Source organism: Streptococcus plurextorum DSM 22810, from assembly GCF_000423745.1.
GTDB classification, from domain to species: domain Bacteria; phylum Bacillota; class Bacilli; order Lactobacillales; family Streptococcaceae; genus Streptococcus; species Streptococcus plurextorum.
The window spans coordinates 288358-346028 of sequence record NZ_AUIO01000001.1 but is presented as its reverse complement, the minus strand read 5'-3'; the positions used below and the strand labels follow the sequence as shown (position 1 = coordinate 346028).

Annotated in this window: 48 protein-coding genes and 1 pseudogene (2 of these 49 only partly in view); 34 read left to right on the top strand and 15 right to left on the bottom strand. The window is 41.6% G+C overall.

Features of this window, described 5'->3' with window-relative positions:
* On the bottom strand, window positions 1-552 hold the 5' portion of the coding sequence (ypfJ, locus tag G575_RS0101685; protein ID WP_027971198.1) for a KPN_02809 family neutral zinc metallopeptidase. It extends 369 nt beyond the left edge of the window; 552 of the gene's 921 nt are visible here — the first part of the coding sequence; its start codon is at window positions 550-552; its stop codon lies off the left edge, out of view.
* A gap of 149 nt (window positions 553-701) precedes the next feature.
* On the opposite strand from ypfJ, the gene G575_RS0101680 reads away from it, so the two are divergent.
* The 3 genes from G575_RS0101680 to addA all read left to right on the top strand — a co-directional run bounded on the left by G575_RS0101680 (window position 702) and on the right by addA (window position 10042).
* A complete protein-coding gene (locus tag G575_RS0101680; protein ID WP_027971197.1) occupies window positions 702-2702 on the top strand; it encodes an LPXTG cell wall anchor domain-containing protein in 2001 nt (666 codons plus the stop codon).
* A gap of 355 nt (window positions 2703-3057) precedes the next feature.
* The gene (gene rexB / locus G575_RS0101675; RefSeq protein ID WP_027971196.1) at window positions 3058-6363 is read left to right on the top strand and encodes an ATP-dependent nuclease subunit B; all 3306 of its coding nucleotides are present in this window, start codon (window positions 3058-3060) and stop codon (window positions 6361-6363) included.
* The gene (gene addA, locus G575_RS0101670; RefSeq protein WP_027971195.1) at window positions 6353-10042 is read left to right on the top strand and encodes a helicase-exonuclease AddAB subunit AddA; all 3690 of its coding nucleotides are present in this window, start codon (window positions 6353-6355) and stop codon (window positions 10040-10042) included. Before rexB ends, addA begins: the two co-directional genes overlap by 11 nt.
* 178 nt (window positions 10043-10220) lie before the next feature.
* Here addA and G575_RS0101665 read toward each other — a convergent pair whose 3' ends face one another.
* Together G575_RS0101665 and G575_RS0101660 are read right to left on the bottom strand one after the other, a co-directional pair.
* A complete protein-coding gene (locus G575_RS0101665; RefSeq protein ID WP_027971194.1) occupies window positions 10221-10601 on the bottom strand; it encodes a hypothetical protein in 381 nt (126 codons plus the stop codon).
* A gap of 669 nt (window positions 10602-11270) precedes the next feature.
* On the bottom strand, window positions 11271-11576 hold the full coding sequence (locus G575_RS0101660) for a hypothetical protein (protein WP_027971193.1): 306 nt from the start codon (window positions 11574-11576) through the stop codon (window positions 11271-11273).
* Between the two features lie 202 nt (window positions 11577-11778).
* Here G575_RS0101660 and trhO point away from each other — a divergent pair, with 202 nt between their 5' ends.
* Window positions 11779-12762 carry an oxygen-dependent tRNA uridine(34) hydroxylase TrhO gene (gene trhO / locus G575_RS0101655; protein WP_027971192.1) on the top strand — a complete coding sequence of 328 codons (984 nt, stop codon included), beginning with the start codon at window positions 11779-11781 and terminating at the stop codon, window positions 12760-12762.
* A gap of 126 nt (window positions 12763-12888) precedes the next feature.
* On the opposite strand, the gene G575_RS11785 is transcribed toward trhO, so the two are convergent.
* Complete coding sequence (locus G575_RS11785) at window positions 12889-13065, bottom strand: DUF3042 family protein (protein ID WP_083958805.1); 177 nt, start codon at window positions 13063-13065, stop codon at window positions 12889-12891.
* Between the two features lie 90 nt (window positions 13066-13155).
* Here G575_RS11785 and holA point away from each other — a divergent pair, with 90 nt between their 5' ends.
* The 7 genes from holA (at window position 13156) to G575_RS0101615 (ending at window position 21511) form a co-directional block, all read left to right on the top strand.
* Window positions 13156-14196, top strand: a complete 1041-nt coding sequence (gene holA, locus G575_RS0101645) for a DNA polymerase III subunit delta (protein WP_027971191.1) — start codon at window positions 13156-13158, stop codon at window positions 14194-14196.
* Window positions 14197-14493: 297 nt separating this feature from the next.
* On the top strand, window positions 14494-15105 hold the full coding sequence (gene sodA, locus G575_RS0101640; protein ID WP_027971190.1) for a superoxide dismutase SodA: 612 nt from the start codon (window positions 14494-14496) through the stop codon (window positions 15103-15105).
* A gap of 160 nt (window positions 15106-15265) precedes the next feature.
* Entirely contained in the window at window positions 15266-16480 is a 1215-nt protein-coding gene (locus G575_RS0101635) for a serine hydrolase (protein WP_083958803.1), read from the top strand.
* 414 nt (window positions 16481-16894) lie between these two features.
* On the top strand, window positions 16895-18265 hold the full coding sequence (gene murD, locus G575_RS0101630) for a UDP-N-acetylmuramoyl-L-alanine--D-glutamate ligase (protein ID WP_027971188.1): 1371 nt from the start codon (window positions 16895-16897) through the stop codon (window positions 18263-18265).
* On the top strand, window positions 18265-19332 hold the full coding sequence (locus tag G575_RS0101625; protein WP_027971187.1) for a UDP-N-acetylglucosamine--N-acetylmuramyl-(pentapeptide) pyrophosphoryl-undecaprenol N-acetylglucosamine transferase: 1068 nt from the start codon (window positions 18265-18267) through the stop codon (window positions 19330-19332). The genes murD and G575_RS0101625 overlap by 1 nt, the downstream gene beginning before the upstream one ends.
* Window positions 19333-20529 carry a cell division protein FtsQ/DivIB gene (locus G575_RS10920; protein ID WP_037622442.1) on the top strand — a complete coding sequence of 399 codons (1197 nt, stop codon included), beginning with the start codon at window positions 19333-19335 and terminating at the stop codon, window positions 20527-20529.
* A gap of 181 nt (window positions 20530-20710) precedes the next feature.
* The gene (locus tag G575_RS0101615; protein WP_027971186.1) at window positions 20711-21511 is read left to right on the top strand and encodes a C39 family peptidase; all 801 of its coding nucleotides are present in this window, start codon (window positions 20711-20713) and stop codon (window positions 21509-21511) included.
* A 276-nt stretch (window positions 21512-21787) separates the two neighbouring features.
* On the opposite strand, the gene queA is transcribed toward G575_RS0101615, so the two are convergent.
* Entirely contained in the window at window positions 21788-22816 is a 1029-nt protein-coding gene (gene queA, locus G575_RS0101610) for a tRNA preQ1(34) S-adenosylmethionine ribosyltransferase-isomerase QueA (protein ID WP_027971185.1), read from the bottom strand.
* Window positions 22817-22942: 126 nt separating this feature from the next.
* On the bottom strand, window positions 22943-23545 hold the full coding sequence (locus tag G575_RS0101605) for a nitroreductase family protein (RefSeq protein ID WP_027971184.1): 603 nt from the start codon (window positions 23543-23545) through the stop codon (window positions 22943-22945).
* A gap of 170 nt (window positions 23546-23715) precedes the next feature.
* Between G575_RS0101605 and G575_RS0101600 the strand changes: the two genes are divergently transcribed.
* A complete protein-coding gene (locus G575_RS0101600; RefSeq protein WP_027971183.1) occupies window positions 23716-24423 on the top strand; it encodes a glucosamine-6-phosphate deaminase in 708 nt (235 codons plus the stop codon).
* Between the two features lie 26 nt (window positions 24424-24449).
* Here the strand turns inward: G575_RS0101600 and G575_RS0101595 are convergent, their stop codons facing one another.
* Window positions 24450-25088, bottom strand: a complete 639-nt coding sequence (locus tag G575_RS0101595; RefSeq protein WP_027971182.1) for a copper homeostasis protein CutC — start codon at window positions 25086-25088, stop codon at window positions 24450-24452.
* A 137-nt stretch (window positions 25089-25225) separates the two neighbouring features.
* Here G575_RS0101595 and G575_RS0101590 point away from each other — a divergent pair, with 137 nt between their 5' ends.
* From G575_RS0101590 to gtfB, 7 genes are all read left to right on the top strand, one after another.
* Window positions 25226-25771: a GNAT family N-acetyltransferase gene (locus G575_RS0101590; RefSeq protein WP_027971181.1), complete on the top strand. Its 546-nt coding sequence runs from the start codon at window positions 25226-25228 to the stop codon at window positions 25769-25771.
* 26 nt (window positions 25772-25797) lie between these two features.
* Window positions 25798-26295 (top strand): methylated-DNA--[protein]-cysteine S-methyltransferase, encoded by a 498-nt coding sequence (locus G575_RS0101585; RefSeq protein WP_027971180.1) that lies wholly within the window; start codon window positions 25798-25800, stop codon window positions 26293-26295.
* Complete coding sequence (locus G575_RS0101580; RefSeq protein WP_027971179.1) at window positions 26282-26644, top strand: arsenate reductase family protein; 363 nt, start codon at window positions 26282-26284, stop codon at window positions 26642-26644. The genes G575_RS0101585 and G575_RS0101580 overlap by 14 nt, the downstream gene beginning before the upstream one ends.
* A 72-nt stretch (window positions 26645-26716) precedes the next feature.
* A complete protein-coding gene (locus G575_RS0101575; protein WP_027971178.1) occupies window positions 26717-26953 on the top strand; it encodes a DUF2829 domain-containing protein in 237 nt (78 codons plus the stop codon).
* Window positions 26946-27644, top strand: coding sequence for a 3-oxoacyl-ACP reductase (locus G575_RS0101570; RefSeq protein WP_027971177.1), 699 nt, complete (start codon window positions 26946-26948; stop codon window positions 27642-27644). The genes G575_RS0101575 and G575_RS0101570 overlap by 8 nt, the downstream gene beginning before the upstream one ends.
* A 254-nt stretch (window positions 27645-27898) precedes the next feature.
* Window positions 27899-29407 (top strand): accessory Sec system glycosyltransferase GtfA, encoded by a 1509-nt coding sequence (gtfA, locus tag G575_RS0101565; protein ID WP_027971176.1) that lies wholly within the window; start codon window positions 27899-27901, stop codon window positions 29405-29407.
* Window positions 29400-30722 (top strand): accessory Sec system glycosylation chaperone GtfB, encoded by a 1323-nt coding sequence (gene gtfB / locus G575_RS0101560; protein ID WP_027971175.1) that lies wholly within the window; start codon window positions 29400-29402, stop codon window positions 30720-30722. Before gtfA ends, gtfB begins: the two co-directional genes overlap by 8 nt.
* A gap of 173 nt (window positions 30723-30895) precedes the next feature.
* Here gtfB and G575_RS0101555 read toward each other — a convergent pair whose 3' ends face one another.
* The 3 genes from G575_RS0101555 to G575_RS0101545 are packed head-to-tail and all read right to left on the bottom strand — an operon-like array spanning window position 30896 to window position 34525.
* Complete coding sequence (locus G575_RS0101555) at window positions 30896-32638, bottom strand: SP_1767 family glycosyltransferase (RefSeq protein WP_027971174.1); 1743 nt, start codon at window positions 32636-32638, stop codon at window positions 30896-30898.
* Window positions 32639-32647: 9 nt separating this feature from the next.
* On the bottom strand, window positions 32648-33643 hold the full coding sequence (locus G575_RS0101550) for a sugar transferase (protein ID WP_027971173.1): 996 nt from the start codon (window positions 33641-33643) through the stop codon (window positions 32648-32650).
* Window positions 33644-34525, bottom strand: coding sequence for a glycosyltransferase family 2 protein (locus G575_RS0101545; protein ID WP_027971172.1), 882 nt, complete (start codon window positions 34523-34525; stop codon window positions 33644-33646).
* A gap of 243 nt (window positions 34526-34768) precedes the next feature.
* On the opposite strand from G575_RS0101545, the pseudogene G575_RS12545 reads away from it, so the two are divergent.
* A pseudogene (locus tag G575_RS12545) lies at window positions 34769-34900 on the top strand (KxYKxGKxW signal peptide domain-containing protein); the annotation flags it as partial.
* Between the two features lie 1430 nt (window positions 34901-36330).
* Here the strand turns inward: G575_RS12545 and G575_RS12540 are convergent.
* Window positions 36331-39906: a hypothetical protein gene (locus G575_RS12540; protein ID WP_281168239.1), complete on the bottom strand. Its 3576-nt coding sequence runs from the start codon at window positions 39904-39906 to the stop codon at window positions 36331-36333.
* 34 nt (window positions 39907-39940) lie between these two features.
* Between G575_RS12540 and G575_RS12535 the strand changes: the two genes are divergently transcribed.
* The 14 genes from G575_RS12535 to radC all read left to right on the top strand — a co-directional run bounded on the left by G575_RS12535 (window position 39941) and on the right by radC (window position 55736).
* Window positions 39941-40261, top strand: coding sequence for an LPXTG cell wall anchor domain-containing protein (locus tag G575_RS12535; protein WP_281168242.1), 321 nt, complete (start codon window positions 39941-39943; stop codon window positions 40259-40261).
* A 250-nt stretch (window positions 40262-40511) separates the two neighbouring features.
* On the top strand, window positions 40512-41732 hold the full coding sequence (secY2, locus tag G575_RS0101525; RefSeq protein ID WP_281168238.1) for an accessory Sec system protein translocase subunit SecY2: 1221 nt from the start codon (window positions 40512-40514) through the stop codon (window positions 41730-41732).
* Between the two features lie 11 nt (window positions 41733-41743).
* Window positions 41744-43324, top strand: a complete 1581-nt coding sequence (gene asp1 / locus G575_RS0101520; RefSeq protein ID WP_027971168.1) for an accessory Sec system protein Asp1 — start codon at window positions 41744-41746, stop codon at window positions 43322-43324.
* 1 nt (window position 43325) lies between these two features.
* Window positions 43326-44900, top strand: coding sequence for an accessory Sec system protein Asp2 (asp2, locus tag G575_RS0101515; protein ID WP_027971167.1), 1575 nt, complete (start codon window positions 43326-43328; stop codon window positions 44898-44900).
* On the top strand, window positions 44900-45451 hold the full coding sequence (asp3, locus tag G575_RS10910; RefSeq protein ID WP_051176863.1) for an accessory Sec system protein Asp3: 552 nt from the start codon (window positions 44900-44902) through the stop codon (window positions 45449-45451). Before asp2 ends, asp3 begins: the two co-directional genes overlap by 1 nt.
* A complete protein-coding gene (secA2, locus tag G575_RS0101505) occupies window positions 45448-47859 on the top strand; it encodes an accessory Sec system translocase SecA2 (protein ID WP_027971166.1) in 2412 nt (803 codons plus the stop codon). Before asp3 ends, secA2 begins: the two co-directional genes overlap by 4 nt.
* 19 nt (window positions 47860-47878) lie before the next feature.
* A complete protein-coding gene (locus G575_RS12265; RefSeq protein ID WP_169365883.1) occupies window positions 47879-48046 on the top strand; it encodes a hypothetical protein in 168 nt (55 codons plus the stop codon).
* Window positions 48047-48413: 367 nt separating this feature from the next.
* The gene (locus G575_RS0101495; RefSeq protein ID WP_027971165.1) at window positions 48414-49373 is read left to right on the top strand and encodes a polysaccharide pyruvyl transferase family protein; all 960 of its coding nucleotides are present in this window, start codon (window positions 48414-48416) and stop codon (window positions 49371-49373) included.
* A 118-nt stretch (window positions 49374-49491) separates the two neighbouring features.
* The gene (locus tag G575_RS0101490) at window positions 49492-50541 is read left to right on the top strand and encodes an LLM class flavin-dependent oxidoreductase (RefSeq protein ID WP_027971164.1); all 1050 of its coding nucleotides are present in this window, start codon (window positions 49492-49494) and stop codon (window positions 50539-50541) included.
* A 277-nt stretch (window positions 50542-50818) separates the two neighbouring features.
* Window positions 50819-51757: an alpha/beta fold hydrolase gene (locus tag G575_RS0101485; protein WP_211218379.1), complete on the top strand. Its 939-nt coding sequence runs from the start codon at window positions 50819-50821 to the stop codon at window positions 51755-51757.
* A gap of 45 nt (window positions 51758-51802) precedes the next feature.
* Window positions 51803-53962: a Tex family protein gene (locus G575_RS0101480; protein WP_027971162.1), complete on the top strand. Its 2160-nt coding sequence runs from the start codon at window positions 51803-51805 to the stop codon at window positions 53960-53962.
* Complete coding sequence (locus G575_RS0101475; RefSeq protein WP_027971161.1) at window positions 53949-54386, top strand: SprT family protein; 438 nt, start codon at window positions 53949-53951, stop codon at window positions 54384-54386. The genes G575_RS0101480 and G575_RS0101475 overlap by 14 nt, the downstream gene beginning before the upstream one ends.
* A gap of 260 nt (window positions 54387-54646) precedes the next feature.
* A complete protein-coding gene (locus G575_RS0101470; protein ID WP_027971160.1) occupies window positions 54647-54916 on the top strand; it encodes a PspC domain-containing protein in 270 nt (89 codons plus the stop codon).
* Between the two features lie 139 nt (window positions 54917-55055).
* A complete protein-coding gene (gene radC / locus G575_RS0101465) occupies window positions 55056-55736 on the top strand; it encodes a RadC family protein (protein ID WP_027971159.1) in 681 nt (226 codons plus the stop codon).
* Here the strand turns inward: radC and G575_RS0101460 are convergent.
* The 4 genes from G575_RS0101460 to G575_RS0101445 form a co-directional block, all read right to left on the bottom strand.
* Entirely contained in the window at window positions 55733-56434 is a 702-nt protein-coding gene (locus G575_RS0101460; RefSeq protein WP_027971158.1) for a gamma-glutamyl-gamma-aminobutyrate hydrolase family protein, read from the bottom strand. The two genes, radC and G575_RS0101460, sit on opposite strands and share 4 nt — an antisense overlap.
* A 53-nt stretch (window positions 56435-56487) precedes the next feature.
* Complete coding sequence (locus G575_RS0101455; RefSeq protein WP_037622435.1) at window positions 56488-57129, bottom strand: redox-sensing transcriptional repressor Rex; 642 nt, start codon at window positions 57127-57129, stop codon at window positions 56488-56490.
* A gap of 96 nt (window positions 57130-57225) precedes the next feature.
* Window positions 57226-57573 carry a DUF1831 domain-containing protein gene (locus tag G575_RS0101450; protein ID WP_027971156.1) on the bottom strand — a complete coding sequence of 116 codons (348 nt, stop codon included), beginning with the start codon at window positions 57571-57573 and terminating at the stop codon, window positions 57226-57228.
* An 8-nt stretch (window positions 57574-57581) separates the two neighbouring features.
* On the bottom strand, window positions 57582-57671 hold the end of the coding sequence (locus G575_RS0101445) for a cysteine desulfurase family protein (protein WP_027971155.1). It continues 1026 nt past the right edge of the window; 90 of the gene's 1116 nt are visible here — the last part of the coding sequence; the start codon falls outside the window, past its right edge — the gene reads right to left on this strand; the stop codon is at window positions 57582-57584.

Here is a 57671-nt window from a genome sequence, read left to right as displayed (position 1 = left end):
TTCATGGGCGATAACATAGGCCATAGCAAAGTCGCCAGAGGCGCCGTATTTGGTGGATAAGTCTTGGTAAAAGGATAAATCTAGATAAATCTTTTGATCAGCAGGGCTATAGAAAGGTCCAGATTGAGCATAACCTGTGCCGCTGGCTGTTTCGATATAATCCGTATAAAGAACAAGCTTTGGTGGTTGATAGTTTAAACCATTACGTTGAAATTCTTTGGTCCAAAAGTCTTCAGTCGAGGCTAGAACTTTAGAGATAAATTCGGCATCTTTATCTGAAACGCTTGTATTTGCTGTCTGTGTGACCTGACTGGTTGAGTAGCTATTACTGTTACCGCTAAAGAGTTCGCTAATTCCAGTTCCTCCACCAAGGAAAACAAGTAGTAGGATAAGGATGAGTTTTGTTTTCCAACCTGTTCGTGAAAACAGCAGTTGTAAGAGGAGTTGATTGTTGGAATTTCCTCTGTTAAATGAAGAGCCCAAGTTTCTGCCGCTAGTCTGACCACGCTTATCCTCGACATTTTGGCTTTTTCTTAAATCATCTATTTTCATCATTTTCTCCTGAGTTATGATTGACTTTATTATACCTAAATTTTTAAAGATAGGGAAACCACAAGGAAATTTATAAAAATGCTTGCTATTTCCTACAATCGGTATATAATAGTAGTGGTCTAATCTTTTTGAAAAATGAGGAGAAAAACATGAAAAGAAAAGTTACCATTAGCCTTGCAGCCCTTTTGTTAGGATTATGGATGAATCCAGTAGAAGCTGCAGAGATTAATGGGCATGTTAGAAAATATGGCAATGAAAGTGCCCGTGATTTTGTTCATCGTACCAATGGTTCAACCAGTGGTACGCAAGTTACTTGGTTTCAAGGTGCCAATTATGGCGGAGTCTTAGTGAGAGTGACGGATACCAATGGACAAGTTGTTTTTGAAGGACAAACGGGATCTCAAGCACAGTCTGCAACAGCAGGTGACTTCACTGTTGCAAATCTTCCTGTAGGGACTTATACCATTAGTTTGGTCACTGATTCAGAAGTGCCTATTACCCTAAGTACAGATAGTAATTACCCATTCCAGTCGAAAACATCAACAGTGACCATTACGTCGGATAGTCAAAAAGTGGATTTATACTGGATGCTTGTCAGTCGTTCGCGCCAAATTATGGCCATCTCTAAACGAGGGGAGTTTCCAAACAACAGTATCGGACAAAACCAAAATGGTGAACCGGTATCCTACCGTATCTGGTACTCAGGTAATGATGGCATCTATACTTTTACGAGTAACAATCGCCAGTACGTCAGCTTCTATGGGGCTTTACAGAATGATAGTCTGGGGATGTACACAGATGTGACGACTGTCCCAACACTGACTGAAGCAGAAAAAGCTTACGGTTGGACATTCAAGGGGTGGCGCATCAATGGCAGTGACAAGGTTTATAGTGCCGATGAAGTTGTTCAGCAACGGATAGATTCGGCCATTACTTTAGAAGCCGTTTGGGAAGCGCCTAGCTATAAGGTAACCTTTGCTACAGATAGTGAAAAAGGAAGCATCTCTAATCAGTCTTCTGTAACCTACACCGTTGAAGGGAACGGAAGCACTGTCAGCTCTGCTTTATCAAACACCTTACCAGAAGCAACAGCAAAAGATGGGTATACTTTCATAGGATGGTATGTTGATCATACGACTAATATCGTAGATAGTGCGGATATTTTAGCAACTAATGTAACCAAGGACTTGGTTTACTATGCTAAGTATAAGAAAAACACAACAGACATCACAATTGGAGAAAACGGTAATTGGTTTATCGATGGTGTTGATACAGGAAAAGCTTCTCGCGGTGAAACAGGAGCCACAGGTGCGACTGGACAAGCTGGTAAAGATGGTAGCAGTATCACGGTGGTTAAGACAGACTTTGATGCCAATGGTAATACTGTCGTTACCTTTAGTGATGGTTCTGTGACAACCATTCTAAAAGGAGCAGATGGCTTAGCTGGTAAAGATGGTCAAGATGGCAAGGACGGTCAAGATGGTTCATCTATTGCCATCACATCAACAACTGTTAATGCTAATGGCGATACTGTCGTTACCTTTAGTGATGGAACGTCAATTACTATTCCAAAAGGTCAAGATGGCACAAATGGTAAAGACGGAGTAGACGGTAAGGATGGCGTTGATGGCAAAGATGGCGTTGATGGCAAAGATGGGCAAGACGGAGCAAGCCTTACGATTGTCAAAACAGAAATTGATGGAGACGGCAACACTGTTCTTTACTTCTCAGATGGCAGCCAAGCAGTCATCAACAAAGGAACAGATGGTAAAGACGGTCAAGATGGCAAGAGCATTAGCGTCGTAGAAACACAAACAGATGCTAATGGCAATACGATTATTACCTTTAGTGATACGACCAGTGTGCTCATTACCAAAGGAGCAGATGGCAAGGATGGCCAAGATGGTCAGTCAACGTCAGTGACAATTGGCGACAATGGCAACTGGGTTGTGGATGGCAAAGATACTGGCATCCCAGCACGTGGAGAAACAGTTGTCAAAGAACCAGCAACGATTGTTGAACGTTTTGTAAGCTCTGTTCTTCCTAAAACAGGAACCGAGTTACTCTCTTATTTGACTATTCTAGGTGCTGGTATAGGTATGGTTGGTGCCTACTTAGCAGGTCGTCGCAAAGGCGAACAAAAACATTAATGGTTTGGTATCCTATATAATCTGAAAGCCACTTCTAAGAGTGGCTTTTAGACTGAAGATAAAGCCTATAACGGACGGTAGTGACTTCCTTTGGCAGGTCTTGTCTCATTTTTGAGCCGATGTTTCAAAAAGTGCTGGTGGCCTACAACTAGTGTTGACGCTACATTTACCAGGATGAACAGTCCCTAATAAGGCTTATTTTCGGTTGCAACATGGGAAACCACATCTTAAGCGAGCAGAGCTTCTCAGTTTGTTTAAGGAGAAAATAGAGTTTGTCTACGTTCAAGCCACTCATAAGGGTGGCTTTTTGTTATACTAGTATTAGTAAAATTTCCAATAGGATGAGAGGAAAGTCATGAAACTTTTTTTTACTGATGTGTCTCAGGACTTAACAAAAAAATTGGCTGCAGAGGCCCAAAAACTAGCGCAAGAAGGTAAGCGTGTCTTTTACATTGCACCAAACTCTCTTTCCTTTGAAAAAGAGCGCAAGGTTTTGTCAAGCCTGCCTCAGAAAGCTTCGTTTGCCATTACGGTGACGCGTTTTGGTCAGATGGCGCGTTATTTTCTTCTGAAAGATGCTAATAGCAGAGCAAGTCTAGATGATAAGGCGCTAGCCATGCTCTTTTTCCGTGTCTTGAGCCAGTTTGAGGAGGATGACCTTAAGGTTTATGGTCGTCTGCGTAAAGATGCTAATGTCATCCATCAGCTGATTGACCTCTATAAGGAGCTAAAAACTGCCCATATGACTATTGAAGACCTTTGCTATTTGGAGCAGATAGACAAGGCTCAAGATTTGACTAAGATTTTCCTAGCTGTTGAAGATTATTTGAGAGAGAATCATTTTGATAACCAAAGTAAATTATCCCGTTTTGGGGATCAAATCCAGTCAGGACAGCTTGACCAACAGCTTGAGAAAACGGTCCTCATTATTGATGGTTTTACCCGTTTTTCAGCTGAGGAAGAATACTTGATTGATCTTCTTCATGGCCGATGTTCAGACATCATCATTGGCGTCTATGCTAGCCAAAAAGCCTACCGAACCAACTTTATTCAAGGCAATATCTATCAAGCCTCTGTAGAGTTTTTACGGCATTTGGCTCAGCGTTTTGGGGTTAAGCCTCTTTATTTAGGGGACATGGCAGAGCAGACGAGCTTTTCTCGATTGACTGCCATCTTGGAAAGTCGCCATGATTTTAGCCAGACAGACCTTACGCTGACAGATGAAGATAAAGAGAGCATTCAAATTTGGGAAGTTGTCAACCAGCGAGAAGAAATCATTCAAGTGGCTCGTCAGATTCGTCAGCTCCTTGCTAAAGGAATCCGCTATAAGGAGATTTTGGTACTGCTAGGAGATGTGGATAGTTACCATTTGCAGGTCAAAAAGCTCTTTGACAAGTTTGATATCCCTTATTACTTCGGCAAAGCAGAGTCAATGTCTCATCATCCACTGGTCAATGTGATTGATGCCTTGGAGCGTATAAAACGCTATAATTTCCGAGCAGAAGATGTCTTAAATGTGCTCAAATCAGGTTTAATTGGTAGGTTTACTCAGGAGGAAATTGACCGCTTTGAACAGTATGTCATTTTTGCGGATATTCAAGGTTTGGCTAAATTTAACCGTGATTTTACAGCCAATCTAAGGCAAAAACGGCAAAGAGATGCACAAGGTCATCTTCAAGTGACAGACCGTTACCAACTGGATCACTTGAATCAGATACGCCACCAACTCATCACTCCTCTAGTAAACTTTTTGAAGGTCCGTCCCCAAAAAGGAGACAGTCTTTTGAAAAAATTCAGTCAGTTACTAGAAGAATTTGCATTAACAACTAACTTTGAAAAGCTAGTCCAAGGTGTAGATGAAGGAGAGTTAGATCAGCACGAGCAAGTCTGGAGCTGTTTTGTTGGTTTGCTTGAGCAAATGCATCGCATTTTTGGCACGACCAGTTTATCTGTAGCTGATTTTCTGTCCTTGCTCAAATCTGGTATGATGGCTGCAGAGTATCGGACGGTACCAGCGACAGTCGATGTGGTCAACATCAAATCCTATGATTTGGTGGAACCGCATTCTGCTAAATACGTTTTTGCGCTAGGTATGACGCGTAGCCATTTTCCAAAAAACGCTCAGAACAAGAGCCTTTTGACTGATCAGGAAAGAGCGCTGATCAATGAAAAAACAGAGGATGCTACCCAGTTGTCTATTGTGGGTGCTGATAATCTCAAGAAAAATCATTTTGCTGCCCTATCTCTTTTTAATGCGGCCAGCCATCAGTTAGTGCTCAGCTTGCCACAAGTTCTTAATGAATCTGCAGATGAGATATCGCCCTATCTGAAAGAATTGCTTGCTATCGGCTTAACGGTTGAGGAAAGAGGGTCTGACTATCAAGCAAGCTCAGATCAAATAGGCAATTACAAGGATTTGCTATCGACAATTATTGCGGTAAACCAAAGCCAACTATTTTCTGAGATGACTAGGGAAGAACAGACCTTCTGGGCTGTAGCCGTTCGATATTTACGTCGTCAAATGGCAGAGCAAGCCTTGGAATTTCCGGAAATTTTGGGAGAAATTAAGACCAAACCAGTGTCAGAAGAGGTCATGGCAATCGTCTTTCCCAAAAATCAGCCTATTGCCTTATCTGTTACGGCTCTTACAGCCTTTTACAATAATCAATACCTCTACTTTTTACGTTACGTGTTGGGGTTACAAGAGTCTGAGACGCTTAAGCCAGATGCTCGTGTTTACGGGACCTACTTGCACCGAATTTTCGAGCGCTTGTTTAGAGAGAACCTTTCATCGGCTCATTTTGATGCTAGCCTTGAACGAGCCATCTCTGAAACCAATCAAGAAGACCATTTCAAGCAACTATTTCAAGCAGACAATCAAGAAAGTTACTTGTCACAAGTGATTTTAGAAGATATGGCTAGATCTACGGCTAGTCTTTTTAGGGAAATGCAGTCTGAGACGGTCAAAGATCAAGAAAAGGCCTTTGATTTTCTCCTTGCAGGTCAAGCTAAGGTCAAAGGCATTATTGATCGTGTCGATATCTTACCTGCTTCTGCTGGAGATAATGCTTCCATGAAAGACAAATTTAGCGTCGTAGACTATAAGTCTAGTGATAGGAAGTTTCATCTCAATGATTTTTACAATGGGCTTAATTCTCAACTAGTCACTTACCTTCAAGCAGTTAAGGAAGCCTATGGCATTGAAACAGATCAGCTTTTAGGCGCGATGTACCTGCACATGCAAAATCCAATCGTTCAGCTAGCGAAGACTAAGAGTCAGGAGGATGTTTTGACTCAGAATATTAAAGCGCTGACTTACCAAGGCCTTTTTTCAGAGGAGGATAAGGTGCACTTGGCGAATGGAGCATATAGTTATGGGCAACACCTGTATAACCAAGCCCAGCTGGATACCTTGCTGACTTATAATCAAACCCTTTTTGCCAAAGCTATTGCCACGATTCGCTCAGGTAGCTTTGCTATTAACCCCTATACCAAAGATGGCAAGTCTGTCGCGGGAGAACAACTGAAAGCTATCACACACTTTGAAGCGGATCAGCATCTGCTGACCAATGCTAGACGCTTGAAGCAATTGCCTAGGAAGGGACAAGGGATTGACAAAATTGAAGCACTAGCCCTTATGGAGGAAGAAAATGGACGTTAAAGCGTTTTTGACGGAGACAGAGATTGCTGCCCGTATTGCTGAGGAGGCGACATCAAATAAGGAGCGCAAACTGACACCTGAGCAGATTGAAGCTATTTACACCAGTGGCACCAATATTTTGGTGTCGGCTTCTGCGGGTTCTGGAAAGACTTTTGTCATGGTTCGCCGGATTTTGGACATCATCAGCCGTGGGATTTCGATTGATAGGCTCTTTATTTCGACCTTTACGGTAAAGGCTGCTGGGGAGTTGAAAGAGCGTTTAGAAGCAGGATTGACAGATATGCTCAAAGAGGCCAAAAGCGAAGAAGAGATGGTCTATTTGTCGGAGCAAGTTGCCCTCCTTAGTGCTGCTGATATTGGAACAATGGATGCCTTTACTCAAAAATTAGTCAATCAACACGGTTATCTTTTAGGCATTTCTCCAATGTTTCGCATAATGGCGGAAAAGTCTGAACAGGATATTTTGAAAGGCCAGGTTTTCCAAGATCTCTTTTCAGACTATATGACCGGACAGTCGAGTCAGGACTTTATTAAGTTGGTGCGCAATTTTAGTGGCAATCGCAAAGATAGTGCTGCCTTTCGTGCCTTAGTTTACGACATTTATCAGTTTAGTCAGTCCACAGCTAGCCCTAAGCAGTGGTTGGAGAGTTGCTTTTTAGCAGCTAATCAGACACCTCTTAAGGAGCAGCTTGAGGTTTATTTATCAGAATTTTTGTCTCCTAACGTTTTGGATAAGGCCATCACAGATGCCCTAGCATTTTTCCAACACCATTATGAGACGGTGACTCAGGAATTTCAAAAATCCTATAAATACCTAGATGCCGTTCAGGAAGTGATTGAGCTCTTAGGCCATTTTGATGTGCTCAGCAGTCGAGAGCAAGTTGCAACATTTTTAGATAAGGTCTCGGCTCTCTCTAGTCAGCTGACCATGCGGATTGGAAATGTTAAGGATGAGGAGCTCAAAGCTTTTTCAAAGGACTATAATCAGGCGAGACCAGACTATTTAGCCCCATTTCTTGAGGCGAAAAGAGCCTTGTTTGAGGCTGATGTGATTGGACGTTATCAGCCAGAGAGTTTGCCTCTCCTTGTTTTATTAAGAGATTTTGTCTCTGATTTCAGTGACCAATACCTGCAAGCGAAAATTCAGGAAAATGCTTTTGAATTTAACGACATTGCCCATTTGGCGATACAAGTCTTAGAAGACTTTCCTCAAGTGGCACAGGCTTATCGTGAGCATTTCCATGAAGTGATGGTAGACGAGTACCAGGATAACAGCCACACTCAGGAACGGTTGTTAGAACTCTTATCAAATGGTCACAACCGTTTTATGGTGGGAGACATTAAACAATCCATCTACCGTTTTCGTCAGGCGGATCCGCAGATTTTCCACCAACAGTTCAAACGGTTTCAAGATCATCCGAGTGCCGGTAAGCTCATTTTGCTCAAGGAAAATTTCCGTTCGCATGCTGTTGTTTTAGAGGCTACCAATGATCTTTTCCGTCATCTCATGGACGAGGATTTGGGGGATATTCGCTATGATGAAACGCATTTGTTAGTAGCAGGTTCAGCTCATCAACAAGAGGCGTGTCCTGAAAACAAAACTCAGCTTTTAATTTACAATACTGATACCGCTGATGACCTGCCAGTAGACGAATCAGAAGAGGCGTTTGAAACAGAGGACGAAGCCCTTTCTAAAGGGGAAATCAATTTGGTCATCAAGGAAATTATCCGCCTTTATAACGATGAAAAAGTAGCGTTCAAGGATATAACGCTCTTGGTGCGATCACGTAGCCTTTACAAGGATATTTTGCCTGCCTTCGAGGCTCACGGCATTCCGCTGGTGACGGATGGTGGTCAGATGAACTACCTCAAGTCTTTGGAGGTTATGGTGATGTTAGACACGCTACGTGCCATCAATAATCCTCTTAACGATTATGCCCTCGTAGCTCTCTTGCGCTCGCCAATGTTTCAGTTTGATGAGGATGACTTGGCACGGATTGCTATCCAGGCTGACAGTGGGGACTTCTATGACAAGTTGGTTTTGGCTTATGAAACATCTGGTGACCATTCGTCGTTAATCACGAACCGTCTAGCAAACAAACTGGCCAATTTTATGGAGACCTTTTTGACTTGGCGAGAATTGGCAAAACGGCTATCGCTCTATGATCTGATTTGGACCATTTATAATGATCGCTTCTATTATGACTATGTGGCAGCTTTACCAAAGTCAGAACAGCGACAGGCTAATCTATACGCCTTAGCCTTACGTGCCCATGCCTATGAAAAAACAGGCTTCAAAGGCTTGCCCCGCTTTATCGGTATGATTGATAAGGTCTTGGCAAGTGATAATGATTTGGCAGATGTTGACATCGTACCGCCTAAAAATGCGGTTCAAGTCATGACCATGCACAAATCAAAAGGTCTGGAGTTTCAGTATGTCTTTATTCTGGGAGCAGACAAGGAATTACTGACCAAACTGAGTGATAGCAGAAAACCTTACATTCTTAGTCGGGATAAGGGGATTGGCATTAAGTATCTGGCGGATGCCAAAGAAGACTTTCCAGAAACAAGTTTGCCAAAGGTGTATTTGCAGATAGACACCCTACCTTATCGTGCCAATCAGGCGGAAAGTAAAAAAGCAGAGCTATCGGAGTTGATGCGTCTGCTTTATGTGGGAATGACCCGAGCGGAAAAACGCCTCTACATTGTCGGAAAAGGGAGTCAAGAAAAATTATCTCAAGCTTATTCTGGTAAGTCAGAGAAAGGACTTGTTCCAATCAAGGAGCGTGAAAAGCAAAAAAATTTCCAGGATTGGTTTTTAGCCGTTGCAGAAGCCTTCGGGAAGGAAGGTCTTGCTTTTGAGATTACTTATGTTAACCAAGACCAACTAAGAGCTGATAAAATCGGCCGTTTGACAGTGGAAAAAGGGATTTCTGCAGATGACCTGTCTCAGAATCGTCAGTCTGATCAGATTAGTCAGGCTTTAACGGTCCTTGAGTCGGTGGAGCAGCTCAATCAAAAGTACCGCTCTGCTATTAACCTCCCTACCGTCAGAACCCCTAGCCAGGTCAAACACTTTTACGAACAGGTTATGGATACAGAAGGGGTTGAGGTTATGGAAAAAGCTAGCGCGGTTGTCCAAAAAGGTCAGTTGAGCTTTAGCTTACCAGATTTTTCTAATCAAACTCAGCCATCAGCTACGGCAATAGGAGCAGCACTTCATGAGCTCATGCAACGCTTACAACTTTCTGATCAAGTAACCGAAGCGATGGTCCAGAAGGCAATTGAAGCTGTTCAAGCAGATCCTTCTGTCAAAGCCCAGCTTGACCTCTCTAAAATCTTAGCTTTCTTTGACAGCCCATTGGGGAAAGAAATATTAGCTAACAGAGATAAATTACATCGTGAAGCACCTTTTGCCATGCTAACGACCGATCAGGAAAGTGGTGAGGACTTTGTGGTTCGTGGCATTATTGATGGCTACCTGCTCTATGAGGATCATCTGGTGCTTTTTGACTACAAGACGGATAAATTTACCGATAGTCAAAAAATCGCTTCCCGCTACCAAGGGCAAATGGCGCTCTACGCTCAAGCACTTAGTCAGTCTTATCACATACCTAAGGTTGACAAATACCTAGTGTTACTAGGCGGGCAGAAAGTGGAAGTCCTGAAATTGAATTAAATCAAAAAAGGCAGAAAATCCATTTTTCCTTTAAGCAAAGGTGTCAGGCTAGGCATTTACAATAGGACATGTTTATCTAAAAGCTGACATCCGATGACCTTCTCTTACGATAGCATAGGATTTGTGATATGAGCTCTGAAAAGTAAAAAAGACTTGGCACAAACCAAGTCTTTCTAGCTTACCAGTTTTGAACCACTAATATGCCAGAGTAGGTAGCTGTTTTGCTATTAGGGTCAAATTTTGTCAAATGAAGTGTTCCATAATACCAACTTGAATTATAATACTCGGAGTATGTTCTTGAAACGGGAACGTTTTCACCAACTATTTTTATGGTTATGGTTTTAAGACGGGTAGCAATTCCGATAGCTACACCAGCTGAACGGTAGTTAACCTGACTGACGTTAAAAACGGTTTGTTCAGTGTCTGTTTTATCAGGGATAATATAAGCATTATCGGCAATTTTTTGCATATCAGGACGTTCTTGAGCGGCTACGTTAGAAGTAGCGCTAATCATAAAAAGAGAAGTAAGTAAACTACATAACAAAGCTCGTTTTTTCATCAAAATTCTCCTTTCTTGCTATATGAATAAAATGACGACTGAAATACCTTTACCTACTAATTTTGTTTCCGACAGTAGTCTCTCCTTTCTAAATATAAGATAAACGTATTTTTCAACTTTTAATATAGCATAAATTCAACAGAAAACAAGTCTATTTTTTTAATCCTTTTTTGATATAATAATATTGATAGTGAGAAAATACTGATGGTAAACCGAGATGATTAGATTCGTCGTCCTAAAAATAAAATGAGGGTTGGATAAAAGCTCTGCCTCATTTTATTTTAGATAGATCAGTTTGATGCGGTGCTTGATTGGAAGTTTGTCATGCAGGTGATAGCAACCATCCTAATCAACTGTACGGAGGTGGAATCACAATTGTCATGTTATGACGATTCAGAACGTAGATAAGCTCCTTAAAACCATAAAACTTAAATAGTCTTTGATAGAATTGCAAAATATAAAACTCTTAGAACCACTGATATTTCAATGTTTCTAGGAGTTTTTGATGTTCACCATAAAGAAAAAAGATTGAAGAAATCGTCCAAGATGAACGGTTTCTTCAATCTGAATCATCATTTTATGGCGATTTATCGATTTTATCCCACTATCAATTTTTGATGACCTTGTTTTATCTTTGAGTGGAGCAGCTAGATTTGAGGTGACGATAGTTTAGTGCAAGACAAAATGCTCGACATGAATCGTTTGGTCAGGATAATTTGTAGAGAGATATTCTGCCGTCTGATCATAAAGAGTTCTAATTTTAGCAATTTTTTCAGGGTATTCTGAGCCGATGTAGTGGAACTGACATTCGATGGTCAAAAAGAGTTCGTGGAAGAGGCGGTTCATTTCCTCTAAGAGCGCCAAGAGTTGGTGATCTTCTTGAATAAAGTCAGGGATACTCTTTCGTTCCTCAGCAAAGGCGTCTTGTGGGGTTAGGGGATAAGTTCCATATTCTAAGCAAAGTTCGTAGGTCATGGTGTCTCACTTTCAATCATGTTCTTCTCTTATTTTATCATGTTTTAAGGAAATAACTGATCTAGATGCTTGAAAAGGTCAGTAGTCGAATGGTAGGATATGTGAAAAATACCACAAGCAAAAAGCTTTAGCCAATCTTTAGGACAAGGTATAATAAAGGTCTAGTCTGCTCATTGCAAGAGCAAAAAAGGAGAAAACAAACATGTCAAACGATATTCGTGTGTTATTATATTATAAATACGTTCCTATTGAAAATGCCAAAGAATATGCGGCAGAACACTTGGCTTTTTGTAAGTCAATCGGTCTTAAAGGTCGAATCTTAATTGCTGATGAAGGCATTAACGGTACAGTTTCTGGAGACTACGAAACCACTCAAAAGTACATGGACTACGTTCATGCTAATCCGCGCTTTAGCGATCTTTGGTTCAAAATTGACGATGAACCACAGGATGCTTTCAAAAAGATGTTTGTGCGTTACAAAAAAGAAATCGTTCACCTTGGTCTAGAAGATAATGACTTTGACAGTGATATTAACCCACTTGAAATTACAGGGGAATACCTCAATCCGCAACAATTTAAAGAAGCTTTGCTTGATGAGAATACGGTAGTTCTCGATACACGTAATGATTACGAGTATGACCTTGGGCATTTCCGCGGAGCTATCCGTCCAGACATTCGCAACTTCCGTGAGTTGCCACAATGGGTCCGTGATAACAAAGAGAAATTTATGGAAAAGCGCGTGGTTGTCTATTGTACGGGAGGCGTTCGCTGTGAGAAATTCTCTGGCTGGATGGTTCGTGAAGGTTTCAAAGATGTCGGTCAGCTTCACGGTGGTATCGTGACCTATGGCAAAGATCCAGAAGTTATGGGTGAGCTTTGGGATGGTGCTATGTATGTCTTTGATGAGCGCATTTCAGTGCCAGTTAACCGTGTCAATCCGACCATCATCTCACATGACATGATAACAGGTGAACCTTGTGAACGTTATGTCAACTGTGCTAATCCTTTCTGTAATAAACAAATCTTCATGTCTGAAGAGACAGAAGCTAAGTATGTTCGTGGCTGTTCTAGCCAATGCCGTGCTCATGAGAAAAACCGCTATGTGGCAGAACATGGCTTGAGTCAATCAGAATGGGCGGAGCGTTTAGCAGCGATTGGAGAAAGTTTAGTAGCCGTGCAGGCTTAGAATCTCCTTTTAAGGTGAAGGCAGTGTCTGTTTTAAATTTACAGGCAATGCTAAGGATAGCTTTCATGTTTTTATAGCAAAATTCCCCTCAAGTCTTAGAACTTGAGGGGAATTTGTCTGTAATGCTTAGCGAGACACGCGACGACGTGCTGCTTTTTTACGGTTTTCCTCGATGAAAGCTGCTTTTTTCTCTTCTGGTTCGATCATAGTTTTGTGAACGGCAAAGAGTGCACCAGCAGCGGCAGCGATTGAACCGATAACACCAGTTACCACACCTTTAGCAAATGGATGTTTTTTAGCCATAAATATTTCTCCAACTTCTAATATGATAATCTAATCATAACAAAAATGAGAAATTAGTCAAGTTTGACCTGGCTATGGTATAATAAAGGCATGATTGCGATTGAAGAAGTAAAGACATTAGATAGAAAGTCACTAGGTCCTATAACCCTTATAACCGGTGAGGATTTAGGTCAATATAGTTTGCTTAAAGAGCGTTTGATGCGAGCGATTGGTTTTGATAAAGATGATTTAACCTACTCTTATTTTGATTTATCAGAATCGGACTATGCTAGTGCTGAGATGGATTTGGAAAGCTTGCCATTTTTTGCGGATGAAAAAGTGGTGATTTTTGATAACTTTTCTGATGTGACGACGGATAAAAAGTCTTTTTTAACAGAGGCAGAGCTCAAGCGCTTTGAAGCTTATCTGGAAAATCCTGTCTCGTCAACACGCCTGATTATTATGGCTCCAGGAAAACTAGATGGCAAGCGTCGCTTGGTCAAATTACTCAGACGAGACGCAAAAGTCTTGGAAGCAGAGCCACTTAAAGAGGCAGAGTTTAGAACTTATTTTCAAAAATGGGCACATGAGGTAGGACTTGGCTTTGACTCGGGTGTCTTTGAAGAACTCTTGCGGGTATCTAACTTTGATTTTTCTGACACCTCAAAAAATCTGGCTTTCCTCAAGTCCTATAAGAAGCAGGGGCTGATTACTCATGAGGACATTGCGCAAGCAATCCCCAAGAGTCTGCAAGATAATCTCTTTGATTTGAGTCGATACGTGCTCTTGGGAAATATTGATGCTGCGCGTGATCTTGTTCGCGATTTGCGCTTGCAAGGAGAGGATGAGATCAAACTGATAGCTGTTATGCTCGGTCAGTTTCGACTGTTTTTACAGGTTAAGCTACTAGCAAGTCAAGGTAAAAGTGAACAAGCAATAGTAGCGGACTTGTCTGATCTTATGGGACGAAAAGTCAATCCCTATCAGGTGAGGTTTGCTGTCCGCGACAGTCGCCCCCTTTCTCTGACCTTTTTAAAAAAGGCAGTTGTCAGCTTGATTGAGTGTGATTACCAGATTAAGACAGGTCTTTACGATAAAGATTACCTTTTTGACATTCTCTTATTAAAACTGACAGCAGCAAACAATGCGTGATCGCATGAAAGAGCTAGTAAGCCAGATAATAGTCACCTAGGATGCTTTTACCAAATCCTAAGACTCATCAAGGTTGGTAATATTTTTGTGTCTAAAAACGAGGACGTACCAGGTCTATTGGGATAGTTAGCCTGATGTTGAAGTATGATGAGAAGGTTTCATCGCTTCTAAAAGAATAGGCTCTGCGATCAGATTGAAGTTTGTTTTCTCAAAACAGTTAAAAGCTGGTCAAAATCTTTGAAAGCTCTCACATTTTTAGCTAAAATAAGATTATCATAAAGAAAAGAGGAATCCAATATGGCTATTATTCTACCAGACCTTCCTTACGCGTATGATGCGCTTGAGCCTCATATCGATGCGGAAACCATGACCCTTCACCACGACAAGCACCATGCGACTTATGTTGCCAATGCCAATGCAGCTCTTGAAAAACACCCTGAAATCGGTGAAGACTTGGTGGCATTGTTGTCAGATGTGGAGAGCATTCCAGCTGATATCCGTCAAGCCCTTATCAACAACGGTGGCGGTCACCTTAACCACGCTTTGTTCTGGGAATTGCTTTCTCCAGAAAAAACAGAAGTACCAGCTGAATTGGCAGCAGACATCGATGCAACTTTTGGCTCATTTGATGCCTTCAAAGATGCCTTCACTGCAGCTGCAACCACACGCTTCGGTTCAGGTTGGGCTTTCTTGGTTGTCAATAAAGAAGGCAAGTTGGAAATCTTGTCAACACCAAACCAAGACACACCAATCATGCAAGGTTTGAAACCAATCTTGGCACTGGACGTTTGGGAGCATGCTTACTACCTCAACTACCGCAACGTCCGTCCAAACTACATCAAAGCCTTCTTTGAAGTAATTAATTGGAACAAAGTTGATGAGCTCTACAAAGCAGCTCTCAGCAACTAAACGATTAGTTTACTGTGACGTTTTTTCTCGGAAACGATCTTTTTCCGAGAAAAAGCTAGTCCGGTATCAAAACAAATGGAAAAACCAGTCTCTTCAGGGATTGGTTTTTTCATTTAAAATTCTTGTCCAGATGAGGAAATTCATTTATAATAGAGAAGTTATGATTAAACGGAGACATAGGGATAAATCAAAACAAGGGAAGCCTCAACAAACGATTTCTTTTTACCAAAAACTCAGGACAGTTTTTAAAACTAATCCAGCCATCAACAAAGGTGGTCTTAGGCATGCTTTTTCTAAGTTTGACTTGACATCTCGGCTTTCGGATTATCGCAGGGCTTTATCCACTGAAAAGATAGCAGCCTTTTTGTCAATTGCAATTGTTCTAGCTGTTCTGTTTTATCCTCCTTTGAGAAAGCAATTATTTTCAAATCCATCTGTCGTTAATAAAGGGGATCAAGAGCTAAGCTCAGCTGTTAATCCGATCTATAAATCACAAGATGACAAAGATAGGGTTGTTCAAGAAGACCTGGATCAAATGAATAGCCTAAACCTTTATTATGATTATGCCCATTTGAGCTTGGAAGACACCGTCAAAGCCTTTTTGGAGGAACAAGGCTTGGAGTCTTGGCAAGTGGCTTTTACTTATAAAAACTTAGAAACTAATGAAGTGTTTTCTATGAATGACACACAGCTCATGACCGCAGGTTCCACGTATAAACTGCCTTTAAACATGCTTGTTGTCGATGCCTTGGATAAGGGAAAGCTATCATCAACTCAAGCCTACGACATTTCTGAAACGGGATATGAGTATAAACCAGAGCACGATGCTTATATGGCTAAGTATGGCGGCAAAATGACCATTAGTGACATGCAGTATGGTTCGATTGTGCTGTCAGAAAACACTCCAGCCTACGCACTTGCCGATCGTTTAGGAGGAATGGGCCAAGCCTATGCTCAGTTTGATCGTTATGGCACCTCTAAAAATCCTTATTTTCCAACAATTTCCATGGATGGAAATAAGACCACAACCAGTTATTATACACAGGTTTTAGATTACCTTTATCAGCATCAGGACAAGTATGAAGACTTGCTCTCCTTTTTAGATCAAGCTTTTCCCGGATCTTGGTACGAAGAGCATGTTAAGGGAGTGACGGTCTATCAAAAACCTGGTTATGTGCGTGAAGCCCTTAATATCGATGCTATTGTTATGGAAGAGACACCATATAGCATTGCTCTTTATACTTCAGGTTTTGGAGGGGCATCAGAAGCAGATGCAACCATTAATGGTTATGGCTATTCTCAGGTAACCTCTTTAGCCTATGTAATCAATGAATGGCATAGGGTCAATATGAATCCTGCTAACGAGACAAGCTAGTTTCTTTATGGTTTGAAAACCAGGCTTAGTCCAGCTTCAGTTTAAAGAAAAAGTCCTTTTGATCCTTTTCTTATGTGGTAGGGACGGTAGCAACTTCCCTTGGAATATTTGTGAGCCTAGAGTCTGAAAAATTCTGAGCGGCCTAAATACAAGTATTTTTGCTACTTTTACCAGATCGAAAGGTATCTGGAGAGGTTTGTTTTCGCTAGCAAAGTCGGTAACCGTATCTCAAACTAGCGCGCTTTTTAGCTTGCTTAAATGGAACCTGCAGTTTGTCTACATTCAAAAACTAGGCTTAGCCTAGTTTTTTCGATACTAATGGTGGCACTCTGCTCTGCTTTTACCTTGAAAAAGAGGCCTATAAAGGGTAAAATGGTAAGGATAGAATAGAATAGATAGAACGGGTAAGATTTCATGAAAGAATTGACACAATTTGAAAATAAAAAAGTATTGGTCCTAGGACTGGCGAAATCAGGGGAGGCTGCAGCTCGCCTACTAGCTAAAAGCGGAGCTATTGTCACGGTTAATGATGGCAAGCCTTTTGATGAAAATCCTTCAGCCAAAGCCCTGTTAGAAGAAGGGATAAAAGTGATTTGTGGTAGCCACCCTCTTGAACTGCTTGAAGAAGATTTTGAATTGATGGTGAAAAATCCCGGTATTCCTTACAGTAATAAAATGGTATCTGAAGCTTTGGCTAAAGGCATTCCAGTATGGACAGAGGTTGAACTAGCTTATTTGATTTCTGAGGCACCTATTATTGGTATAACGGGATCAAATGGCAAGACGACCACAACAACCATGATTTCAGAAGTGCTCAATCGTGCAGGAAAATCAGGGCTTTTATCCGGTAATATCGGATTTCCTGCTTCCGAAGTGGCTCAAAAAGCAGGTGCTCAAGATACCTTGGTTATGGAGCTCTCTTCTTTCCAACTCATGGGTGTTGAAAGCTTTAGACCTCATATTGCAGTGGTGACCAACCTGATGCCATCGCATCTAGATTATCATGGTGAGTTTGAGGATTATGTGGCAGCCAAATGGAATCTGCAAAAACAGATGACATCAGAGGATTTTATCGTTTTGAATCTTAATCAAGACTTAGCAAAATCGTTAGCACAAGAAACCCAGGCAACAGTAGTACCCTTTTCAACAAATCAGGTAGTTGATGGAGCCTTCTTACGTGATGGCATCTTGTATTACAAAGATGAAGAAATCATGAAAGCGTCTGAAGTGGGTGTTCCAGGCAGTCACAATGTGGAAAATGCCCTAGCAACCATTGCTGTAGCCAGATTGCTAGGCATTGATCCACAAGTCATCAAAGAGACTCTGAGCAGTTTTGGAGGTGTTAAGCACCGTCTACAATATGCTGGGGAGGTTAAAGGAGTCACCTTCTATAATGATTCAAAATCAACCAATATTCTAGCGACTCAAAAGGCCTTATCAGGATTTGACAATCATAAAACGATTTTGATTGCAGGTGGTCTTGACCGAGGCAATGAATTTGACGAGTTAGTTCCTGATATTGAAGGCTTGAAGCTCATGGTTCTCTTGGGACAATCTGCAGAGCGGCTGAAACGAGCAGCGGATAAAGCAGGGGTGCCTTACCTAGATGCCAAAGATGTGGCTGACGCGACAAACCTTGCTTTTGAACAAGCAGAAGCAGGAGATGTTGTGCTTCTCAGTCCAGCCAATGCCAGCTGGGATATGTATAAGAACTTTGAACTGCGAGGAGAAGAATTCCTAGCGACAGTTGATGCGTTAACAAACAATCATAAGAATGAGAAATGATGAGTAAAAAGAAAACGATTGTCTTTACTGGTGGCGGAACCGTTGGCCACGTAACCCTTAACCTGATTTTGATTCCTAAGTTTTTGGAAGAAGGCTGGGAGGTTCACTATATCGGCGATAAAAATGGTATCGAATACAAAGAAATTAGCCAATCCCATTTATCGGTTCGCTTTCATCCGATTGCGACTGGGAAATTACGCCGCTATTTTTCTTGGCAAAACCTACTAGACGTCTTTAAAGTGACTTGGGGGATTTTACAATCACTGGTAATATTGGGAAAACTGCGTCCGCAGGCTCTCTTTTCAAAAGGAGGTTTTGTGTCAGTACCGCCTGTTATTGCCTCTAAGGTCTTAGGCATACCTGTCTATGTCCATGAGTCAGATCTCAGTATGGGCTTGGCCAATAAAATTGCCTATAAGTTTGCGACTACCATGTACACAACCTTTGAGCAACCTAAAGCGCTGACCAAGACCCAGCATGTCGGAGCCATCACTAAAATTGGAACCAAACAAGATTATCCTCAGGCAGAGATAGATGCTGTCAAAGCCCAATTTGATTCTAGCAAGAAAACCTTGCTTTTTATCGGAGGTTCTGCTGGAGCTAGGGTTTTTAATGATTTTATCAGTCAGAATGACCTGACAACTGATTTCAATATCATCAATGTGTCTGGCGACCCTAGTCTCAATCGACTGGATAAAAACCTTTATCGAGTGGACTATGTGACAGACTTGTATCAGCCTCTTATGGAAATGGCTGACGCGGTCATCACTCGTGGTGGATCAAACACTATTTTTGAGCTACTTGCCATGCAGAAACTACATGTCATTGTACCGCTGGGTAAAGAAGCTTCTCGTGGTGATCAGCTGGAAAATGCCGATTATTTTGTTAAGAAAGGTTATGCTGAAAAACTCTTAGAGCCAGATCTATCGGTCAAGGCTCTAAAAGACAAGTTAGCTTTGCTATTTTCAAAGGAAGAAACCTATAAAGAGGCCATGAAAAACTCTCATGAAATCACAGAGCCAGATAGCTTTTATCAGCTACTGAGCCAAGCTATTGAAGGAAAGTAAATGACTAAGGAAAATGATAAGTTAGAAACAGAGGAAACCCTTGAAAAATCCGAATGGCAGAAGCGTCATGAGGAATTTTTAGCTCGTCAAGAAGCTAAAAAAGCTGCCGAAGAAGAGGAGAATGTTCAAGAAGAAGAGGAAATAGACAGTCCTACAGAAAGCGAAGGAGATGCCGTTCTTGATTTGGACAACCAAGGTGAGGAAAGCCAGGAGGAGTCCAGTGAAGAGGATGAAGATCTTTCTGAACAAGAAGAGGAAATCCCCTTAGATAAGGCGAGTAAAAAGGCTTTAAAAGAAGAGGCAAAACGTGTTAAAAAGGCTAAAGCTCTGGAACTGAGAAGCCAAAGACGTCCCGTGAGACGTGCACTTGCTAAGCTATTTTCGATTATCCTTCTTGCCTTTTTGGTGCTGCTCGGATCGCTCTTTGTTATTTCTCCTTTGAGTAAATCTAAAGCTTTTACGGTGACAGGACTAGATAAGGCTGATAAATCGGCTATTTTAGTGTCAACAGGGATTAGGACATCAGACTATATCAGCACGGTATTTTTCAATCAAAGTGCCTATGAGAAAGCTATTGTAGAGGCAAATCCTTGGGTAAAACAGGCAAAGATGACTTACGAATTTCCCAATAAATTTAACATTGCCATTACAGAAAATCGCATCATTGCCTATGCCCAGACCAGTAGTGGTTATCAGCCTGTTTTAGAAAATGGGGTTCGTATGCCTGTCGTGTCACAAGCAGAATTACCCCCAGAATTTTTGACCGTAAACCTAACGGATAAGGAAGCCGTTCAGACCCTAGTAACAGAGCTGGCAAAGCTAGATCAGAGTTTGGTCAGTCAGATTAACAGCGTGGATTTAGTTGAGACATCTGTCACTAAGGACTTGTTACAATTAACCATGACCAATGGTGTTCTGGTCCGTGTGCCGCTATCCCAAATTGCTATTAAGCTCCCCTATTATTCAACTATTGCTACTAGCTTAACCACTTCAGCTATTGTTGATATGGAAGTCGGTATTTATGTGACTAATGCAGATCTTGAAGCTGTTTTGGCTCAAGAAAAGGCGGAGCGTGATCAGGCTAAAAAAGAAGCTGAGGAAGCTGCTAAAGCAGCAGAAGCAGCTCAGGCTGAATTGGCTACAGAACAAACCACTGAGTCTTCAGAAATGTCAACCACAGCATCAACAACCGAATAAGATGCCTCTCTCAAACCTTAAAAAGCATAGCGTCAGGTTTATGACCGATGATGTTATGCTTTTTTGTTCGGTCATGGTTACGGTTCATCTCATTTTAGTTTAATTTTGATGATATTTTTTATAAAAATATATTGAACACAGAAGGTTATGGTGCTATAATAATGGTATCAAGGAGGTTGTTATGAAAAAATCGGTTTTATTTCTAGGACTTATCGCGGTTGTTCTATTATTAGCTTTTCCCATTATTTTTCTAATCTCTACCAAAGTACAAGAAAGCCCATCAACAGAAAGGGTGTCAAAAGCAGTTACTGTAACCACCTTGACCACCACAACAAAGGAAGACACAGAGACCACTAGCGCTAGCACGAGTACGGAAACGACCAGCACAAGTCCTGCAGAAACCACCACCACAACAACAAATCAACCCCAAGCTAAAGCTGGGGAAAAAGTGATGTTAAATGTGACGCAACAAATTCAGAGAGCAGCCACAACATGTGCTCCAACGACTGTCAGTATGCTCTTGTCCTACAAGGGAATCGATGTCAGTCAAGAGACCTTAGCAGTGGAGATGAAAACGGACACTTCATTTGGCACGCATAACGTCAATGCCATCGAAGTTCTTAATCAGCACCTGTTTGGTTATGCTAATCCTTCAGACCAACAATCTGGTTACCGTCTTGCTACTGTGACTGATGTGGAAGCAGATAAAGCCTTATTTAAAAAACGGCTTAAGCAGAATATAGCAGATGGCTATCCAATGTATTATACCATTGAGGTCTCCACCTTGTATCCTGGCTATAAGGGAGAGCATAATGTTCTGGGGATTGGGTATCAGATGAATGCTGATGGAACAGATATTGAATACTTGTATTATCTGGATCCAGGTTTTCCAGACCCGGTATATGGTGGCCTTAAGAAAGTGACTGTAGAAGAACTCTTACAGTCAACCACTGTCTGTGTGGAACCAAACTATGCTTGGTAAAATAAAAGTCTCAAACAGGTCTGTTTGAGACTTTTAGCATGTAGGCAAAGATTATTTTCTCCAGAAACAAGCTGAAAAGTTTTGCTAGCTTAAGGAGTGGTAATAAACCTTGCGAGCATTATCAGATACTTTTTACTGCGATATAAGCGGTGTGACGATCAGTATTTCTACCACCAGGAATTTTTGAGACCATAGGATCAGATATGAGGTATGGGATTTCGCAGGAAGTGGTTACCGTCCTTACCTTTTAAGAACAGTCTCAAAAGGACTTGTTTGCTATTGGATAAACATGGCGTCTCCAAAAGAGAAGAAGCGGTATTTTTCTTCCACGGCATGTTTGTAGGCTTCAAGGACAAAGTCACGTCCAGCAAAGGCTGAGACTAGCATGACCAAGGTTGATTTTGGTAAGTGGAAGTTAGTTGAAAAGGCATCGACGACTTTGAAATTGTAGCCTGGTTTGATGAAAATATTCGTCCAACCAGAGTCAGCGCGGACTTCCCCATTATATTTATTGCCGATTGTTTCTAAGGTACGGATAGAAGTAGTCCCGACTGCAACGACACGTCCACCTGAGGCTTTGACTTGATTGATGGTGTCAGCCGCTTCTTGGCTCAAGCTATAATACTCAGAATGCATGTCATGATCGTCAACATGGTCAACAGAGACAGGCCTGAAGGTTCCAAGACCAACATGAAGGGTTAGGTAAACAAGCTTGACTCCCTTATTTTGAATGTTTTCTAGCAATTCATTAGTAAAATGGAGTCCGGCAGTAGGAGCGGCCGCAGAACCATTTTCTTTAGCATAAACAGTCTGATAACGTTCACGGTCATCCAGTTTTTCATGGATGTAAGGAGGGAGCGGCATTTCGCCGAGGCTTTCCAAAACTTCTAAGAAAATGCCTTGGTAATGAAATTCGACAATACGGCCACCATGTTCCAATTCTTTAATAACAGTAGCTGTTAAGCGACCATCCCCAAAGGAAACCTTAGTGCCTGTTTTGAGGCGTTTTGCTGGTTTAGCAAGGACCTCCCATTGATCACCTTCCGTATTTTTTAGGAGCAAAAATTCGACATGGCCGTGGGTATCAGGTTTCTCTCCATGTAGTCTAGCAGGTAGAACACGAGTATTGTTCATGACAAGAGCATCACCAGGATTGAGTTGGTCAATGATATGATCAAAATGGCTATCAGTGAGGGTCTTTTTCGTTTTATCTAAGATTAAAAGGCGTGAGCTGTCACGTTTTTCAAGTGGTGTTTGGGCAATCAATGCTTCTGGCAGGTAAAAATCAAAATCTTTGGTATTCATCATTCTCAACTTCTTTCAAAATATGCTTATTTATTATACCACGTCAAGTGAAATAATGAAATGACGGATAGCTGCCTTCTTGGAAATGAAAACGTTCCCTAGATGTCTAGGGAACGTTTGGCTAACTTAGTTACCAAAAACCTTTACACGGTCACTATCCGCCATGTATTCTTTATCTGCTGCTGGAGCTGCAATGCTACCGAATGGTGCTTGAGCACGGAGTTTCCAGTTAGCTGGGATACCGTATTTTGCTGCAACTTGTGCGTCAACCAATGGGTTGTAGTGTTGTACGTTCATGCCGATATTTTTCTCAGCGAAAGCCAACCATACTGCGTACAGGTTGATACCGTGAGCTTGCTCAGACCAGATTGGGAAGTTTTCAGCGTAAAGTGGGAAGTTTTCTTGCAAGCCTTTGACAACATCTTGATCCTCGAAGAACAAGATCGTACCTGCACCTGCCGCAAAGCCAGCTAAGCGACCTTTTGTAGCTTCAAATGCTTCTGCTGGTGTTACTTTTTCCAATTCGCTGTAGGCAATTTCATTCCAGAAAGCATCTGATTCAGCACCGAAAAGCACAACCGCACGGCTTGATTGTGAGTTGAAAGATGAAGGTGATTCTTTCATAGCTTTCTCAACAAGCGCTACCACTTCCTCATTTGATACTGGCAAGTCTTTACCAAGTGCATAGATTGAACGACGAGTTTCTTGAAGTTTTGCAAAGTTTGACATAGGATTTCCTCATTTTCTAAAGATGATTAGTGTTTTTATCACTATGTAGTTATTTTAGAATTTATTACTAAGTAGTGTCAAGTATCTCGCTCAAAAGACTTGACTTTTTTGATTAAATAACATAATATTATATTATAAATATTGGTATATACCAAAAAAGGAGAAGGATAATGAAAGTGATGGTTGTTGAGCACCCAGAGATGGGGGGAGAAGTAGCTTTTAAACTGTTGAAAGATGCCTTGAGGCAAGGTGCAAAAACCTTGGGACTGGCCACAGGATCAACCCCACTAGAACTCTATCGTCTTATGAGAGAATCTGATTTAGATTTTTCAGAGATGACAGCAATAAATTTAGATGAGTACGTTGGCCTGACTGCAGATAATAACCAGTCCTATGCTCATTTTATGCAGGAGCAGCTGTTTAAGGTGAAACCTTTTAAGGCTACCTATATTCCAAATGGCATGGCGGAACATTTAGTGTCTGAAACGGTTCATTACAATCACATCTTGGAGGAATATCCCATTGATTTTCAAATTTTAGGCATCGGAAGAAATGGTCATATTGGTTTTAATGAGCCAGGAACACCGTTTGATTGGAAAACGCATCTGGTTGATTTAGACCCTTCAACGATTGAGGCCAATAGCCGATTTTTTGAGACTATTGATCAGGTGCCAAAACAGGCTATCTCCATGGGGATCGCTTCTATTATGGCAGCTAAAACGATTGTTCTCATGGCTTATGGTGCTGAAAAAGCAGATGCTATTTATCAGACGGTTCATGGCCCTATTACAGAGCAAGTACCTGCAAGTATCTTACAAAAGCACCCAAATCTTATCTTAATTTTAGACCGGGCAGCAGCGGAGAAACTGCAAAAATAACTCAGGCAATCCTGAGCTATTTTTGTTTATTCGGAGATCAACTTTGTGCCATGTACCTGTTGTGCCCCTGTTAGGAGTGATAGTTCCTGATAGTTATTGGCAGTCACACCGCCACCAATCATGATTTCAATGCGATTATTAGCATGTTGAATAAGGTCTTTAATGTGCTCAGCATTTTCTAACAGAGGACGCTTATCACTAGAGCCGTGAAGCAATACACGTGTAAAACCAAGTTCAATTAAGTGATCCAAAGCCCCTTTTTGCCGTTCTTTAGGGATAAGGTCAAAGGCCATATGAAAGACCAATGGAAGTCCTTGAGTGGCAGGAATAAGGCTTTCGATGGCATCACTATCAATGTCATTGTCTTCTGTCAAGATGCCAAAGACCAGAGCATCACTCTCAAGTTCAACAGCGCGAAGAATATCTTCTTCCATGATTTTTAACTCGATGTCATTATAGACGAAATCGCCTCCTCTAGGGCGAATCATAATGGCAGAGCTAATATGGTGATCGTGTAGATAACGATTGGCTTCTTTGATGACACCATAGCTCGGAGTGGTACCGCCAACAGCTAGATTATCACAAAGTTCGACTCGTGTAATATCGGTCCCCACTAAGCGATGCAGGTCTGTTAGATTTTCAGCGCAATATTCTTTGGTAATCATATCTTCCTCCTTTAAGTCAGTTAGATTATACCATAGGTGGCAAAATTTTGAAAAAAGTAGTTAAAAATAGTAAGATAAAAAGGAATGCTCAGAAATATAATTGAAAGGAAAGAGGGATTTCCTCTGGATGAATGATGATGGAAATAAGACTAGCACACCCAAATGAAATAGGACGGATTATGGAGATTATAGAAGAAGCGAGGGCTTTTTTGAAAGCCTCAGGCAGTGATCAATGGCAGGGCAGTTATCCTGCGGAGTCCCATATTTTTGACGATGTTTTAATGACACGTGGTTGGGTTGGGTTAATTGATGGGAAAATTGTTTCTTACGCTGCTGTCATAATTGGTCAAGAAGAAGCCTATGAGAAGATTTACGATGGCAAATGGCAACACAACCACCCTCGCTACACGGTTTTTCATCGCATTGCCGTTGCCAGTGACTATAGCGGTCAAAAGGTGGCTCAAACCTTTTTACAAGGCTTAATAGAAGCGCACGATGGTCCAGATTTTCGATGCGATACGCATGAGAAAAATACGATAATGCAACATATTTTGGAAAAGTTAGGTTATGCTTACTGCGGCAAGATTCCCCTTGATGGAGAACGCTTAGCTTATCAAAAAATTAAACGAAAATCTGAGAAAGCCTATTATCAGGAAGTGGCTGAACTAGCGGCTTTGGATTGATTGTAATCATTAGAAAGACCATTATGATGACATCCTTATTTCAACTTTCCTATCACTCTCCATTAGGTTCCATGCTTCTTTTAGCTCAACCAGATGCTTTAGTAGGGGTGTATTTCAAAGAACAGAAGTATTATTTGCGTGGTTTTGAAGGGCTAGCAATAGCGGAGCAGGAAACGGATATTTTAAGAGCAACAGCGACTTGGTTGGATCGTTACTTTGCCCATCAAAAACCCAGTGTCAATGAACTGCCCTTGAACCCACAGGGGACAGCTTTTCAACACAGGGTCTGGTCTGCTTTAGCTGAAATCCCCTACGGAGAAGTGGTTACCTATGGAGAATTGGCTAGTCAATTAGGCTGTCATTCAGCACAAGCTATTGGTGGAGCTGTCGGAAAAAATCCCTTGTCTATTATTATTCCTTGCCACCGAGTCCTTGGAGCAGGAGGAAAGTTGGTCGGCTATGCTGGTGGTATTGATCGTAAGTTAGCATTGTTAGAATTGGAGAAGCTTCATGATTTTTTATGAATACCCTAAATGTTCGACTTGCCGTCAGGCAAAAGCAGAGCTGAAACAGTTGGGACTTGCTGTTCAAGCTATTGATATAAAGGAAACACCGCCAAGTCAGGAGGCCATCAGGTCTTGGTTAGCTGCTGGTTTTGAGTTGAAGAAACTATTTAATACCTCAGGTAATCGTTACCGAGAATTGGGGCTTAAGGATAAATTAGACCGTTTATCTTTAGATGAAGCCATATCGCTTTTAGCAGCAGATGGTATGCTAATCAAACGTCCGATTTTGATTGAGGGTGATAAGATTTTGCAGATTGGTTATAAGACGCCTTATAGGGAGTTGGAGCAGTTTGAACAACGTAACTAAAAGCTTGCCTGTCACCATCAGAACATACAGCGAAAACTCACCCTAACAGACGAATTCACAAAGGAGTAAACCATGACATTTGAAGAGATTTTACCAGGCCTCAAGGCCAAGAAAAAGTACGTTCGCACAGGCTGGGGCGGAGCGGAGAATTACGTCCAGCTCTTTGACACCATCGAGGTCCACGGGCAAAAGCTGGAGGCGACGCCCTACTTCCTCATCAACGTGACAGGCGAGGGCGAAGGCTTCTCCATGTGGAGCCCGACCCCTTGCGACGTCCTTGCGATCGACTGGGTAGAAGTCCATGACTAAGACAGCCCTCATCACCGGCGTTTCCAGCGGCATTGGGCTAGCGCAGGCAGAGATTTTTTTGGAAAATGGCTGGCGTGTCTACGGGATTGATCAGGCCAGCAAGCCTGATTTGGCAGGTGATTTCCATTTTCTACAGCTGGACCTGACTGGCGATTTAGCACCCGTCTTTTCATGGTGCCAGACAGTTGATGTCCTTTGTAACACCGCAGGCATTCTAGACGATTACCGTCCCCACCTCGATATTGCGGAGGATGAATTGGCTCAGGTCTTCGCGGTGAATTTTTTCGCGGTGACCAGACTAACTCGTCCTTATCTACAGCAAATGGTGGACAGACAGTCCGGCATCATTATCAATATGTGCTCCATTGCCTCCAGTCTAGCAGGTGGAGGAGGATCAGCTTACACCGCCTCCAAACACGCTTTGGCAGGCTTTACCAAGCAGCTGGCACTGGACTATGCCAAGGACAAGGTCCAGGTCTTTGGCATCGCCCCAGGCGCTGTCCGGACAGGCATGACCCAGAAGGACTTTGAGCCTGGAGGCTTGGCGGACTGGGTGGCAGACCAGACCCCGATTGGACGCTGGAGTCAGCCCAGCGAAATAGCAGAGCTGACCTTCATGTTGGCTACTGGCAAACTCGCCTCCATGCAAGGCCAGATTATCACCATTGACGGCGGCTGGAGTTTGAAATGATGAGAGGTAAGAACTGATGAAGAGTCGGCACTTCTTTCTTAAAGAATACTGGCTAGCGTAGGGAGCTAAAGCATGCTGATACCATTAAATCAATCGCTTATACGACTCAGACTTGGCTAAGTAGGGCAGTTGAGATCTTTTTATTGTAAGATAGGATTCAGAAAAAGGCTATCAGTCTCAAGCAGGTTCTCGCATACGAAGCTCCTCTAGACAATTGTGGCATGATCAGCTAATCAGGATAGGGAAATAGAAATATGACCATTTACAACATTAATTTAGGAATTGGCTGGGCCAGCTCTGGAGTGGAGTATGCCCAAGCCTATCGTTCAAAAGTTTTTGCCAATATTGGGGTTGATGCTAAGTTTATTTTTATGGACTTCATTCCTCAAGCTAATATTTCGGATTTGACTAGGAATATTGGCTTTAAGGATGAGCAGATTATCTGGCTCTATACTTATTTTACGGATCAAAAAATTGGCCCTACGACCATGACTTTGGCTAAATTGCTTCAGTCTTTTGATGGAGAGGTGGACCGTGTCGAAAAGGGAAACAATTCTGTCCGCTATTTTATGAAAGGTCAAGATACCTTTCTAACCGCTTATTTGCAACAGGAAAATACAGACATTGTTCATCGAGTCGAGTATGTTTCAGGAGGGCATTTAATCCGTAAGGACTTCTATACTGATATTAGAAGTTTTACTGAGTACTATACTCCTCGAGACAATCAGGCTCATCTTTACATGCGACGCTTCTTTAATCGAGATGGTAGCGTTGGTTTGGAGGAAATTATTGATGGAGATTCCAAACTCTACCGTTTAAAAAATGCGATTTTCTATTCAAAGGAAGAATTGATTGGGCATTTTATTAAAGCATTAAAGATGACTGCACAGGATATCGTTATTCTAGATCGAGCAACTGGTACGGGTCAGGCTGTTTTGAGAAATGTTAAGCCTGCAAAGGTTGGCGTTGTCATTCATGCGGAGCACTTTAGTGAAAATGCGGTAACAGAAGATACCATTCTCTGGAACAATTATTATGAATATCAGTTTACCAACGCTGATAAGATTGATTTTTTTGTAACTGCCACAGAGAAACAAAAAGAGCTCGTTAGCGAGCAGTTTCAAAAGTACACCAAGCATCGTCCAGTTATTTATGCCATTCCAGTTGGTAGTTTAGATCAATTACGCGAGCCAACTAAAGAGCGCAAGCCCTTTAGTTTAATCACAGCATCACGTTTAGCTACCGAGAAGCATGTCGACTGGTTAACAAAAGCAGTCATCGAGGCGAGAAAAGTCTTACCTGAGCTTACCTTTGATATTTATGGTGTAGGTGGTCAAGACAGTAAAATCCGTGATATCATTAAGGAAAATCAGGCAGAATCTTATATTAGATTGTGCGGGCACCATGACTTAACAGACATTTATCAAGATTATCAGCTTTATCTGTCGGCTTCAAAAAGTGAGGGATTTGGCCTGACTTTACTGGAAGCAGTGGGTTCAGGTCTTCCTTTGATCGGCTTTGATGTGCGCTATGGAAATCAAACCTTTATCAGAGATGGGGAAAATGGTTATATGATTCCGCGCCCAGATATTGATGATGAAAAGGTAATTGTGGTGCAGTTTGCAGAAAAGATCATTCAGATCTTTAGGCATCATGACCTAGAGAAGCTGCATCAGGTTTCCTATGCCTTGGCTAGTGATTATCTAAGGGATAAGGTGGAAGCTAAGTGGGGACAATTAATCAAGGAGGTCAGCCATGCTTAATTTATTTGATAGCTATCATCAAAGTAGTTGGGATTTGCATTTTTCCTTACTCAAGTCAGGCTACACTCACCCGACAGTCGTTATCAATGATGATGGCTTTTTACCCGATGATGTGACCTCACCTTATTTGTTCTTCACAGGCTTTGATAAGGCTAAGGGGCGGCCTCTTTACTTTAATGAGATTGAAGTCCCTGATTTTTGGGAAATTGCAAGCAACAATAATCAAGGGGAAATCTACGATTATCATCAGCGACGTGGTTTGATTCATTATGCTGCACCGAGTCATCTGAGGCAGGTCAAGTCAGTGGATTGGTTTGATTTAAAGGGATGTTTGCGCATCACCGACCGCTATAATAAGTATGGTCATCGCCATGCTCAGACGATTTACAATGCTAATGGCCAAGCGACCCATACCAGCTACTTTACGTTTGAAGGACGAGAAGTTCTAGTCGAAAACCATGTGACAGGAGATATTTTACTTGAACATCTTGGAAAAACGCATCTTTTTAAGAACAAGTCAGAATTGATCATTTATTATTTGAACGTGGCGGGATTCAATCTTGATCGTATTTTTTACAACTCGCTCTCGACCCCATTTTTAGTGGCTTATCGCTTGGGACAGGCAGGAGAAGATGTTCTCTTTTGGCAGGAAGGTCTTGGTGATAGCATTCCGGGGAATATGACCCTTTTACTGAAAAAATCTGGTCTTAGAGCGACCAAAATCGTCGTGCAAAATCGTGATGTCTACCAGCGTATGCTAAGATTAGTTTCTGACGAAGAGAAAAACGCATTGGCTTTTCTTGGTTTCCAGTACCCATTTAAGCGAGAACCAATTGCTGGTAATAAAGCCTTTGTGATGACCAATTCGGATAATATTGAACAACTGTCTCTCCTTGTTCAGGAGTTACCACAATGTCATTTCCATATTGGGGCATTGACTGAGATGTCTCAGCGGCTGATGGATTTTGCTAAGTGTGATAATGTCACTCTCTATCCTAATATTTCACAAACCAGAATACAGCAGTTATTTAAAGAATGTACCTTTTACTTAGATATCAATCATGGGAATGAGGTTGCTTTGAGCATCCGGAGGGCTTTTGAAAATCGCTTGCCAATTTTTGCCTTTCATAAGACCGTGCACAATAGGCACTATGTGGCTCACCAGCATATTTTTCAAGCTGATCAAGCCTTAGATATGGTAACTACCTTACGAGGGCTTTTGCAGTCACCAGAGCGTTTGGCTGAGGCTGTCCAAAGGCAAGAATTAGCAGCAGAAGTGGAAAGTATGGCAAATTATCGAACCGTTTTGGGATAAATCAAAAAAGAGGCTGGGACAAATGTCCTAGCCTCTAAGTTTTTTAGAAGAAATTGTTGATACTGTGAATGGCAAGGTATCGTGCTTCCAAGGATTAGGAAAAAAGTTGTAGAGGAGGGAAATCGACATCTTCTCTAGCCTTCTAAACAATAGCCATTCTCATTTGTCTTGCTCTACGAATCCTTGCGTTGATACTGCTGATAAAGATTGAGTTTGGTCGAGATCTGACGATAGAGCTCAACTTGTCCTTTAGTTAGTGCATCGTTTTGGCACTTTTCCAGTCGTTTGACATAGGAGGTGATGTGTTTTGAGACATCATAACCCAGACTTGCTAAAAGGGCAATGCGTTCTTCAGCATTTGAAATCATTCCTGCAATATCATCAGTCATAACACTGCGAGACAAGCTATCTTCTCGTTGCGAGTAATAGTAGGTTCCTTGGTTGATGTAAGCAATGCGATTCGCTTTTAAGTAGAGTTTGTAGATGGTGGCATCGTCTTCACGGGTGCGATTTAAAGGGAAGTAGATTTGGTCAAATAAGGCACGTTTGAACAGTTTGAGTGGGGAGAAGGTAAAAACCAAGTACATGTTAAAGCGGGCAACCGTTTCTTGATCCAACCATTCTTGAGTACTATAGGTGGTCTCAAAGTAGTCTTCCTTACGGACAGAAAAGAGGAAGGACTGCCTTTTTTCGTTGAATGAGGTGAAATTGCAGACGGCGATATCAGCCTCATTTTTGATGAGACTTTTATGCAAATCTTCTAAGTAGGTCCCTTCAATAAAATCATCAGAGTCAACAAAGGTTATATAATCACCGGTTGCTTTTTCTAGTGCAAGGTTTCGGGCCGCCGATACTCCCGCATTTTCCTGATGAAAGAGGCGAATTCGTGAATCTTTTTTAGCGTATTCTTGGCAAATAAGAGCAGAGCCATCAGTTGATCCGTCGTTAATGAGAAGAACTTCAATATGATCGTAAGTCTGTTTGAGAACAGAATCCAGACAACGTTTCAGATAAGGCTTGACATTGTAAACGGGAATGATCACAGATATGAGTTCATTTTGTTGTTTTGGGGAGCTAAGCGTTTTCTCACCAGAGTCAATTCCTACCCTTGCCACAATCTCTTTCAGGTAAGTCTGGTCAGTGAGAGGAGTGATATTGGTGTCGTAATTATGTTCAGCGGTATGTTTGTGGGCAAATTTCACCTTATGAGTCGCTTTCATGTTAAACCATTCATATTCAGAATCCAGATGCCCTAAGTCAATGGCTTGATGCCCAGCATGTGCTAAATCTTCTGCTAGGAGTTTGGCGGTTGGCCCAAGCATCAGGATAATCAGCTTATCGTTTGCATGTTTGAGTATGGTCTTAAGGATATCATCATAATAACTATAAGCATTCTTTGAAGGGCAAATAATCCGTGAGATAGCTTTGCTATTACTAAAAAGATCGTTGCCGAGCCCTGAGCGAGTGGTCTCACCTTCGACAATCAGTAATTCCCTATCTTGCCATAATTGGCGGATGCGGTCAAAATAAGTGGCAGATAGGCTCTTATCCTCTAAATCAATGTATGGGCGAGATAAAAAGGTCGAACCATACCAAGCTGATTGGCAATGTTGGAGGTAAAAATCCTGGTATTTTTCAAAATGCCTCTCCCAAAAGTAGCGAGCATTGGCGTTATAGCGTTCGAGATTTTGAAAGACATCAGGAAGACAGACCAAAAAACGCTCACTGCTTGGAGTCATTAATAACGTCTTCAGGCGACTTGCCAGCTCCTTGTCATAGTCTTGGTAAGGAATACTGTGTCCAGTCATAATGTCAATCTCTCCATCTCCAAATCTAGCGAGGGAGGAGTGATTTGTCAGGAGATGCTCCAGACTTTCTAAAATAGGTTTGACGGTAATGTGTGATAGACTTGTCATAATTTCTTTCTAGTGACAGAGAGCTTTGAAGACAGCTTCTGTGAGAAGCTTGCGCGTAAAAAATCCTTGGCGGACTAAAGGGGCAAAACGACGGACAGAATGGACATACGATTGATATTCTGTGTCAGTCATGTGAGTGATGATTTCAAGAGCTTGGTCAAGGCTGTCAATGACAAAGCCTAGTTGGTTTTCTGTTATTAACGCTTCGTTGGCAATGCCTCTTTGCACAAAAACAGGGATTCCTGCAGCTATAAAAGCTCCGAGCTTATATGGACAGTAACGTTTTTGATACTCTTTGTCATGATCATCCATCCAGACCAATCCAAATCCACCAGCTGACATTTCCATAATCAGTTGTTCATCTGGGCGATAGACCATTTTAGTGACGTGTTCAGGGAGATTGTCACAGCTTTGTCCGGTGTAGAGTCTGAGTTCTAGAGGTGACTCCCATTTGGTCACAAAACTGAAGCGATCAGGATTTCCCGGGAAATGAATGACCTTTTCAAATTGAGCAGGCAATAAGGGAGCTTGTGTCGGGTGGTCCCACATGCCTTGAATCACAGTTTTCTTGACCGTTAATCCATGCTCGCGCAAGTGATCAATCATGGCCTGACTAGGAGCAATGATGACATCCGCTTTATTATAGTAGTCGATAGTGGTTTCCATCAGATAAAAATTTCCTGAAAACATCAGAGGTACCACATCATGGATGAAAAGGATGATGCGAATGTCGTATAACTTCAGCTTTTCCATCAGGCGACGGTCAAAGGCGGTCGTGTTCCAGGTCGGTGTCTGGAAAATAACGGTATCGCCATGACGCACACCTGCTAGAATGCCATCAATTCGCTTGCTTAACTCACTATCGCTATCATGGTTCATATTATAGGCGTAAATAGCTAGCTCACGATAGCCCAGTTGACAGGCAATATCGGTAACCATATTTTGGGCAATCATAGCAGTGCTTGATGGCGCGTGTCCGTTGATATTAGTGATGTAGGTACGCATTTAATGTTTTCCGTATTTTTCTATAATTTGTTGATGGAATTTGAGGTTTTTGTAGCCAACAATGTCTCCGGTTTTTAGGCTATGATCGCGATTCAAGTTTGCTCGCCATTGATAGGCTTCTATTTCACGAGAAATGTCAAAGCCAGCTAATCCAAGGACAGCCAGACGCTCAAAAACGGGTTCTGTTGCAAATACTGTGGCTTGATGGGCTGTTTGTGTCATACTATCCGTATTAACCCGATAGACCAAACTAGAGCGGTGCATATAAGCAATCTTATCGGCCACCAGATAAGTTTTCCAAGTGGTCTTGTCATCTTCTCCAAAGCCATCAGTAGCATAGAGAATATTCTCAAAGAGTCGTTTCTTATAAAGTTTGACCCAGGGAACGGTAAAACAGGAACTGAGATTGTGACCTTTTCCGTATTGGTAGGTAAACCATTCTTGAGGGGAAAAGACCCTTTCATAATAGTCTGATTCCCTGATATGTAGCACATAGCGATTCTCATCTTGAATGTATTTGGTAAAATTACAGATGCTGATATCAGCCCCTGTTTTTTGCATCAGATGGTAGAGGTCTGAGACATGGTTTGGGTCAATCCAGTCATCGCAATCCACAAAGAGGAGGTACTCTCCCACAGCCATATCAAGAGCAGAATTACGTGCCGCTCCTAAGCCTTCATTTTTCTGCTTATGTAATACACGAATCCGCCCATCTTTTTGGCGGTAGCTTTCAATGATAGAAGCAGAGCCATCAATCGAACCGTCATTGATAATGACAATATCAAGATTGGAATAATCTTGATGGATAATGCTTTCAAGACATTGAACAAGATGCTTTTCCCCATTATAAACGGGGACAATAAGGCTAATTAGTTCACTCATACCTTCTCCTTAATTACTGGACGCTATTTTTCGTGATTGTAGCATTTTTATAGGATTTTTTCAAGGTTTGTCATTTTGAAGACGATTTTCTTGATAACATTTAATAGAACTCATTTAGGTATCTGACAAGAGGTTTTGGTATGATATTCGAAATGAGATGAAAACATTGACAAGGGTATTTTTAAAATGGTACAATAATTCTAATAATTGATTTATTTTCAAAAGACTAGAGAGACAAAATTAATGAAACGCTTAGGAAACTCTTTCTCTAAAAAGAATATCCGCCGTACGCGGGTAAAAATGCACAAATCAGGTAAACATTGGGTAAAGACATTGATTTCTCAAATTGGCTGGCCTGTTGGTTCGTCATTAGAATCCAAGACAACCTCACAAGATTTAGAAGAGAAGCACTTGCGTGCTTCTAACTTAATTAAAGGGGCTTTTTCAGCGGGAGCTCTTTTAGGAGGAGTGTCTGTAACGGAAAATGTTTTTGCGGACAATATCGAGAATACATCTGAAACGACGCTGTTAACACTGGCTGAACAAGATCAGGTCTTTTTGGCGGTTGACCATCAGGAAGATTCTGTTTCCATATCGGAGTCTCTTTCAATTTCTGAGAGTCTGTCAGTATCGGAGTCAGTCTCCATTTCAGAATCAGAATCAACGTCCTTATCAGAAAGCACATCTGTCTCAGAGTCTCTTAGTGAGTCAGAATCTGTGTCAACGTCAGAATCTGAGTCAGAGAGCCACTCTCTTTGGCTTTTGGGGAATCCATCTGCATTAGAAACTGCAACATTATCGACTGAGACAAGCTTGACCAGTGACCTTGAATCAGGGGGAGCAGTTAGTTTAAGTCAGGAAGTCATCTTAGAGCAATTGATTTCCGAAACAGAAATATTGCTGATCATGGGTCAGCAGGAGTTGTCAAAAAGTGGTGACCATACGGTCTTAACAGAAGCCATTTCAGATGCTCAAAGGGAGCTGGAAATCGCCCAATCACTGCTTTTAAGAACGCCAGCTGACTCAGAAGAACTTCAATCTCAAGTGACGAAGTTACAAGTTGTTAATGCAGCTATTGCAGGGGAATTGTTGAAAACAGATTCAGATGGTAATCTTAGTCATGTTATGGCAAACTCTGTGTCTGCTCCTTATGCAGGGTATAGTGTCACAGATAATGTGCCGTCAGGAAGTCTACCGAGTGATACAACGAGTGGTTACTATACATCAGCCGTGTTAACCGATACTGCTGGAAACTATTTTGTGATTTCGCTCGACACCAGTAACAATGTCTATGTGACCAGTTTTGCAGCAGATGGTAGTCAACAGACACGTTCACAATTGTCGATGACACCTACAACGACCACTACCGCAGCGGGGACATTTTCAGTAAGATCATGGACACTGTCAGGAGAACCTCGTATTCGTGTTAGCAGCAGTCTTGGGAATGTTACCATGGCTTGGAACTACACCAACACGAATATTGGTACAACCACAAGTACGTTTGCAATTAATAACTTGCCTGTCTATGTTACTCAAACGACTCACCATAAATATCAAGATGGCTCTCAAGCACATGAGGATGTTGTACAGTCTGGGTGGACTTACTCAACCTATACCACTGCGCCAGTGACGGTGTCAGACGGGGTTGTCGTCAGCATCACAGGTAATGCAACGGGGACACTGCTGGTTAACACCAGTAATCAAGAAGTAACCTACACTTATGATAAGAGTATTTCGGAATCTCTCTCCTTGTCTTTAAGTGAAATGATCTCTGAATCACTTAGTGAATCAGTATATGAGTCGACTTACCAGTCGGTGATTGAATCCGTTTCTGAATCCATCAGTGAGTCCGTCTCAGAATCCGTCAGCGAATCTGTCTTCGAATCCTTTTCAGAGTCGATCAGTGAATCGATGTCCGAGTCCACCTCAGAATCAGTGAGTGAATCTACCTCGGAATCTTTTTCTGAATCGATCAGTGAATCAATGTCCGAGTCCACCTCAGAATCGCTTAGCGAATCTGCCTCTGAATCTTTTTCTGAATCAATCAGTGAATCAATGTCCGAGTCCATCTCTGAATCGGTAAGTGAGTCTGCCTCTGAATCTTTTTCTGAATCAATCAGTGAATCAATGTCCGAGTCCATCTCAGAGTCGATAAGTGAGTCTGTCTCTGAATCTTTTTCTGAATCAATCAGTGAATCAATGTCCGAGTCCATTTCAGAATCGGTCAGCGAGTCTGCCTCTGAATCTTTTTCCGAATCGATCAGTGAATCGATGTCCGAGTCAATCTCTGAGTCAGTCAGCGAATCGGTATCAGAGTCAATTTCTGAGTCAGTTAGTGAATCTGTATCTGAATCAATCTCCGAATCTGTTAGCGAATCTGTCTCTGAATCAATCTCCGAATCGGTCAGCGAGTCTGCCTCTGAATCTTTTTCCGAATCGATTAGTGAATCGATGTCCGAGTCCATTTCAGAATCGGTGATTGAATCCGTCTCAGAATCTATTTCAGAGTCAGTTAGTGAATCAGTGTCTGAGTCAATCTCCGAATCTGTCAGCGAGTCAGTATCTGAATCTATTTCAGAATCAGTGAGTGAATCTGTATCTGAATCAATCTCCGAATCTGTTAGTGAATCTGTATCTGAATCAATCTCCGAATCTGTCAGCGAGTCAGTGTCTGAATCAATCTCCGAATCAGTAAGTGAATCCGTCTCAGAGTCGGTTAGCGAATCCGTGTCTGAGTCCATCTCTGAATCTGTCAGCGAATCCGTTTCCGAATCCGTTTCCGAATCAGTCAGCGAGTCTGTCTCTGAGTCCATTTCAGAATCGGTAAGTGAATCCGTCTCCGAATCTGTGTCAGAGTCTATTTCAGAATCGGTCAGCGAATCTGTATCAGAATCAATCTCCGAATCAGTGAGTGAATCAGTGTCAGAATCCATTTCAGAGTCAGTCAGTGAATCCGTCAGCGAGTCAGTTTCAGAATCCATTTCCGAGTCGGTCAGTGAATCGGTATCTGAATCCATCTCAGAGTCAGTTAGCGAGTCTGTATCAGAATCAATCTCAGAATCCGTCAGCGAGTCAGTTTCAGAATCCATTTCTGAGTCTGTTAGCGAATCAGTGTCAGAATCCATTTCCGAGTCGATCAGTGAATCGGTCTCTGAGTCTATTTCAGAGTCAGTGAGCGAATCCATTTCCGAATCTGTCAGCGAATCTGTATCAGAATCAATCTCAGAGTCGATTAGCGAATCCGTCTCCGAGTCGGTTAGCGAATCCGTGTCTGAGTCCATCTCTGAATCTGTCAGCGAATCCGTTTCCGAATCCATCTCCGAATCTGTCAGCGAGTCTGTCTCTGAGTCCATTTCAGAATCGGTAAGTGAATCCGTTTCAGAATCTATTTCTGAGTCGATTAGTGAATCTATCTCAGAATCCATTAGCGAGTCCGTATCTGAATCAATCTCCGAGTCGATTAGCGAATCTGTCTCAGAGTCCATCTCAGAATCAGTGAGTGAATCTACCTCAGAATCTTTTTCAGAATCAATCAGTGAATCGATGTCCGAGTCCACCTCAGAATCGGTGAGTGGGTCTGCCTCTGAATCCATTTCCGAATCGATCAGTGAATCAATGTCCGAGTCCATCTCAGAATCAGTGAGTGAGTCTACCTCAGAATCTTTTTCCGAATCGATTAGTGAATCAATGTCTGAGTCCAATTCAGAATCGCTTAGCGAATCCATCTCAGAATCAGTCAGCGAGTCTGTCTCCGAATCCGTCTCAGAATCTATCTCAGAATCAGTAAGTGAATCCGTCTCCGAGTCCATTTCCGAATCGGTCAGCGAGTCAGTGTCAGAATCCCTTTCTGAGTCAGTCAGCGAATCAGTGTCAGAATCCGTTTCTGAGTCCGTTAGCGAGTCAGTTTCTGAGTCCATTTCAGAATCAATCAGCGAGTCAGTCTCAGAGTCTATTTCAGAATCGATTAGCGAATCTGTATCTGAGTCTATTTCAGAGTCAGTCAGTGAATCAGTGTCAGAATCCGTTTCTGAGTCCGTTAGCGAGTCAGTTTCTGAGTCCATTTCGGAATCAGTATCCGAATCAGTGTCAGAATCGATTTCAGAATCAGTTAGCGAATCCGTTTCCGAGTCGATTAGTGAGTCTGTTTCTGAATCGATCTCTGAGTCAGTAAGTGAATCAGTATCAGAATCCATTTCAGAATCAATCAGCGAATCTGTATCTGAATCTATCTTCGAATCTGTTAGCGAATCCGTATCGGAATCTATCTCCGAGTCGGTCAGCGAGTCAGTATCTGAGTCCATTTCCGAATCGGTAAGTGAGTCTGTGTCAGAATCAGTCAGTGAATCTGTTTCAGAATCTATTTCCGAGTCGGTCAGCGAATCTGTTTCTGAATCTATTTCCGAGTCGGTTAGCGAGTCAGTGTCTGAGTCAATTTCAGAATCGGTAAGTGAATCAGTTTCAGAATCCATTTCCGAGTCAGTTAGCGAGTCAGTATCTGAGTCCATTTCCGAATCGGTAAGTGAGTCTGTCTCAGAATCCATTTCCGAGTCAATCAGCGAATCTGTCTCTGAGTCAATCTCCGAATCAGTGAGTGAATCAGTGTCTGAATCCATCTCTGAGTCAGTCAGCGAATCTGTATCCGAATCCATTTCAGAATCAATCAGCGAATCCGTCTCAGAGTCCATTTCCGAATCGGTCAGTGAGTCAGTGTCTGAATCTATTTCTGAGTCAGTCAGTGAATCCGTCTCCGAGTCCATTTCAGAGTCAGTCAGCGAATCGGTATCTGAGTCTGTTTCAGAATCAGTCAGCGAATCGGTATCTGAGTCTATTTCAGAATCAGTCAGCGAATCGGTATCCGAATCTATTTCCGAATCGGTCAGTGAATCAGTGTCAGAATCCCTTTCTGAGTCAGTCAGCGAATCAGTGTCAGAATCCGTTTCTGAGTCCGTTAGCGAGTCAGTTTCTGAGTCCATTTCAGAATCAATCAGCGAGTCAGTCTCAGAGTCTATTTCAGAATCGATTAGCGAATCTGTATCTGAGTCTATTTCAGAGTCAGTCAGTGAATCAGTGTCAGAATCCGTTTCTGAGTCCGTTAGCGAGTCAGTTTCTGAGTCCATTTCGGAATCAGTATCCGAATCAGTGTCAGAATCGATTTCAGAATCAGTTAGCGAATCCGTTTCCGAGTCGATTAGTGAGTCTGTTTCTGAATCTATTTCTGAGTCAATCAGCGAGTCAATCTCTGAATCCATTTCAGAATCGATTAGTGAATCCGTTTCAGAGTCCATTTCAGAATCGGTAAGCGAATCCGTCTCTGAGTCAATTTCTGAGTCGGTAAGCGAATCCGTCTCTGAATCCATCTCTGAATCAGTGTCAGAGTCCATCTCCGAATCCCTTTCCGAGTCAGTAAGTGAATCTGTGTCAGAATCACATTCTTATAGTATGATTCCAAACTATTCTGAAGTTCCTAAAGGTTCACTCCAGGAATCGTTAAGTGAATTCCTCTCTGAGTCGGTTTCAGAGTTCATTAGTGAATCCCTTTCCGAGTCCCTTTCAGAATCTACTTCGATTCATGATGGGCAATCGCACACAGCAATTTTTAGCAGTCAAACAGCTACTAGTGCTTCAGGACTTTTACCAAATACTGGTGAATCAGAGAACAGAGGACTATTAGCTGGCCTTAGTATGCTCTTTGGAACAGCATTATTTGCCAAAAAGCGCAAAAAGGACCAAGAGTAGAATAGAAGATGACAGCATTAAAAACGATTAAAGCCCTTGTTATGACCAGCAAGGGCTTTGATTGTTATTATCGGTGACCAGGACAATCAACTTTAACAATCAGAAGCAGTGAATGAATTTAAAAGAAGTGATGCGGATGCAATGCCCCCAAATGAACCCTGCTATTAAATCAGCTAAAACCTAGCATTTATGGTATAATATTAGAATAGACAAACTATTTGATTGGGTTAAAAAGCACAGAGACTTTGCCGTGTGGAAGCGTCTCACATGGACTGTTTTTTTTATGGCAATATATATCTTTGGGAAAAATATCCCCTTGCCTATGGTTGAGCTAAACGCTAAAGTGCTTGAGGGCTTCGAAGGAAGAAGTTTATTAGAGAACCTTATGGTCATGACTGGAGGGTCTATCAGTTCGCTGAATCTCTTTTCACTAGGTGTGGGTCCCTGGATGACTGCTATGATTTTATGGCGTTTTGTTACGGTATTTGGTCTTGTCAAAGGCTTAACAGGTAAACGCAGTTATCAGGCGCAATTTCTATTAAGTTTTCTTATCGCGCTTATTCAAGCCTATGCTACAGTTACCGCTAGTCAATTGACCGCTAGCTATGTTTCAATAGTGGGCAATGCTGCTTTAGTCAAATGGTTACTTGTGGCGGTGTTGATTGCAGGAACTTACATCCTTAACTGGTTAGGAAATCAAAATGGTCAGTATGGGTATGGTGGGATGATCATTATTATCTTGACAAATATGATACTGGCTTTTGTGACCAATTTGACCACTTATCTTACAAGAGAAGCTTTTACACCGTCTCGTTTGTTTCTGACTACGGTCGTTTTTGTGCTTCTGGTTTCCGCCATTATTCATCTAGCTATTATTAGTAGCAAGGCAGAGTATCGTATTCCTATCAAACGTGTCTCACTAACCTCTTCTTACCTAAAGCATAGCTACATTCCCATCAAACTGATGCCAGCAGGCGCAATGCCTTTTATGTATGGCATGTCTTTGATGGCGATTCCAGTTTATGTCACAGCGCTTTTATTAAGATTTTACCCAAACAACACGGTATTGATCTTTTTGTATCAGAATGTTGGCTTAACAAAACCTTTGGGAGTTATCTTGTATCTACTGATGCTATATATCTTATCGATTGGTTTTGCTTATTATAATTATGACGCTTACGAGATTGCTAAAAACATGCGAAATAATGGGGATTATATTCTAGATGTTATCCCAGGTAAGCCGACACAAGATTTTTTATCTGCAAGAATAAAGGTTCTAGCTAGGATTGGTGCCTTTTACACCTTATTTATCAGTGGTTTTCCCATGATTCTAGCCCTTAATAATCCTAGGGATACAGTCAACTTAGCCATGCTGGTTAGCAATAGTTTTATTATCGCTATCTTTACATTTGGAATTGTTGGTCAAATCCGTGCGACGCAGATGTGGAAAGATTATCAAGAACTCATATAAAAGGAGTATCTATGTATTATTTAGTACCTTCTTGGTATGGAAAAGAACGCCCCTATTATCAAGAGAGCCCACTTTGGTTTCGTGTTTTTGAACGGATGTCATTTGATGACACGATTAATCACTATCAAATTTTCAAAAGGGGTGGCGAAGAGACTTGTCTTTTAACCTTTACTTATCAACCTCAACTTCGTTATTTTTTTCATAAGCAGGATATGGTAGGGGCTAGGTACTGGTCATTTTTTGATGATATTCAAAACATCACAGCAACAGAGACTAAGGCTATTGATTATCAAAAGTTGAAATGGGAAAAAGGCATTTCTTTTATTTATAACCCTTTTACCGTTATTGCTGTTGTAGAGGATGAAGTTAGAGCTAGAATTCATTTTGCTGAGAATGGCAATCTCTTGTTAATTGAATGGTTAGAAGAAGGCAGTCAGCGCTACACCTACTTGTTTGACGATAGAGGCTTTTTATCTAGTATTATTTATTTCGATGAGAAGCAAAATAAAACGCATCAGGACTATCTTAATCCTCGAGGCGTTTGGCAAATAAGAGAGTTTTTTACAGGTGATGAGGAATCAATCATCGTCAATCCAGATGCGGACAAGCGTTTTGAAAAGGAAGCTTACACCAGTTGGAAGGAGCTCTTAGAAGAACGTCTTCGCAAGTTTAAAGTCAAATATGTCTCTGAGGCAGATAGTTTTATTGTAGCTGCTAATGTCGAGCATAATGATTTTTTGCTCAAACTTTTTGCCAAAAGTAGTATGGCCTTCTCCTTTTTTGGAGGCAGAGAAGATTTGGGAGATTTGGAAGCTTGGATTCCTACTCTAGTGAATGCAAAGTTGCTGATTGTTGATACAGAGAGCAGTGAGCAGACTTTACGTCAGTATATTTCAAAGGTCAATCATCCAGAGATGCTAGATAAGGTATCTCGCATTTCACCATTTGATACGCGCTTGCGACTGGGGCATAGTCAGTATATCAAGGAATTGTTGCTTTATTTTTTCATAGACAACATTCCCAGAACAGAGCTCTATCAGGCTATAAGCCTTCTCTTACCCCTTATGGCAAGGCAGGAAAAGTTGCAACTAAAATTAGTGACCTTTGAGACCAGTAACAATTTACAAGAGATCGAAAAGGTGATTAGGGAGCAAATCATCACTCACTACCCTATTGAACAGTTTATGGTGCCTGTGGAAGAAGAGGATGAAAACAAAGTTGATCAGCCAACGGAAATGACGTTTAAATCTATTTTTTTAGAACGATTCAGCAATGAAAATCACATTATAGCGGCCCTGGATAAGGCACGACTTATTATTGATTTAGGTCTCGTTCCGGATCCTTATACGCAAATTGCAGGAATTTCGGCAGGAGTTCCCCAAATTAATCGTGTTAAGACCGAGTATGTGGACCATTTAAAAAATGGTTGGGTATTAGAAGATTTAGACAAGTTACCTGAGGCAATCAGCTATTATGTCGATGGTCTTGCCAATTGGAATGCCGCTCTTGTTTATGCGGTTCAAAAAATGTCAGATTATACCAGTGGGCGTATTTTGGCGGAATGGAAAAACTTGCTGAATAAAGGAGATTAGTGTGGAGTTACTACAGATAGGTTCAGAAGATTGGGTGTCATCATTTGATGCTCCAGAAGGGGTCAATTGGCACTATACCCCTATCGAAAACCTTGAACAATACCTTGAAAAACTGAAAGAAGAAAAGTTGGCCAAAATCTTGCCGAATCTCTTGCCTGATCAAGAAGTACCTACCATTAAACTCCACTTTGGTGCGGTATTTTTGACAGACTTCGTAGAAGAAAAGGATTTAGAAATCTTAGGCCCTTGTTTTGAAGCCTATACTATTTTTTACGATAATAGCTTTGACATTGATGAGTCACACTATCAAGGAGTTTACCGTAGAAAGCGTCCTCAAAAATGTCATTTTGAAGGTAGCCGTTTAGAGAAGATTGCCCACTTGACACGTCTTTGTTTTTCTGGTCAATATGGTGCCAAACTAAAGTTGGGAGATATTGATATTTCCCCACAATTTGAAGGTCATATCAGTTATGAGGGGAATATTCGGGTCAATCTAGAAGGAGACTTTGGCGAAACATTTTCTCCCCTTTTTACCTATCGTTATAATTTACCTCATTTTTCCATGGTTTTAGACCTCTTTCAAGAACACACGAAACGTGGTGCTTGTCAGTTTCAAATGCGGATTACTCCTTTTGTTCGCGGTAGTGTTTACGAACGCCTGGAAACCATTATTGTTAATCAGGCAGCTATGGAGGATATCTACCGATTGGAGCCCGTAGATAATGCAGGTTTTTACTGCATATCGATTTGGGCCAAAGGTCAAGGTCTGCTGAGTTTTGGGCATCTGCATTGGCGCTATTCCAGAGAAGGCTATGGGCATTTGGTCTTGGGAGGTCAACGGATTTGTGACTCTAGAAACCAAGAAGCCCTGATTTATTTTAATCCTGGTGATTTAAAACCGCCTTTGAATGTTTACTTTTCGGGTTACCGTCCAGCAGAAGGGTTTGAAGGGTTTGGTATGATGAAATCGCTGAAGTGCCCCTTTGTTTTGGTGGCGGACCCACGCATAGAAGGTGGTGGCTTTTATATTGGTAGTCCAGAATATGAAAAAGCTATTGCAGATAAACTTCAAGAAGCCTTAGACTACCTAGGTTTTACCAATAAACAGCTGATTTTATCAGGCATGTCCATGGGAAGTTTTGGTGCTCTATATTATGCCTCAAGATTATTACCCCATAGTGTCATTGTCAATAAGCCTTTTACAAACTTAGGGGATGTTGTCGACCGGATGCCTCTTCACCGACCTAACGAATTTGAAACGATTGGGGATATTTTGATGAATAATACAGGTGGCAGTGGTAAAGAGCAAGTCAAAGTACTCAATGATAAATTCTGGTCTGCTTTTAAGCCGGCAGACTTTTCCCATACAGAATTTGCCATTGCTTACATGGAGCACGATGATTATGATAATAGGGCGGCCTATAAACTTGTTGATTATTTTGCAGAAAAAAGTGTGCATATTGTTACCAAAGGCTACCCAGGTCGCCACAACGACAATAGTAGAGCAGTTAATAACTGGTTGTTAGAACAGTTTGTACAGACCTTGAAAAGAGATTTTGGGAGAATATTTGATTAATGGAAAAAGAATTACTAGTCTCTTTAGAGTGGGATAAAGTCAGAGGAACCCAGAATTACCTGTACGGGAGCAGGATTGACTTTCACGAACAGGGAGTTCGCTTTTTTAATCCCTATTTAGCTTCTGGAAAAGCGATTAAAACTTACCATTCTCAAACCAACTATCAAGGGTTAAGGATCCATCCAGAGCTTCCGGTTTTAGAGCCAGGAGCTAACTATTTACTCTATTTTGACTTGCCATCAGTTCCTGAGAACCGCATCTATCTGGAGTTTGACTGTCGCGATCGTCAGGGACAAAGATTACAAGAAATCATTATTCGCTATTCAGGAGAGCGTTTTGCCTTTCCAGAACAGGCCTATACCTACCGTTTAATGGTTCGCTCTGCAGGATGCCAAAATGTTGATTTTCGTAGCATCAAGATTTATAAGGAAAAGAAGCTTCAGCTTTTGACTGTTGGATCAGCTCCTGTAAAGGATTTACCCTTAGACCAGATGCCAAGTCCTCTACACTTGGTTGCTCCCTTGTTAGATACTAAAGACAATATCATATGACACATAGACAAAAAAATAGTTTTTTAAACCGCATACGTTTGCGACGCTTAAGGAAAATACTTAAACAAATAAATGCCTTAGCAGATACCGTAGCAGGATTAAGTGATCAGGACCTACAAGGAAAAACACAGGAATTTAAGGAGCGTTTGGCTAAAGGAGAAACCCTAGATGATCTTTTGGTAGAAGCCTATGCAGTGATGCGAGAGGCTGATAAACGGGTTTTAGGGCTTTACCCCTTTGATGTGCAAGTTTTGGGAGGCATTGCACTCCACAAAGGAATGATTGCTGAAATGAAGACAGGAGAAGGTAAGACATTGACAGCTACTTTACCTCTCTACCTTAATGCCCTTTCAGGAAAAGGAGCTATTTTAGTGACCACCAATCCTTATCTGGCCTGTCGTGATGCCAAAGAATTGGGGCCTGTTTACAAATGGATGGGATTGAGCCTTAGTGTTGGTGTAGAGGATGAAGGAGACCTTCTGGACAACAAAGAAGAGGTCTCTGGAGAGAAGAAAAAACGAAAAGACATTTACCAGGCAGATATTACCTATACAACAGCTAGTAGCTTGGGTTTTGACTATTTGGTTGATAACTTAGCTACTGCAGAAAATGAAAAATTTTTAAGACCCTTTAACTTTGTTATTGTCGATGAAGCAGATGCTGTTCTTTTGGACAATGCCCAAACCCCTTTGATTATTGCAGGATCTCCGCGTGTCCAGTCAAATATGTATTCACCAGTTGACCAATTTGTGAGAACCCTCGTTCGGGATAGGGAATATTATCTAGATAAAACAGATAAAGTGGTGTATTTGACCGATGAAGGAGCAGCCTATGCTCAGCGTTATTTCAATATTGATAAGCTTTACTCTGAAAAACATTTTGAGCTCAATCGTCACATCAACTTAGCACTTCGAGCCCACCATATCTACCAAAAAAATACCGATTACGTCGTTTTGGATAATGAAGTTTGTCTCTTAGACAATCGTTCAGGTCGTGTCTTAGAAGGCATGAAACTGCAATCAGGTCTTCATCAGGCTATTGAAGTCAAAGAAAGTGTGAAAATTAGTAAAGACATGCGTGCAGTGGCCTCGGTTACTTTTCAAAGTCTTTTTAACATGTTTCCCAAGTTATCTGGCATGACAGGAACGGCTAAAACAGCAGATGCAGAATTGATTGCAACCTATCGCCTTCCCGTTGTTGTTATACCGACTAATCTGCCGATTCAGCGTATCGATTATCCAGATAAGATCTACCTGACCTTGCCTGAAAAATTAGAGGCAACCATTGATTATGTTAAAACCTACCATGCTAGAAGGCAGCCGATTTTGCTGATTTCAGGAACGGTCAATATTGCTGAAATCTATTCCCAGCTCTTGTTACAGGAGGGGATTCCTCATAATGTTTTGACAGCCAAAAACATCGCTAAAGAAGCAGATATTATTGCAGAAGCAGGGCAAATAGGAGCCGTTACCGTTGCCACCTCTTTAGCAGGACGCGGGACAGACATTAAGTTAGGTCAAGGGGTTAGGGAATTAGGAGGACTTGTTGTCGTTGGGACCGAACGGATGGAAAATAGACGCGTGGACTGGCAGTTACGCGGTCGTTCTGGAAGGCAAGGCGATCCAGGTCATAGTCAATTTTTTGTATCACTGGAAGATGAGTTGATGATTCAACATGGCCCACAGTGGGCTAAACGCTATTTTGAAAAATATCAGACTAAGCAAGCTAAGGGTTATGGCAAAGAATTGCGAAAGAGACGATTCCAACGGGCACTTAACCAAGCGCAAGATAAAAGCGAAGATAATGGCAAAGTGGCTCGAGGAACCACTGTTAATTTCGAGCGAAGCTTACAAGTACAGCGCCAAAAGGTCTATGCTCTCAGAGATAGCTTAATTTATGCTGATTGCCCCTTGTCAGAGAGAATTGATGGCATCGTTGAATCTGCGATTGATAGATATCTCGGAGAACACCCACAGCTAACTTTGGAAGTCTTACGTCGGTTTATTTTAGAAAATTATAATTACCGATTTAAAGCCTTTCCTAAAGATTTTGCTGTTTCTAATGCTACAGACATCAAAAATTTACTGTGGCAGCTCTATAAAAAGGAAATGACACGAAAAATTCAGTTGCTAGGCACGATTGAAAAACTGGAGGAATTCTATCGCCTGTCCGTTCTAAAAGCCATAGATACTTGCTGGGTAGAAGAGGTAGACCACCTACAACAGCTCAAAAACTCAGTGCTGTTGCGTCAAATTGCTCAGTTAGATGCGATTCAGGAGTTTAATCGAGAAGCCTTAGATTCTTATAATGCTCTAGAGAAAGAATTAAAGCACCTGATTGTTCGAAATCTCATGCTAAGCAGTATCACAGGAGATAAAGACAAAGGCTTTTCCATTTATTACGTCTAGAGGATAAAAAGGAGACAGAATGACCAAGAAAAATGCTTTGCTAGAAGAAGATACTTTGGCCAAAATACAAGAAGAGCGCTATGTGAAACCTGTAAAACAAAAGGGGCGTCGCTCGATCTTTTACTTGACTGTTGTCGTTTTGATTACCCTGTCAGTTCTTTTTTCTCTCTTAAGGTATTTGGGGTAATCCTAGCCTTTAAAGAGAAGAACGACGATGACAGAAGGCGTGTTTGTCAGTACATAAAGAAATGCTGGTTCTTTAGAAACACATCGCTGGTTATCAGACCTTCTTATCTTGTCATAAAGGACGGATGAAAGGTTATACAAGGCTTACGGAGAAAGAGGCCATAAGAGTCACAGATGGCAGTGTCTTGCAATAGTGACACTCAAGGAAGAGCGCTGGAAACATCTTGTAGCGTCTGATAAATGGGACAAGAAACCTATAGAAAAATCGCTCTGTTTTGAGCGGAATGAGCAGTAGTATTTTTCTGTTCCTCAGCAGGGCACTTTGCTAACTGTTTTGACAAACTTAATGAGAGAAAGAATATAACACAATGACCAAATACGCTTTATTTACTTATTCCACTTCAAATATCGGGGATGATATCCAGTCATTGGCAGCGAAGCGTTTCTTGCCTGAAGTTGATTATTACATTAATCGTGATTATATGACGGATTTCCGTCCTGAAACAGATGAGCCTATTAAACTCATCATGAATGGTTGGTATTCCCACAGGCCACAACATTTTCCACCGCAAATCGCTAACTTAGACCCGCTGTTAATTTCAGCGTATATTGACGACTCTGTCAAAGAAGCTTTTTCGCGTCCTGAAATGATAGCATTTTTCCGTCAGTTTGGACCTGTAGGGGCTAGAAGTAAAGATACCGAAGCTTTTTTAGAAGACCTAGGGATTGACCATTACCTTTCGGCATGTTTGACACTGACCTTAAAGCCAGAACCACATATTCCAAAGCAAGATTTTATTTTAGCGATTGATCTGCCAAACGCTGTTTTTGATAAGGTGGAAAGGGAGGCTCATTTGCCCGTTATCCGTATGGGGGTCGATATTGCTCACAGGTACATGACGCCGACAAGACGGCTTAAGTTAGCTCAATATTACCTCTATCTCTATCAGTCAGCCCGATTTGTCATTACGACTCGCTTACATGGGACCTTGCCTTGTTTGGCTCTAGGAACGCCTGTGCTTAATATCGAGCAACCAGGGTTTGAACCTGGACGTTTCGAAGGTCTTCGCGAGCTTGCTAATCACATGACAGAAGAGACGTTTTTAGCTGGCAATTATGATATTAATAATCCCTTGCCTAATCCCGATGCCTACCTCCCTCTTCAGCAAGAGTTGGAGAGCCGCGTTCAGACCTTTACAGGTTTCAAATCCAATCAAGGCTTCCTAGATGGGATGGCAATCCAAGATTTTCTCAGAGATCCCGAACTTATTCAGTCCATTGTCACAGGGCTTTGGACGGGCTGTCAGTTTTATGGCGTGACACGTTAAACCGCAAGACACTAGTAGGAGCTGGTGTCTTTTTATCCGACCTTTTGAGCAAAACACTTGCTTTTATTACTAACTAGTGATAATATACCACTATAAACAAAGAAGGAAGGCAATAAAAATGACAATAGAACTTGGCATATCAACCTTTGGAGAAACAACTCCTCTTGAGAAAACAGGACAGGTGATTTCTCACGACGAACGCATTCGCAACATGATTGAAGAAATTGAGTTGGCAGATGCTGTTGGCTTGGATATCTATGCTGTTGGTGAGCATCATCGTGAGGATTTTGCAGTATCGGCGCCAGAAATCATTTTAGCCGCAGGAGCTGTTAATACTAAACACATTCGTTTATCCAGCGCGGTGACCATTTTGTCCTCAATTGACCCTGTCAGAGTTTACCAGCAATATGCCACAATTGATGCTTTGTCAAATGGCAGAGCGGAGATTATGGCTGGGCGAGGCTCTTTTATCGAATCTTTTCCACTTTTTGGATACGATTTGGCAGACTACGAAGAGCTTTTTGATGAAAAATTAGACATGCTCCTAACCATTCGAGAACAAACCAACCTCAAATGGAAAGGGAAGCATACGCAATCTGTAGACAATCGCCCTGTCTACCCTCGTGCAGTTCAAGAAAATTTCCCGGTATGGGTTGCGACAGGAGGGAATATTGACTCGACTGTTCGCATTGCAGAGCAAGGGCTTCCTATCGCCTACGCCACTATTGGAGGAAACCCAAAAGCCTTCCGACAATTAGTACGCATTTATAAAGAAATTGGAAATCGACATGGCCATGCCCCTGAACAGCTCAAAGTGGCGGCACATTCTTGGGGATGGATTGCAGATGACACAGAACAAGCGATTACAGATTATTATTACCCTACCAAACAAGTCGTAGACAATATCAGCAAAGACCGTCCGCATTGGCGTGAGTTGAGCTATGAGGACTATCTTAAGTCGGTGGGACCAGACGGTGCAATGTTTGTCGGTGATCCAGATTATGTGGCGAACAAGATCATTCAAATCATTGAAGACTTAGAGTTAGACCGCTTCATGCTCCATTTGCCAGTGGGCTCCATGCCACATCAAGAAACTCTGAAGGCTATTCGATTATTTGGTGAACAAGTCGCTCCAAAAGTTAGAGCGCATTTTGAAGGGAAGAAATAAAGTCTGACGCAAGAAGAAAATGTTGCTTTCAGAAATCATATTTTCAATATTAACATCCGTTTTTGATTGAAAAAAGTGATATAATAGCTTTGAAAATGAGGGATTACCCCCGTTAAAGTGTAAGTTTTATAGAAATATTTTGAAAAAATGCATGTAACTAGAAAATAGTTGCATGCATTTTTTCATACCTACGACGTGCGTCTGACGAAGATGGTCTTGTAGCCAGTAGCCATCTGTGATACAATGAGGGATAAAAACTGTTATCATAGGGAAGTTGATGATGAAAAAATTAGGGAAAATCATTCTTATTTTTTTGGTGCTGGTATTGATGTTATTCTGTTATCATGTCTGGTCTAGTGACAAGGAGCAAACCTTGTTGAAGCCCATGGGAAATAGGGTTGACGTAGCTGGTCAAAAAATGTCAGTTTATACGGAGGGAAACGGAGACGTCACCTTAGTTTTTTTATCAGGAGCAGGGACAGCATCACCTATTTTGGATTTTAAAGACCTCTATAGTCTATTATTTAAACATTATCGGATCGTCGTTGTTGAGCGTTTTGGCTATGGATTTAGCGATGATAGCACCCGTTCACGAGAGTTACCAACTTTGTTATCCGACACGCGTCAAGCACTTTCTCAAGCAAAGATTTCAGGTCCCTATGTCTTAGTAGCCCATTCAATGTCTAGTCTTGAAGCCCTCTATTGGGCACAATATTATCCTAAGGAAGTCACAGCTATCATCGGCCTTGATTTTGCACTTCCCGAAAGCTATGCCAATCTTCAAGTCAATCTCTCACTCTTGTCATTAGGGAAAGTGGCAAAAAATCTTGGCTTTAGCCGGCTAGTTCCAGAGCATGTCTATGTGAAAAATACGAAGCTGACAGAATCCGAAAAGGAACTTTATCAAGCAATTTTTCATCAAAAAATCCTTTCAACAGCCATGCTCAATGAAACTAAAGCTATCAAGGGAAATGTAGCCTTGGTTAGTCGCTTGAGACCTCCTCAGCAGCCCATACTTTTGTTAACCTCAAATGGTCAAGGTACGAGTTTTTCTAAGGAAGAGTGGCGGGCTTATGCTCTAGATTTTGCAAATCAACTGACAGATGCCACTGTCATCACTTATGATGCACCTCACTATTTCTATCATGACAAAAGTCAAGAAGTTGCCTTACAAATATCGCAATTTTTGCTCGAAAAAACCAGCCAAAGTCCTTAACTGATATAAGGGCTTTTTAGCTTGTAATATGCTATAATAATCATTATGGAAAATCAAAATCTAACACCAATTGCCCTAGAGCTAGGGCTATCTGAAGACCAAGTTGAACAGGTACTCGTCCTGACTGCCGAAGGAAATACGATTCCTTTTATTGCTCGCTATCGCAAAGAAAAGACAGGTAATCTTGATGAGGTTGCTATTAAGGCGATTATTGATTTAGACAAGTCCATGACGGCGTTGTCTGATCGTAAAGCTACTGTTTTAGCCAAAATCGAAGAGCAAGGAAAGCTGACGGATCAACTCAAGCAAGCGATAGAAGAGGCTCAAAAACTGGCTGATGTAGAGGAACTCTACCTCCCTTATAAAGAAAAACGTCGCACAAAAGGAACAATCGCTCGCGAAGCAGGGCTTTTCCCCTTGGCTCGCCTCATTTTGCAAAATGTGCCTGCACTTGAAAAAGAAGCGGAGTCATTTATCACAGAAGGATTTGAGACAGCTGAAAAGGCTTTGGCTGGCGCTTGTGATATTTTATCTGAAGCACTTGCAGAAGATGTCAAACTCCGTTCATGGACTTACAACGACATTTGGACCAATAGTCTTTTGCAATCAGGGCTTAAAAATCAAGACGAAGATGATAAGCAAGTCTTTAAACTCTACTATGACTTTTCAGAAAAAGTCACAAGATTACAAGGCTATCAAGTCCTAGCACTCAATCGTGGAGAGAAATTAGGCATTCTAAAGATTGCTTTTGACCACAATTTTGAGAAAATGACGCGTTTTTATGAGGCACGTTTTAAGGAGAAAAATGACTACATCAAGCGTTTCGTCCAAGATGCCCTTAAAAAGAAAATCGTTCCAGCCATGGAGCGTCGTATTCGTACCGAATTATCTGAAATGGCAGAAGATGGGGCTATCGCCCTCTTCTCAGAAAACCTAAGGAATCTTCTGCTTATCGCTCCTTTAAAAGGGAAGATGGTGCTAGGTTTTGACCCGGCTTTTCGTACGGGTGCGAAGCTTGCAGTGGTTGATCAGACAGGAAAACTCATGGAGACAAAGGTTATCTACCCTGTTGCTCCAGCTAGTCAAGCAAAGATTGCTCAGGCAAAAAACGACTTAGCCGACTTAATCCGTCAGTATCGCATCGAGATCATTGCCATCGGTAATGGTACCGCTAGTCGCGAATCAGAAAGTTTCGTGGCAGAAGTGCTAAAAGACTTTCCTGAGACCTCTTATGTCATTGTCAATGAAAGCGGTGCTTCGGTCTACTCTGCCTCAGAATTAGCCAGACAGGAATTTCCAGACTTGACCGTTGAAAAACGCTCAGCGATTTCTATCGCTAGACGGTTACAAGACCCACTGGCAGAACTGGTTAAGATTGACCCTAAATCAATCGGCGTTGGTCAATACCAGCATGATGTCAGCCAGAAAAAATTGGCTGAAAACCTAGACTTTGTGGTTGATACGGTGGTTAACCAGGTTGGTGTCAATGTCAATACGGCTAGTTCCGCCCTCTTGTCTCACGTAGCAGGCCTCAATAAGACTATTTCAGAGAATATCGTCAAATACCGTGAGGAAAATGGGCAAATCAGCTCTCGTGCGGAAATCAAAAAAGTCCCTCGTTTAGGGGCAAAAGCCTTTGAACAGGCGGCAGGTTTCTTGCGCATTCCAGGGGCTAAAAATATTTTGGACAACACAGGTGTTCATCCAGAATCTTATCCTGCTGTTAAAGCCTTGCTAGCTAAGTTAGATATCGTAGTTTTGGATGACAGCAGCAATACCAAGCTCCAATCGGTCGATGTGGCGAACATGGCTACTGAACTTGGTCTAGGGCAGGAAACTTTATCTGACATCATTGCGGATTTACTGAAGCCAGGTCGCGATTTACGGGATGATTTTGAGGCTCCTGTCCTTCGTCAGGATGTGCTAGACGTCAAAGATTTGCAGCTTGGTCAGGAGTTGCAAGGAACCGTAAGGAATGTTGTTGATTTTGGAGCTTTTGTTGATATTGGCGTGCATGAGGATGGTCTCATTCACCAGTCTCGGATGGTTAAACGCCAGCGCGACAAAAATGGTCATCCAAAAGCCTATCCGCATCCAAGCGAGGTCTTGTCGGTTGGTGATATTGTCACGGTTTGGGTGGTAGAGCTGGACCTTGATCGTAATCGTATAGGCCTTAGCCTCTTAAAACCAAATGGATTTGACTAATTACGTTAAAGAAGTATCAAGGCTGGACTTTGGCTGGGAATTTCGGCATCGTGCTTATTGGAACAAGCGTTTAAGAAGTACAGGTGGCCGCTTTTTTCCAAAAGATGGGCATCTGGATTTTAACCCAAAGGTTTTGGAGGAGCACGGGCTTGAGGTTTTCCGAAAAATTGTCAGGCACGAGCTTTGCCATTATCACCTCTACTATCAGCGCAAGGGATACAAGCATGCTGACCGCAATTTTAAGGATTTATTAGCACAGGTCGATGGATTGCGCCATGTCCCAGCTTCAGCAGAAACATCTTATCGCTATACTTATCTTTGCCAATCCTGTGGACAGCTTTATCGCAGGCAACGTCGCATTGACACCAAAAAATACCGTTGCGGTGTCTGCCGAGGAGGCTTATATCTGAAAAATCAGTCCTAGGACTGATTTTTTGGCTTCATTATGGAGCAACTAAGGAAAAGATAACCCCTTATGGCAATATTTATTTTCGATTAGTGGCTTTAACACCACTGTTTAAAGGCGTTTTGGTCTAGTTTTCTTTCAAATCATTAACCCGTCAGGACTAGTGTTATTAGAATCTTCTACTGATTGGTTTTTCTCAAAAATCAGTCGCAAGGCTGATTTCTTTTGGCATGAAGTCATGTAAAATAATCATATCAATCAATAGAGGAGGAGATTTCGTGGAACCTATTTTTTATAAAAAACGACAGGGGCAACTCTTAGCAGGAGTGTTATCAGGCCTATCCGATAAATTCCATTGGGATGTATCTCTAGTTCGTATTTTGACGGCAATATTCATGTATTTCTCCTTTGGTTTTGCTCTCTTTCTCTACATTGTTTTAGCGGTCTTTTTACCCTATAAAGAGGACGTTGATCGCGAACGTTATGGAACAGGACCGCGTCGTAGAAAAGACGCTAAGCCTATCCAAGACGATAAATGGTTTTTCTGATGTTATCTAATGAACAGGATAGGTAACATCACCCCCAACATTAGTCTCCTTATTTTATTTTTTGTCCCTTAAGTTCAGGAATTTTCTTGACTTAGGGGATTTTTTTGTCAGATAACGAATAGATAGGTAGGAGGTTGAGATGTATAGTATTCAGTTACAAAAAGAAGCCCTTCTCCCTAGAGAAAGATTAGTACTAGAGGGGGCTGAACGGTTAAGTAATCAAGAATTGCTAGCGATTTTGCTACGAACAGGAACTAAAAATGAGCATGTCCTGACGATAGCTGGTGCGATTTTAAATCGTCTTGATAGTTTAGCTGATTTGCGACAGCTTACGTTAGAAGAACTCAAAGACATTTCTGGCATTGGTCCAGTTAAATCGATTGAAATCAAAGCGATGATTGAACTAGCTAGTCGTATTCATAAAACGGATGTGCAGAGCTCAGAACGCATATTGTCCAGTAATGGTTTGGCTCGTCGGATGATGCTTGAATTGGGGGATAAAAAGCAAGAGCATGTGGTTGCACTCTACCTAGATACTCAGAATCGGATTATTGCTGAGAAAACAGTCTTTATAGGGACTGTCAGGCAGTCGATTGCAGAGCCTAGAGAGATTCTACATTATGCTTGTAAACATATGGCAACTTCCTTAATTATTGTCCATAATCATCCCTCAGGACTTGCTGAGCCAAGTAAAAATGACTTTCTCTTTACAGAGAAAATCAAACGTTCTTGTGAAGACCTTGGCGTCGTTTTTTTAGATCATCTGATTGTCGGACGGGATCAATACTATAGTTTTCGTGAAGAAACCGAACTTTGTTAGAGTTCATTGACAATGAAATGAAAGAGTTTTTTACTATGGTTCTTGTCGGTTTCAACCAATAATTCTGGGTGCCACTGGACACCAAGATAGGACATATGGTCATGACTTGATTCAACAGCTTCGATGATATGGTCACTAGGGGATTCAGCGACGACACGTAAACCAGGTGCCAACTCTTTGATGGCCTGGCGATGATAGGAATTAATGGAGCAGTTGTTTTCATAGATAGAAGCTAAGCGACTGTCTTTTTCGACCATCATGGTTTGAGTGACAATATTACCTTCTTCATCTTGCCAATGGTTAGGAATGTTTTGATGAAGACTGCCACCCAAGATAACATTCATCAGCTGCATGCCACGACAGACGGCAAAAATCGGTTTCTTTTGTGCCAGAGCTTCCTTGACTAGGGCAACTTCAAAGCGATCTCTCTCTTCTAAATAATCATCTTCTGCAAGGGGATCTTTTTCCTCGCCGTAGTACTTAGGATTGACATTTTGACCACCTGTTAGAATCAATTTATCAATCATATCAATGTAAGTTTTGGCTGTTTCAGGTTTATTGATTGGAATCATCAGTGGAAGGCCGCCGGCCTCAATAATTGCATTTGGAAATCCAGCAGGTGTATAAGACCAGGGGACTGCATCGAGATTGGTCTGTCTTTGGTTTGCGGCAATACCGATTATCATTTGTTTTGTCATGAGAATATCTTTCTAAAATTAAAAAAGAGAACCAGCCGAACGGGCTCTCTTTTTTAGTTGTCTTGGTGATTATTCATAAAGTAAAGGAGTGTCTGAAGTTCGCTAGTTAGGTCAACATATTGCACGATGACGTGATCTGGGACCTGAAGATTAATGGGTGAGAAACTCAGTATCCCACGAATACCAGCTTCGACCAAAATATCTGTGACTTCTTGTGCCTTGATGGAGGGAACGGTTAGGATAGCTGTCTCGATAGGAGAATCCTTCAGGCGTTCTTTGATAGAAGAAATCCCGTAGATGGGGATACCGTCGCTTGTTTGACTGCCCACCAGTTCATTATCATCCGTATCAAAGGCTAATGTAATTTGCATTTTATTACGATCATGGAAACGATAATGAAGGAGAGCACGTCCGATATTTCCAACCCCAACAAGCATAACATTAGTGGTCGAGTGGTCTCCTAAAAGATCAGCAAAAAAATCCATTAGTTTTCGGGTATCGTAGCCAAAGCCTCGTCGACCAAGTTCACCAAAATAAGAAAAATCTCGACGAACAGTTGCAGGATCAATCCCCATGGCGTCAGCGATTTGTTGGGAGCTAGCCTTCACAGTATTTTCAGAATGGAGACGTTTAAAAATACGATAGTAGAGAGCAAGGCGCTTTGCTGTTGCATTTGGAATTTGTTTTTCAAGCATGGTGTCCCTCTCTGATAATAGTTTCATTTTATGGATATTCATATTATAAAGAAAGTTTGTGAAAAATGCAACAAAAAATAAGAAACAGGCTGTCTCTTATTTTTCAGTCTTGGTAAAAATATCGCGCTCGACAAGGCTGTCCATTAAGAAGTAGAACTTGTCACGGATAATTTTATGCTCCTCTTTTTTAAAAATATTAACCAAGCGAAGACCAGATTTATCTGTAATGGTTAATTTGAAGCCTGTTAATGCTTTATTAATCGTGATTTTCAACGGAAAACCTTCTCCTGAATTTGGAACTTCTTCCAACAAACGGGTTAATTCATAGTTACCAATCTTAGTTGGCATGAAGGTGGTGTCACGAAGGGTATATTTTTTGATTTTTGGGCTAATAGCATAGCTAAACCGACAATCTGTTAAGTGAATTTCATGTTCAAAGGCCATAAATTTCCTCATTTCTTTAGTAGTTCTTTTAGTTTTTGGGCTAATAGTCTTGCTTGTTCAGGAGTATTTTGATCGCTGAAACTGATGCGAATGGATTC

Excerpts from the sequence above, each read along its gene's own strand:
- G575_RS0101550 (WP_027971173.1), bottom strand. The coding sequence starts at position 33,643 with ATGCGTACCTACATCACTAATATCAACGGACACGCGCCATCAAGCACT.
- G575_RS0101450 (WP_027971156.1), bottom strand. The coding sequence starts at position 57,573 with ATGGCCTTTGAACATGAAATTCACTTAACAGATTGTCGGTTTAGCTAT.
- G575_RS12265 (WP_169365883.1), top strand. The coding sequence starts at position 47,879 with ATGACCAAGAAAAATGCTTTGCTAGAAGAAGATACTTTGGCCAAAATA.
- G575_RS0101590 (WP_027971181.1), top strand. The coding sequence starts at position 25,226 with ATGGAAATAAGACTAGCACACCCAAATGAAATAGGACGGATTATGGAG.
- G575_RS0101615 (WP_027971186.1), top strand. The coding sequence starts at position 20,711 with ATGAAAAAATCGGTTTTATTTCTAGGACTTATCGCGGTTGTTCTATTA.
- G575_RS0101480 (WP_027971162.1), top strand. The coding sequence starts at position 51,803 with ATGGAAAATCAAAATCTAACACCAATTGCCCTAGAGCTAGGGCTATCT.
- G575_RS0101660 (WP_027971193.1), bottom strand. The coding sequence starts at position 11,576 with ATGACCTACGAACTTTGCTTAGAATATGGAACTTATCCCCTAACCCCA.
- gtfB (WP_027971175.1), top strand. The coding sequence starts at position 29,400 with ATGCTTAATTTATTTGATAGCTATCATCAAAGTAGTTGGGATTTGCAT.
- G575_RS0101460 (WP_027971158.1), bottom strand. The coding sequence starts at position 56,434 with ATGACAAAACAAATGATAATCGGTATTGCCGCAAACCAAAGACAGACC.
- trhO (WP_027971192.1), top strand. The coding sequence starts at position 11,779 with ATGTCAAACGATATTCGTGTGTTATTATATTATAAATACGTTCCTATT.
- G575_RS12540 (WP_281168239.1), bottom strand. The coding sequence starts at position 39,906 with ATGGACTCTGACACTGATTCAGAGATGGATTCAGAGACGGATTCGCTT.
- queA (WP_027971185.1), bottom strand. The coding sequence starts at position 22,816 with ATGAATACCAAAGATTTTGATTTTTACCTGCCAGAAGCATTGATTGCC.
- G575_RS0101665 (WP_027971194.1), bottom strand. The coding sequence starts at position 10,601 with ATGAAAAAACGAGCTTTGTTATGTAGTTTACTTACTTCTCTTTTTATG.
- sodA (WP_027971190.1), top strand. The coding sequence starts at position 14,494 with ATGGCTATTATTCTACCAGACCTTCCTTACGCGTATGATGCGCTTGAG.
- G575_RS10920 (WP_037622442.1), top strand. The coding sequence starts at position 19,333 with ATGACTAAGGAAAATGATAAGTTAGAAACAGAGGAAACCCTTGAAAAA.
- gtfA (WP_027971176.1), top strand. The coding sequence starts at position 27,899 with ATGACCATTTACAACATTAATTTAGGAATTGGCTGGGCCAGCTCTGGA.
- asp3 (WP_051176863.1), top strand. The coding sequence starts at position 44,900 with ATGGAAAAAGAATTACTAGTCTCTTTAGAGTGGGATAAAGTCAGAGGA.
- G575_RS0101545 (WP_027971172.1), bottom strand. The coding sequence starts at position 34,525 with ATGAGTGAACTAATTAGCCTTATTGTCCCCGTTTATAATGGGGAAAAG.
- G575_RS0101635 (WP_083958803.1), top strand. The coding sequence starts at position 15,266 with ATGATTAAACGGAGACATAGGGATAAATCAAAACAAGGGAAGCCTCAA.
- G575_RS0101585 (WP_027971180.1), top strand. The coding sequence starts at position 25,798 with ATGACATCCTTATTTCAACTTTCCTATCACTCTCCATTAGGTTCCATG.
- radC (WP_027971159.1), top strand. The coding sequence starts at position 55,056 with ATGTATAGTATTCAGTTACAAAAAGAAGCCCTTCTCCCTAGAGAAAGA.
- G575_RS0101455 (WP_037622435.1), bottom strand. The coding sequence starts at position 57,129 with ATGCTTGAAAAACAAATTCCAAATGCAACAGCAAAGCGCCTTGCTCTC.
- G575_RS0101580 (WP_027971179.1), top strand. The coding sequence starts at position 26,282 with ATGATTTTTTATGAATACCCTAAATGTTCGACTTGCCGTCAGGCAAAA.
- addA (WP_027971195.1), top strand. The coding sequence starts at position 6,353 with ATGGACGTTAAAGCGTTTTTGACGGAGACAGAGATTGCTGCCCGTATT.
- G575_RS0101595 (WP_027971182.1), bottom strand. The coding sequence starts at position 25,088 with ATGATTACCAAAGAATATTGCGCTGAAAATCTAACAGACCTGCATCGC.
- G575_RS0101680 (WP_027971197.1), top strand. The coding sequence starts at position 702 with ATGAAAAGAAAAGTTACCATTAGCCTTGCAGCCCTTTTGTTAGGATTA.
- G575_RS0101600 (WP_027971183.1), top strand. The coding sequence starts at position 23,716 with ATGAAAGTGATGGTTGTTGAGCACCCAGAGATGGGGGGAGAAGTAGCT.
- secA2 (WP_027971166.1), top strand. The coding sequence starts at position 45,448 with ATGACACATAGACAAAAAAATAGTTTTTTAAACCGCATACGTTTGCGA.
- murD (WP_027971188.1), top strand. The coding sequence starts at position 16,895 with ATGAAAGAATTGACACAATTTGAAAATAAAAAAGTATTGGTCCTAGGA.
- G575_RS0101625 (WP_027971187.1), top strand. The coding sequence starts at position 18,265 with ATGAGTAAAAAGAAAACGATTGTCTTTACTGGTGGCGGAACCGTTGGC.
- G575_RS0101490 (WP_027971164.1), top strand. The coding sequence starts at position 49,492 with ATGACAATAGAACTTGGCATATCAACCTTTGGAGAAACAACTCCTCTT.
- G575_RS0101555 (WP_027971174.1), bottom strand. The coding sequence starts at position 32,638 with ATGACAAGTCTATCACACATTACCGTCAAACCTATTTTAGAAAGTCTG.
- G575_RS0101475 (WP_027971161.1), top strand. The coding sequence starts at position 53,949 with ATGGATTTGACTAATTACGTTAAAGAAGTATCAAGGCTGGACTTTGGC.
- asp1 (WP_027971168.1), top strand. The coding sequence starts at position 41,744 with ATGTATTATTTAGTACCTTCTTGGTATGGAAAAGAACGCCCCTATTAT.
- holA (WP_027971191.1), top strand. The coding sequence starts at position 13,156 with ATGATTGCGATTGAAGAAGTAAAGACATTAGATAGAAAGTCACTAGGT.
- G575_RS11785 (WP_083958805.1), bottom strand. The coding sequence starts at position 13,065 with ATGGCTAAAAAACATCCATTTGCTAAAGGTGTGGTAACTGGTGTTATC.
- rexB (WP_027971196.1), top strand. The coding sequence starts at position 3,058 with ATGAAACTTTTTTTTACTGATGTGTCTCAGGACTTAACAAAAAAATTG.
- G575_RS0101485 (WP_211218379.1), top strand. The coding sequence starts at position 50,819 with ATGATGAAAAAATTAGGGAAAATCATTCTTATTTTTTTGGTGCTGGTA.
- G575_RS0101605 (WP_027971184.1), bottom strand. The coding sequence starts at position 23,545 with ATGTCAAACTTTGCAAAACTTCAAGAAACTCGTCGTTCAATCTATGCA.
- G575_RS0101495 (WP_027971165.1), top strand. The coding sequence starts at position 48,414 with ATGACCAAATACGCTTTATTTACTTATTCCACTTCAAATATCGGGGAT.
- G575_RS0101575 (WP_027971178.1), top strand. The coding sequence starts at position 26,717 with ATGACATTTGAAGAGATTTTACCAGGCCTCAAGGCCAAGAAAAAGTAC.
- G575_RS0101570 (WP_027971177.1), top strand. The coding sequence starts at position 26,946 with ATGACTAAGACAGCCCTCATCACCGGCGTTTCCAGCGGCATTGGGCTA.